The organism is Sorangium sp. So ce693, from assembly GCF_051521375.1.
Taxonomy (GTDB): Bacteria; Myxococcota_A; Polyangia; order Polyangiales; family Polyangiaceae; genus Sorangium; species Sorangium atrum.
This window is the reverse complement of the sequence record NZ_CP150347.1, coordinates 1729681-1784837: the sequence shown is the minus strand read 5'-3', so window position 1 is coordinate 1784837 and position 55157 is coordinate 1729681. Positions and strand designations below refer to the sequence as shown.

The 55157-nt window shown below is 71.7% G+C and carries 54 protein-coding genes (2 of these 54 only partly in view); 27 read left to right on the top strand and 27 right to left on the bottom strand.

What is annotated here, in order from left to right; all coding sequences use genetic code 11:
• Together WMF14_RS06730 and WMF14_RS06725 are read right to left on the bottom strand one after the other, a co-directional pair.
• Positions 1–578: the beginning of an alkaline phosphatase D family protein gene (locus WMF14_RS06730; protein WP_437799356.1), read on the bottom strand. The gene continues 1000 nt to the left of window position 1, outside the view; 578 of the gene's 1578 nt are visible here — the first part of the coding sequence; its start codon is at positions 576–578; its stop codon lies beyond the left edge, outside the window.
• A gap of 178 nt (positions 579–756) precedes the next feature.
• Complete coding sequence (locus WMF14_RS06725; protein WP_437799354.1) at positions 757–1143, bottom strand: response regulator; 387 nt, start codon at positions 1141–1143, stop codon at positions 757–759.
• Positions 1144–1453: 310 nt separating this feature from the next.
• Here WMF14_RS06725 and WMF14_RS06720 point away from each other — a divergent pair, with 310 nt between their 5' ends.
• From WMF14_RS06720 to WMF14_RS06710, 3 genes are all read left to right on the top strand, one after another.
• The gene (locus WMF14_RS06720) at positions 1454–2083 is read left to right on the top strand and encodes an NAD(P)H-dependent oxidoreductase (RefSeq protein ID WP_437799352.1); all 630 of its coding nucleotides are present in this window, start codon (positions 1454–1456) and stop codon (positions 2081–2083) included.
• Positions 2084–2302: 219 nt separating this feature from the next.
• A complete protein-coding gene (locus WMF14_RS06715) occupies positions 2303–4342 on the top strand; it encodes an ABC transporter ATP-binding protein (protein WP_437799350.1) in 2040 nt (679 codons plus the stop codon).
• 253 nt (positions 4343–4595) lie between these two features.
• Positions 4596–6248, top strand: a complete 1653-nt coding sequence (locus WMF14_RS06710; protein ID WP_437799348.1) for a glycerol-3-phosphate dehydrogenase/oxidase — start codon at positions 4596–4598, stop codon at positions 6246–6248.
• A gap of 74 nt (positions 6249–6322) precedes the next feature.
• Here the strand turns inward: WMF14_RS06710 and WMF14_RS06705 are convergent, their stop codons facing one another.
• The 4 genes from WMF14_RS06705 to WMF14_RS06690 form a co-directional block, all read right to left on the bottom strand.
• Positions 6323–6706, bottom strand: coding sequence for a response regulator (locus WMF14_RS06705; RefSeq protein ID WP_272100854.1), 384 nt, complete (start codon positions 6704–6706; stop codon positions 6323–6325).
• A gap of 249 nt (positions 6707–6955) precedes the next feature.
• Entirely contained in the window at positions 6956–8884 is a 1929-nt protein-coding gene (locus WMF14_RS06700) for an ATP-binding protein (protein WP_437799346.1), read from the bottom strand.
• Between the two features lie 124 nt (positions 8885–9008).
• On the bottom strand, positions 9009–9686 hold the full coding sequence (locus tag WMF14_RS06695) for a hypothetical protein (RefSeq protein WP_437799344.1): 678 nt from the start codon (positions 9684–9686) through the stop codon (positions 9009–9011).
• Complete coding sequence (locus WMF14_RS06690) at positions 9683–10867, bottom strand: hypothetical protein (RefSeq protein ID WP_437799342.1); 1185 nt, start codon at positions 10865–10867, stop codon at positions 9683–9685. Before WMF14_RS06690 ends, WMF14_RS06695 begins: the two co-directional genes overlap by 4 nt.
• Before the next feature lie 285 nt (positions 10868–11152).
• Between WMF14_RS06690 and WMF14_RS06685 the strand changes: the two genes are divergently transcribed.
• The 5 genes from WMF14_RS06685 to WMF14_RS06665 all read left to right on the top strand — a co-directional run bounded on the left by WMF14_RS06685 (position 11153) and on the right by WMF14_RS06665 (position 15471).
• Positions 11153–11470 (top strand): putative quinol monooxygenase, encoded by a 318-nt coding sequence (locus WMF14_RS06685; protein ID WP_437799340.1) that lies wholly within the window; start codon positions 11153–11155, stop codon positions 11468–11470.
• 1 nt (position 11471) lies between these two features.
• Positions 11472–12650, top strand: coding sequence for an iron-containing alcohol dehydrogenase (locus WMF14_RS06680; RefSeq protein ID WP_437799338.1), 1179 nt, complete (start codon positions 11472–11474; stop codon positions 12648–12650).
• Positions 12651–12677: 27 nt separating this feature from the next.
• On the top strand, positions 12678–12878 hold the full coding sequence (locus WMF14_RS06675) for a hypothetical protein (RefSeq protein WP_272100844.1): 201 nt from the start codon (positions 12678–12680) through the stop codon (positions 12876–12878).
• Positions 12879–12921: 43 nt separating this feature from the next.
• A complete protein-coding gene (locus WMF14_RS06670; protein ID WP_437799336.1) occupies positions 12922–14052 on the top strand; it encodes a class I SAM-dependent methyltransferase in 1131 nt (376 codons plus the stop codon).
• Positions 14053–14304: 252 nt separating this feature from the next.
• Positions 14305–15471, top strand: a complete 1167-nt coding sequence (locus WMF14_RS06665) for an acyl-CoA dehydrogenase (protein ID WP_437799334.1) — start codon at positions 14305–14307, stop codon at positions 15469–15471.
• A gap of 39 nt (positions 15472–15510) precedes the next feature.
• Here the strand turns inward: WMF14_RS06665 and WMF14_RS06660 are convergent, their stop codons facing one another.
• From WMF14_RS06660 to WMF14_RS06635, 6 genes are all read right to left on the bottom strand, one after another.
• On the bottom strand, positions 15511–15804 hold the full coding sequence (locus WMF14_RS06660; RefSeq protein WP_437799332.1) for a type II toxin-antitoxin system RelE/ParE family toxin: 294 nt from the start codon (positions 15802–15804) through the stop codon (positions 15511–15513).
• Positions 15801–16022, bottom strand: coding sequence for an addiction module protein (locus WMF14_RS06655; RefSeq protein ID WP_012233798.1), 222 nt, complete (start codon positions 16020–16022; stop codon positions 15801–15803). Before WMF14_RS06655 ends, WMF14_RS06660 begins: the two co-directional genes overlap by 4 nt.
• A gap of 58 nt (positions 16023–16080) precedes the next feature.
• Positions 16081–16560, bottom strand: coding sequence for a DUF2383 domain-containing protein (locus tag WMF14_RS06650; RefSeq protein ID WP_437327955.1), 480 nt, complete (start codon positions 16558–16560; stop codon positions 16081–16083).
• A gap of 315 nt (positions 16561–16875) precedes the next feature.
• Positions 16876–17382 (bottom strand): hypothetical protein, encoded by a 507-nt coding sequence (locus WMF14_RS06645; RefSeq protein WP_437799330.1) that lies wholly within the window; start codon positions 17380–17382, stop codon positions 16876–16878.
• A 255-nt stretch (positions 17383–17637) separates the two neighbouring features.
• Entirely contained in the window at positions 17638–18984 is a 1347-nt protein-coding gene (locus tag WMF14_RS06640) for a DNA topoisomerase IB (RefSeq protein ID WP_437799328.1), read from the bottom strand.
• Entirely contained in the window at positions 18953–19348 is a 396-nt protein-coding gene (locus WMF14_RS06635) for a polyhydroxyalkanoic acid system family protein (protein ID WP_437327952.1), read from the bottom strand. The genes WMF14_RS06640 and WMF14_RS06635 overlap by 32 nt, the downstream gene beginning before the upstream one ends.
• A 279-nt stretch (positions 19349–19627) precedes the next feature.
• Here WMF14_RS06635 and WMF14_RS06630 point away from each other — a divergent pair, with 279 nt between their 5' ends.
• Together WMF14_RS06630 and WMF14_RS06625 are read left to right on the top strand one after the other, a co-directional pair.
• Complete coding sequence (locus WMF14_RS06630) at positions 19628–21592, top strand: hypothetical protein (protein WP_437799326.1); 1965 nt, start codon at positions 19628–19630, stop codon at positions 21590–21592.
• Positions 21589–21828 carry a hypothetical protein gene (locus tag WMF14_RS06625; protein WP_437799324.1) on the top strand — a complete coding sequence of 80 codons (240 nt, stop codon included), beginning with the start codon at positions 21589–21591 and terminating at the stop codon, positions 21826–21828. Before WMF14_RS06630 ends, WMF14_RS06625 begins: the two co-directional genes overlap by 4 nt.
• A 30-nt stretch (positions 21829–21858) precedes the next feature.
• Here the strand turns inward: WMF14_RS06625 and WMF14_RS06620 are convergent, their stop codons facing one another.
• Positions 21859–22764, bottom strand: a complete 906-nt coding sequence (locus WMF14_RS06620; RefSeq protein ID WP_437799322.1) for a LysR family transcriptional regulator — start codon at positions 22762–22764, stop codon at positions 21859–21861.
• 66 nt (positions 22765–22830) lie between these two features.
• Here WMF14_RS06620 and WMF14_RS06615 point away from each other — a divergent pair, with 66 nt between their 5' ends.
• Positions 22831–23655 carry an SDR family NAD(P)-dependent oxidoreductase gene (locus tag WMF14_RS06615; RefSeq protein ID WP_437799321.1) on the top strand — a complete coding sequence of 275 codons (825 nt, stop codon included), beginning with the start codon at positions 22831–22833 and terminating at the stop codon, positions 23653–23655.
• 37 nt (positions 23656–23692) lie between these two features.
• Here the strand turns inward: WMF14_RS06615 and WMF14_RS06610 are convergent, their stop codons facing one another.
• A complete protein-coding gene (locus WMF14_RS06610) occupies positions 23693–25081 on the bottom strand; it encodes an MATE family efflux transporter (protein WP_437799320.1) in 1389 nt (462 codons plus the stop codon).
• A 132-nt stretch (positions 25082–25213) separates the two neighbouring features.
• Between WMF14_RS06610 and WMF14_RS06605 the strand changes: the two genes are divergently transcribed.
• The 4 genes from WMF14_RS06605 to WMF14_RS06590 all read left to right on the top strand — a co-directional run bounded on the left by WMF14_RS06605 (position 25214) and on the right by WMF14_RS06590 (position 28141).
• On the top strand, positions 25214–25690 hold the full coding sequence (locus WMF14_RS06605) for a hypothetical protein (RefSeq protein ID WP_437799319.1): 477 nt from the start codon (positions 25214–25216) through the stop codon (positions 25688–25690).
• Between the two features lie 14 nt (positions 25691–25704).
• Positions 25705–26880: a hypothetical protein gene (locus WMF14_RS06600; RefSeq protein ID WP_437799318.1), complete on the top strand. Its 1176-nt coding sequence runs from the start codon at positions 25705–25707 to the stop codon at positions 26878–26880.
• Positions 26877–27251, top strand: a complete 375-nt coding sequence (locus WMF14_RS06595; RefSeq protein ID WP_272100816.1) for a hypothetical protein — start codon at positions 26877–26879, stop codon at positions 27249–27251. Before WMF14_RS06600 ends, WMF14_RS06595 begins: the two co-directional genes overlap by 4 nt.
• Before the next feature lie 158 nt (positions 27252–27409).
• Positions 27410–28141 carry a hypothetical protein gene (locus WMF14_RS06590; RefSeq protein WP_437799317.1) on the top strand — a complete coding sequence of 244 codons (732 nt, stop codon included), beginning with the start codon at positions 27410–27412 and terminating at the stop codon, positions 28139–28141.
• A 79-nt stretch (positions 28142–28220) separates the two neighbouring features.
• Here the strand turns inward: WMF14_RS06590 and WMF14_RS06585 are convergent, their stop codons facing one another.
• The 5 genes from WMF14_RS06585 to WMF14_RS06565 form a co-directional block, all read right to left on the bottom strand.
• Positions 28221–28922, bottom strand: coding sequence for a hypothetical protein (locus WMF14_RS06585; protein ID WP_437799316.1), 702 nt, complete (start codon positions 28920–28922; stop codon positions 28221–28223).
• Positions 28923–29240: 318 nt separating this feature from the next.
• On the bottom strand, positions 29241–29783 hold the full coding sequence (locus tag WMF14_RS06580) for a YkgJ family cysteine cluster protein (protein WP_437799315.1): 543 nt from the start codon (positions 29781–29783) through the stop codon (positions 29241–29243).
• An 83-nt stretch (positions 29784–29866) separates the two neighbouring features.
• Complete coding sequence (locus tag WMF14_RS06575; protein ID WP_437799314.1) at positions 29867–31318, bottom strand: FAD-dependent oxidoreductase; 1452 nt, start codon at positions 31316–31318, stop codon at positions 29867–29869.
• On the bottom strand, positions 31318–33450 hold the full coding sequence (locus WMF14_RS06570; RefSeq protein ID WP_437799313.1) for a molybdopterin oxidoreductase family protein: 2133 nt from the start codon (positions 33448–33450) through the stop codon (positions 31318–31320). The genes WMF14_RS06575 and WMF14_RS06570 overlap by 1 nt, the downstream gene beginning before the upstream one ends.
• A 99-nt stretch (positions 33451–33549) precedes the next feature.
• The gene (locus WMF14_RS06565; RefSeq protein ID WP_437799312.1) at positions 33550–35259 is read right to left on the bottom strand and encodes a WD40/YVTN/BNR-like repeat-containing protein; all 1710 of its coding nucleotides are present in this window, start codon (positions 35257–35259) and stop codon (positions 33550–33552) included.
• A gap of 630 nt (positions 35260–35889) precedes the next feature.
• Here WMF14_RS06565 and WMF14_RS06560 point away from each other — a divergent pair.
• The gene (locus tag WMF14_RS06560) at positions 35890–37662 is read left to right on the top strand and encodes an RICIN domain-containing protein (RefSeq protein WP_437799311.1); all 1773 of its coding nucleotides are present in this window, start codon (positions 35890–35892) and stop codon (positions 37660–37662) included.
• Positions 37663–37676: 14 nt separating this feature from the next.
• A complete protein-coding gene (locus tag WMF14_RS06555) occupies positions 37677–39062 on the top strand; it encodes a WD40/YVTN/BNR-like repeat-containing protein (protein ID WP_437799310.1) in 1386 nt (461 codons plus the stop codon).
• 50 nt (positions 39063–39112) lie between these two features.
• Here WMF14_RS06555 and WMF14_RS06550 read toward each other — a convergent pair whose 3' ends face one another.
• Positions 39113–40549, bottom strand: coding sequence for an FAD-dependent monooxygenase (locus WMF14_RS06550; RefSeq protein WP_437799309.1), 1437 nt, complete (start codon positions 40547–40549; stop codon positions 39113–39115).
• 68 nt (positions 40550–40617) lie between these two features.
• On the opposite strand from WMF14_RS06550, the gene WMF14_RS06545 reads away from it, so the two are divergent.
• Positions 40618–41244 (top strand): TetR/AcrR family transcriptional regulator, encoded by a 627-nt coding sequence (locus tag WMF14_RS06545; RefSeq protein WP_437799308.1) that lies wholly within the window; start codon positions 40618–40620, stop codon positions 41242–41244.
• 95 nt (positions 41245–41339) lie between these two features.
• On the opposite strand, the gene WMF14_RS06540 is transcribed toward WMF14_RS06545, so the two are convergent.
• The 3 genes from WMF14_RS06540 to WMF14_RS06530 form a co-directional block, all read right to left on the bottom strand.
• Complete coding sequence (locus WMF14_RS06540) at positions 41340–42434, bottom strand: hypothetical protein (RefSeq protein WP_437799307.1); 1095 nt, start codon at positions 42432–42434, stop codon at positions 41340–41342.
• A gap of 294 nt (positions 42435–42728) precedes the next feature.
• A complete protein-coding gene (locus WMF14_RS06535) occupies positions 42729–43319 on the bottom strand; it encodes a DUF3943 domain-containing protein (RefSeq protein WP_437799306.1) in 591 nt (196 codons plus the stop codon).
• Positions 43320–43714: 395 nt separating this feature from the next.
• Complete coding sequence (locus WMF14_RS06530; protein ID WP_437799305.1) at positions 43715–45268, bottom strand: PLP-dependent aminotransferase family protein; 1554 nt, start codon at positions 45266–45268, stop codon at positions 43715–43717.
• A gap of 68 nt (positions 45269–45336) precedes the next feature.
• Here WMF14_RS06530 and WMF14_RS06525 point away from each other — a divergent pair, with 68 nt between their 5' ends.
• Both WMF14_RS06525 and WMF14_RS06520 read left to right on the top strand, forming a co-directional pair.
• Positions 45337–46587, top strand: coding sequence for a hypothetical protein (locus WMF14_RS06525; protein ID WP_437799304.1), 1251 nt, complete (start codon positions 45337–45339; stop codon positions 46585–46587).
• Entirely contained in the window at positions 46584–47126 is a 543-nt protein-coding gene (locus WMF14_RS06520; protein WP_437799303.1) for a GNAT family N-acetyltransferase, read from the top strand. Before WMF14_RS06525 ends, WMF14_RS06520 begins: the two co-directional genes overlap by 4 nt.
• Before the next feature lie 63 nt (positions 47127–47189).
• Here the strand turns inward: WMF14_RS06520 and WMF14_RS06515 are convergent, their stop codons facing one another.
• A complete protein-coding gene (locus WMF14_RS06515) occupies positions 47190–48617 on the bottom strand; it encodes a sensor histidine kinase (RefSeq protein WP_437799302.1) in 1428 nt (475 codons plus the stop codon).
• A 272-nt stretch (positions 48618–48889) separates the two neighbouring features.
• Between WMF14_RS06515 and WMF14_RS06510 the strand changes: the two genes are divergently transcribed.
• The 5 genes from WMF14_RS06510 to WMF14_RS06490 all read left to right on the top strand — a co-directional run bounded on the left by WMF14_RS06510 (position 48890) and on the right by WMF14_RS06490 (position 52820).
• Positions 48890–49996: a substrate-binding domain-containing protein gene (locus WMF14_RS06510; RefSeq protein WP_437799301.1), complete on the top strand. Its 1107-nt coding sequence runs from the start codon at positions 48890–48892 to the stop codon at positions 49994–49996.
• Between the two features lie 46 nt (positions 49997–50042).
• Positions 50043–50873, top strand: coding sequence for a molybdate ABC transporter substrate-binding protein (modA, locus tag WMF14_RS06505; RefSeq protein WP_437799300.1), 831 nt, complete (start codon positions 50043–50045; stop codon positions 50871–50873).
• Positions 50870–51679: an ABC transporter permease gene (locus WMF14_RS06500; RefSeq protein ID WP_437799299.1), complete on the top strand. Its 810-nt coding sequence runs from the start codon at positions 50870–50872 to the stop codon at positions 51677–51679. The genes modA and WMF14_RS06500 overlap by 4 nt, the downstream gene beginning before the upstream one ends.
• Positions 51679–52455, top strand: coding sequence for an ABC transporter ATP-binding protein (locus tag WMF14_RS06495; protein ID WP_437799298.1), 777 nt, complete (start codon positions 51679–51681; stop codon positions 52453–52455). The genes WMF14_RS06500 and WMF14_RS06495 overlap by 1 nt, the downstream gene beginning before the upstream one ends.
• A 134-nt stretch (positions 52456–52589) precedes the next feature.
• Positions 52590–52820 carry a hypothetical protein gene (locus WMF14_RS06490; protein ID WP_437799297.1) on the top strand — a complete coding sequence of 77 codons (231 nt, stop codon included), beginning with the start codon at positions 52590–52592 and terminating at the stop codon, positions 52818–52820.
• Between the two features lie 311 nt (positions 52821–53131).
• Here the strand turns inward: WMF14_RS06490 and WMF14_RS06485 are convergent, their stop codons facing one another.
• The 3 genes from WMF14_RS06485 to WMF14_RS06475 form a co-directional block, all read right to left on the bottom strand.
• The gene (locus tag WMF14_RS06485; protein ID WP_272100776.1) at positions 53132–53623 is read right to left on the bottom strand and encodes a Fur family transcriptional regulator; all 492 of its coding nucleotides are present in this window, start codon (positions 53621–53623) and stop codon (positions 53132–53134) included.
• A 92-nt stretch (positions 53624–53715) separates the two neighbouring features.
• Positions 53716–54075 carry an ArsR/SmtB family transcription factor gene (locus WMF14_RS06480; protein ID WP_437799296.1) on the bottom strand — a complete coding sequence of 120 codons (360 nt, stop codon included), beginning with the start codon at positions 54073–54075 and terminating at the stop codon, positions 53716–53718.
• The gene (locus WMF14_RS06475; RefSeq protein WP_272100772.1) at positions 54059–54577 is read right to left on the bottom strand and encodes an SRPBCC family protein; all 519 of its coding nucleotides are present in this window, start codon (positions 54575–54577) and stop codon (positions 54059–54061) included. Before WMF14_RS06475 ends, WMF14_RS06480 begins: the two co-directional genes overlap by 17 nt.
• A 108-nt stretch (positions 54578–54685) precedes the next feature.
• Here WMF14_RS06475 and WMF14_RS06470 point away from each other — a divergent pair, with 108 nt between their 5' ends.
• Together WMF14_RS06470 and WMF14_RS06465 are read left to right on the top strand one after the other, a co-directional pair.
• Entirely contained in the window at positions 54686–55015 is a 330-nt protein-coding gene (locus tag WMF14_RS06470) for an ArsR/SmtB family transcription factor (RefSeq protein WP_437804154.1), read from the top strand.
• Positions 55016–55025: 10 nt separating this feature from the next.
• Positions 55026–55157, top strand: partial view of an SRPBCC family protein gene (locus WMF14_RS06465; RefSeq protein WP_437799295.1) — the 5' end (the start) only. It continues 459 nt past the right edge of the window; only the first 132 of its 591 coding nucleotides appear in the window; it begins with the start codon at positions 55026–55028; its stop codon lies off the right edge, out of view.

The window sequence follows — 55157 nt, the reverse complement described above, 5'->3', positions numbered from 1 at the left end:
TCGCAATGCCGCGCGCCCCCGTACTCGCCGGTGCCGAATTCGTAGATGTAATCGCCGAGGTGGATCACCGCGTCGAGGTCGAGGCGCGCGGCGATGTGCCGGTAGCCGTGGAACAGCCCGTGCGCATAGCTCGAGCACGACGCGACGGCGAAGCGCAGCCGCTCAGCGAGGCCGCGCGGCGCCGTCCTCGTGCGCCCGACCGGGGACGATCCGCCGAGGGCGATGAACCGGTAATAATAGGTCTTCCCCGGGTCGAGCCCGCCGGCGTCGACCTTGACCGTGTGATCGCGCTCCTCGTCCGTCAGGAGCGCCCCCGCGCCCACGATCCGGCTGAAGCCGGCGTCGAGCGCGATCTGCCATGTCACCGCCACCGCGCCCGCCTTCACCGGCGTCACGCGCGTCCAGAGGATGACGGCATCCGGCAGCGGATCCCCGCTCGCCACGCCGTGCTGGAATACCGCCTTCGACAGCTCGCTGTCCGGCGGCGGGGCGTCCCCCGACGCCGGCAGAGGCTCACCGCCGTCCGGCGCGCCGCCCCCGCCGCCCGACACTCCGGGGAGCGTGGCGAGGCTGAACATGGATACGCTGCAAAGGATGCTTCGCCGGGCCATCGACATGATCTCGCCCCTCGTCGACCGCGTGCGGTGAGCTGCGTATGACGCGCGCACCGCCGCCCCGGCAAGCGGAAACGAGCGCTGTAACGCGTCCGTCGCGCCGCGCTCTCGGCGATGTTCGTTTCGGGCGCCCGGCGCCGACTCAGGTGTTGCGACCGACCACGTCGAGCAACGCGACGAGATCGACAGGCTTCTTCAGGATGTCGACCGATCCGAGCTCCGTGGCCCGCGGCGCCGCCCCCGCCGTCAGCACGACCACGGGGACGTCGGAGATCGCGGGCGTGCGCAGCTGCTCTGCGCGGAACGCGTATCCGTCCATCCCCGGCATCATCAGATCGAGCACGATGAGCGCCGGCGTCGGCGCCTCGCGGAGCCTGGCCAGCGCGTCCGCGCCGTCCCGGGCCGTCATCACCTCGTATCCCTCGTCGCACAGGACGGTCACGAGCGCATCGCAGACGCCTGGGTCGTCCTCGATGATGAAGATCGTCTTCCGTCGAGAGGGGCCCTGCTCCGCGAGCCTCCGCCCCATCGGGCCCAAAGGGCGCGTCGGATCGCCCCGCTCCGCGCCGCGCCCCCCTCCGGGAGCGCACGGGACATCGACGCCAGCGCCCCTGCGCGATCCGCTCCGGCCCATCGAGGGACCCATAAGGCGCGGAGCCGCGGCGCGCAATTTGAATCGCGCCGCATTCTATGCACCATGCGTCCTCCGCGGCTGCGGAGCCTGCCAGCGGGCCGTTCCTGACGACGCCATGACGGTGCGCGTGCCGAGCTCGTCCGGAGCGCCATGGAAGCGCCCCGGCAGCGGTCACGGCGGTATGAGGGCTGCATGCGCGCTCGGCATGAACGTGGCCGTGGTCTTCTATTCCCTCTATGGCGGCACGGCCGCGCTCGCGGCCGCCGTCGCGCAGGGCGCCGAGCAGGCCGGAGCGACCGTGCGGCTCCGGCGCGTCGCCGATCTGGCGGCGATCGAGGACCGGTGGAGCACGGCGAATGAGCGGATCCGTGCCGCGCGGGAACACCTCACCTCCGTCCCGCTGGCGCAGCGAGACGACCTCTTCTGGGCGGACGGCATCGCCATCGGCTCGCCCGCGCGTTATGGCGCGATGTGCGCGGAGATCCGGCGCTTCCTCGACGGATCGGGGCAGCCGTCGGGAGATCTCGCCGGCAAGGTAGCCTCGGTGTTCTGCTCGCCGTCCGCGGTCCAGGGAGCGCAGCGCGCGACGCTCCAGGCGACGCTCGCCTCCCTCGCCGGCCATGGACTCCTGCTCCAGGCCCCCGCCCGCGCGGAGCTGGATCCGACGAGCAGGGCCGCGCAGCGCGGCGGCCCGCCTCGGGCGAGCGCGGATCACGCGCCGGCGGAGCTCGACCTCGCGCCGGCGCGCGCCCTCGGCCGCAGGCTCGCGCTGTTCGAGGACCGGACTCGCGGGCAGGCGCGGAGAGCCGGCCGCGCCGTCGGCCTGTGCCGTTGACCGCGCTGGCGCCGCCGGCCCTGGAGTCCCGGACAACCGCGCAGCAAATCAGCAAGCGCCAGCCTCTTCTTCGGCACTCGCGTAGAGCGCCTCCGCGTTGGGCTGTTACACCAGCGGCGATACCTCGCTACCGGTCATAACCGATGGTTCGTCAGGCCGGGCCCGAGATGGGCCGCCGGCGACCACCTCAGCCGTAGACAGGAGAGAGCTCAGCGAACCATGAGCGCACACGCTCACCGCAAGAACTATCATCCTTCGCCTCGGCGCGAAGGCAGGCTCAGGAGCTCGAGGCATTCTCCGAGGACGACCGGGCAGCTGACCGCCGCGCGCGCCGCGCCCAGCCAGCCGGCCGGCGCGGAGCGGGTCCGCTTCTTCCTCCGGGTGGGCGCGTACTTCAAGGGCGAGTGGGCGCGCCTCGGCGCGCTCGCCGTGCTGGTCTGCGTCTCGATCGCGATCAGCCTGCTCCAGGTGTGGCCCGTCGCCGTGATCGTGGATCTCATCTCGACCGGCCCGCGCACGGGGGACTTCGTCCATCGCATCCTGCTCGCCCCGCTCCCGGACAGCCTGCTCGGCCGCGTCCTCGGGCTCGCGGCGATCACGCTCGTCCTCCGGGTGGCGCAGGAGTTCGTGGGCATGGGCCGCGCCTTGCTCACGTTCCGCATCGGCTATGGCGGGCTCACGCGCGTGCGGCGCGACGTGTACCGGAAGCTCCAGGCGCTCCACATGGGCTATCACCGGGCGCAGCCGCAGGGGGACGCCCTCTACCGGCTCAACCAGGACGCCTCCGGGTGCCACGGCATCCTCAACGTGGCGGTCGCCGTGATGGGGAGCGCGCTGACGCTCGCCGTGATGATCTGCATCATGGCCTCGCGCAGCCTGGAGCTCACGATCCTCGCGCTCGCGGTCGTGCCGCCGCTCCTCCTCACGAACGCCAAGTTCGGGCGCGTGCTGCACAAGAAGTGCACCGAGGCGAAGGAGGTCGAGAGCGAGTTCGCGACGTCCGTCCAGCGCTCGATGGCGTCGATCGGCCTCGTCCAGGCGTTCGGCCGCGAGGCGGACGAGGAGGCGCGCTTCCACACGACGCTGCGCAACAGCGTGAAGGCGTGGCTGAGGCTCCACCACGACGAGCTCCGCCACACGCTCGCCATGGGCTCGATCCTCGGGCTCGGCGGCGCGCTGGTGCTCGGCTACGGCGGCTACCTCATCGTCCAGGCCCGGGCGGGCGGGGGCGAGGCGGGCATGACGCTCGGCGCGCTGACGGCGTTCCTCGGTTACCTGGGCATGCTCTACGACCCGCTCTGCAAGCTGACCGGCGCCGGCGCCGCGGTGCAGGGCGGCGTCGCGGGCGCGCAGCGCGTCTTCGAGGTGCTGGACCGCGACCAGGCGGTCGTCGACAGGCACGACGCGGCCCACTTCCCGCCGCAGCCGCGCGCGCTCTCGCTCGATGGCGTCGGGTTCGAGTACCGCCCGGGCCACCCGGTGCTGCGCGGGGTCGACGCGACGATCCGGCCGGGCGAGATGGTCGCGTTCGTGGGCTCGGTCGGCGCCGGCAAGACGACGCTGCTCGGCCTGCTGCCGCGCTTCCACAACCCCACCTGCGGGGCGCTGCGGCTCGACGGCATCGACACGCGCGCGATCCGCGTGGCCGACCTGCGCCGGCACATCGCGCTCGTCCTCCAGGACAGCATCCTCCTGCCGGCCACGATCGCGGAGAACATCGCCTACGGCCGCCCGTCCGCGACCGACGCGGAGATCCGGATGGCGGCGGAGATGGCGGGGGCGGCCGGCTTCATCGAGGCGCTGCCGGACGGCTACCGGACGGCGATCGCCGACGGCGGGCTCAACCTGTCGACAGGCCAGCGGCAGCGCATCGCGATCGCGCGCGCGCTGCTGACGGACGCGCCCATCCTGGTGATCGACGAGCCGACCGACGGGCTCGACGCCGAGCACGAGCGGACCATCGGCGAGGCGCTGCGCGCGCTGAAGGGGAAGCGGACGATCGTCCTCATGAGCCACCGCCTGAGCACGGTCGTCGACTGCGACCAGATCTTCGTGATGGAGCGCGGCCGCATCGTCGAGCACGGCGGGCACGGAGAGCTCCTGCGGCGGGGCGGCGTCTACACCAAGATGGCGCGCTGGCAGCACCTCCACACAGGCCACGCCCCGACGAAGAGCAGCCCGCGCCGCGTCCAGCCGGCGCCGTCGCCCGACGCGTACCGCGGCGAGGACGGCAGCTGGGCCGATGGGCTGATGGGCTGAGCGAAACGTCGGCAGGACGTAACCGAAACTCCGTTGAACAGCGGCGACGGTGACGGAGCCGCCTGGATGCCAGCCCGCGCAGCGGACAGAAGCGCGCGCAGCGGACAGAAGCGCGCGCAGCGGACAGAAGCGCGCACAGCATCGCGCGCCGCCGCCGCCGCGCTTTTGGGCGCCGTCCGCCGCCACGAGGCCGCGGGGACGTGATAGAGCAGATGGGGCGCGCGCGGGCAGCGCCTTCGCCGGATCGCCATCGATGCTGCGGGCCACGAACATCGACAGCTTGAGCCGCGAAACGTTCGACGTCCTCGTCCTCGGCGCCGGGATCAACGGCGCCGTCGCGGCCGCGGCCCTCGCCGCGCGGGGGGCGAAGGTCGCGCTGATCGATCGGGGCGACTTCGCCGGATTCACCAGCCAGGAGTCGTCGAACCTCGCCTGGGGTGGCATCAAGTACATGGAGAGCTTCGAGTTTCCGCTCGTGCGGAAGCTCTGCACGTCGAGGAACCTCCTCCTCAGGAGCTACCCGTCGTCGGTGCAGGAGATCCGGTTCTACGCCGCGCACGAGCGGGGCTTCCGCCACGGGCTCTTCAAGCTCTTCCTCGGCACCTGGCTCTACTGGATCATCGGCAGCTTCTTCACGCGCATCCCTCGCCTGCTCTCCCGCCGGGCGATCGCGCGGGAGGAGCCGATCATCAACCTGGACGGCTGCGACGGAGGATTCGAGTACTCCGACGCGTACCTCGTCGACAACGACGCGCGGTTCGTCTGGGGCTTCGTGCGCGCGGCGCTCGATCACGGCGCGCGGGCGGCCAACTACGTCGAGTCGCTCGGCGCGCGGCGCGAGGGGGGCGAGTGGGTCACGCGCGCCCGCGACGTCCTGTCGGGCAGGGAGCTCGCCATCCGGTCGCGCGTGCTCGTGAACGCCTGCGGGCCGTTCGTGGACGCGCACAACGAGCTGACGGGCCAGCGGACCAGGCACCGCCACATCTTCTCGAAGGGCATCCACCTCATCGTGGATCGGCTCACCTCGAGCCGGCGGGTGCTCACGTTCTTCGCGGACGACGGCCGGCTGTTCTTCGTGATCCCGATGGGCTCGAGGACGTGCATCGGCACGACCGACACCCGCGTCGAGGGCCCGCGCGCGGCGGTGACGCCCGAGGACCGGCGCTTCGTTCTCTCCAACATCAACAAGCGCCTCGACCTGCCCCGCCCCCTGACCGAGGCCGACGTCATCGCGGAGCGCTGCGGGGTGCGCCCCCTGGCCGTCGAGGGCGGCGGAGACGGCGAGGACTGGCTTCAGCTCTCGCGCAAGCACGCCCTCGAGGTGGACCGGGCGCAGGCCCACGTGAGCATCTTCGGCGGCAAGCTCACCGATTGCATCAACGTGGGCGACGAGGTCTGCGCCGCCGTGCAGCGGCTCGGCGTCGCGCTGCCCCGCCCCGCGCAGCGCTGGTATGGCGAGCCGGCCGAGGCGCTTCGTAAAGAGTTCTTTCTCAAGGCGCGCGCCCTCGATCTCGACGCGCTGACGCCGCCGCGCGCCTCGGAGACGCTCAGCACGCGGCTATGGCGCCGCTATGGCGCGCAGGCGCTCGGGCTGCTCGAGGACATCCGGAGCGACCCGAGGATGGCCGACCCGCTGATCGAAGGGGCGGACGACCTGCGCTGCGAGGTCGCCCACGCCGCGAAGCACGAGATGATCGCGAAGCTCGACGATTTCCTGCGGCGGCGCACGAAGATCGCGCTGTTGCTCCGCCGCGACGCGCTCGCGAGGTCGCCCGGCCTCCGCGAGGCGTGCAGGCTCCTCTTCGGGGACGAGGCCGACAGGCGGCTGGAGGAGTACTTCCAGGAGCACGGCGCCGGCCGCCTCCCGGAGGGGAAGGCGCCCGCCGCGGCGCTGCCGGCCGGGTAGCGATTGCGCCCCGGGGCGTGATCAGGGGGCCCCCGGGCCGCTCCAGCGTCGCCCCGGCGCGCGCCTCGCCGGGCTCATCGCGCCGGCGCGCCGCAGATGCGGTGGACCAGCTCGAGCAACGGCTCGATCTGGAGCGGCTTCTTCAGCAGGCCGGCGACGCGCAGCCGCGACGCCTCCTGCTCGACCCGCACGTCGGCGGACACGATCACCACCGGGATCGACGCGAGCGCCGGGTCGCGCTGGAGCTCGGCGCGGAGCTGCCAGCCATCCATGATCGGCATCATCAGATCGAGCAGGATCAGCGCGGGCGGCCCGTTTCGCCGCAGCAGCTCGAGCGCCTCGGCGCCGTCCGCCGCCTCCTCGACGTCGTACCCCTCGAACACGAGGAGCTGCGTCAGAATGCTCCTGATATCCAGATCGTCCTCGACGACCAGGATGCGCCCCGTTTTCTCGATCATGACCGAACCTCACGACCGGACTGCGCCACGCAACGCGCTTTCTCAGCCGACCCGCCGAGCAGCCCAGCTGCGGCCCTGACCGATCGAGTGTTCATGGGCCCGGTGACGCAACTTGAGCGACCGCCGCGGCCGTGGCAAGCGGTCGGTCCCGCGGAGCGGCCCCGCAGCGCGCCGACGCACGGACGGCGCGCACCCTGTCGGAGCCCGTCCGCCGCGGACGGCGGCGCGTCGCGCTCGCCGCCGCCGCGCCTACTGAGCGGCCTCCTCGGGCGACTCATCGGAGGCCCCGCCCGAGGCGGCGCTGCGCTCCTCGCCTGCCCCCGCGCGATCGTCATGGACAGGCAAGAGCACGCGGAAACACGCGCCCTTGCCGACCTCGCTCTCCACGTCGATCTCGCCCTGGAAGCTCGTCACGATGCCGTGGCAGATCGCGAGCCCGAGCCCCGTCCCTTCCCCGATGGGCTTCGTCGTGAAGAACGGGTCGAAGATGCGGCTCCGCAGCTCCGGCGCGATCCCGGGCCCGGTGTCGCACACCTCGATGCACACGCGGCCGGGCGGCGCGGGGGCGGTGGAGATCCGGATCTCGTTCTCCGACACCTTCCCCTCCGGCAGCGCCTGGGCGGCGTTCACGATCAGGTTCAGGATCACCTGGCCGAGCTGCGCCTCGTTCGCGTGGACGGGCGGCACCGGGCTGAGCTCGAGGACGAGCCGCGCCTTGCTCTGTATCTGCTGCTGCGCCATCCGCAGGACCAGCTGGATCACGGGGTCGACGTCGACCGGGCCGAGCTCGCCGTCGTCGGCGCGCGAGAACGTCTTCAGGCCGCCCACGATGTGCCGTACCCGCGAGCCGCCCTCCGCGGCCTCGTCGAGCGCCGAGAGGAGCGCGTCGAGGCGCGCGCCGGCCCCCTTCGCGCGGAGCTCCTTGCGCGCGAAATCGACGTTCGCGACCATGTACGCGAGGGGGTTGTTGATCTCGTGCGCCACCCCGGCGGCGAGCGTGCCGAGCGAGGCCATGCGATCGGCGAGCTGGAGCCGCGTCTCCATCTGCCGGCGCTCCGTGACGTCGGACACGGCCCCGAGCATCCGGTAGGCCCTGCCGGTCGCGTCGCGCAGCACGATGCCCCGGTCGTGGACGTCGGCGTAGCTGCCGTCCGCGAGCAGGCACCGGTACCACAGCTCGAACGTGCTCTCGTCCCCCTCCATCGCGCGCCGCAGGCCGTTCATCACGCGATCGCGATCCTCGGGGTGGACCCGCTCGAACCACCACACAGCGTCCTCTTCGATGTCGGCGCCGCCGGTGCCATAGAAGCTCCGCATCCGCTCGCTCCCGGTGACGCGCCCCGACGAGAGATCCCAGTCCCAGAAGGCGTCGCTCGTGGCGCGCACGACGAGCCGCATGCGCTCCTCGCTCGTCCGGAGCGCGTCCTCTGCGGCCTTGCGCGCCTTCATGTCGAAGGCGAAGCAGACGCCGCGATCGCGCGCCCCCTCGACCAGGGCAGGCGCGATGAGGACGGGCACGCGCCGCCCGTCGCGGGCCAGGAACTCCTTCTCGAACGGCGGGCAGACGCCGTTCTTCAGGACCTCCGAGAGGGCGCGCTGGTCCGCGGCGCGGTGCTCGGGCGGCGTGATCGCCATCCAGTTGAGGCGCCCCGCCTCGACGTCCTCGCGCGTGTAGCCCACCATGCCGAGGAACGCGTCGTTCGCGTCGAGCACGCCCCCCGCCGCGTCCCACACGAAGAGGCCGATCACCTCGGCGGACGCGTCGCGAAAGGAGCGCGCGGCGCGCTCGAGCAGCGCGCGCTCCGCGGGCGCCCGGTCGGCCACGTGCGCCGACGGCCGCCGCACCCACCACACCGCCGCGTCGAGCTGGATGGCGATCGACGGCTCGAGCGCCGCCGCCACGACCGTCGCGCCCGCCTCGAGCAGCGCCGTGGTCGCGCCCGCGCTCCCGGTGACGGCGACCACGGCCACGCGATCGCCCCCGGGCGCCGCGCGCAGCCGCCGGCAGAGCGCGAGCGTGTCCTCGAGCGGCCCCTCGTCCGCCAGCACGGCCACGTCGAACGGCTGAGTCGCCAGGAGATCCAGCCCGGCCTCGACGTCCCGGGCCGGGACCGCGACATAGCCGCGCGCCGCGGCGAGCGCCTGCGCAGCGCCCGAGGGGCCGCCTGGGAAGATCAAGATCCTGGGTGCCTGTGCTCCCGCCACGCGCGCAACATCCCGCGCGCGGCGCGCAGACGCAATACCGGCGCGGAGATCATCTACGTTCCCGCACGTCCCCGCGCGCTCCCCGTCTACCCCCGCTTCACCCGACCCCGGCCCTCCGGTCGTCGAACCATTGCCATGCGTTCGCGAACCCAACGCGCTGGGATGATTTCTTGTAACAGAGGAAGTAGAGCCTTCCGCCCTGAACACCGCACTCCGTGCGGTCTTTCCAGCAGGTGAGGAGATCCGGGTCCACGGCCGGATTGCTCGAAACCACCGTCCCTTCCTCGAGCTCCTGTGTCCCGGCGAGGTCCGGGCAGGCCGCCGGGCCGGAGGTCACCGGCATGCCCACGGTACGCGATTCCACGCCCGTGTTGAAGAGCGCCTCGGCCACCCGGCGCACGGCGGCGGCGCGATCTGGACCGCAGAGAGAGAGGATATCGAGGCTCGCGCGATCGACCTGGACGAGAATGAAGTTGCGCCCCTCGGTGACGGTGAGCCCGAGCCCGCCCGCGGCGTACTCGTGGCGGAGCAGGTCGGGCGTATCGTCCGTGGCGGCATGGAACGCGTGGCGCGCCCTCACGCCCTCGCCGTGCGGGTTGAGCTCGTCCCTGAAGATGGAGTCGCACCAGTAGAACGACTCCGCGCGCGCCTGGGCCGGCACGTCTTCGAACCGCTCGACGGGCGTGAAGCCATCGGGGGCGACGCGCGCCACGGCCGCGAGCCACCCCGCGATCCTCGCGTCGATGTCTTCCTTGTGAAATGCGTGCGCGCTCATCCCCAGCCTCCGTTTCTGTAGGTCGCCACGATCTGCTCGACGCGGTACCCGTCGTCCGGCGCCGAGCTGAACCAGATGAGCCCCCAGAAGACGCCCAGGATGGGCTCCACGGAATCGAACACGCCGGCGCCCCCCGCGTAATACCTCGTCACGCCGCCGTGGGAGAACTCGAGGGCCGCCTCGTACCGGTTGAGCCCCGGGCTGAGCGACCCGTCGGGCAGGCGCGTATGGGACGCCGGGTAGGTCCTCCCCACCTCCACCGGCCCATCGACGAGCGCGGCGCGCCACACGCGGCCGCCCTCGACCTTCGTGGCGTCGAGCCCCGCCCACGGGTTCTGCTCGACGTCGGCCGACAGCGTCTTGCGCCCGCCGCCGACGTTGGGGTCGCCCCAGACGACGACCATGCGCGTCCGCCCCGGGATCCCGAGCTGGCGCAGCATGCCGCGGATGAGGCGGACGATCGCCTGGCACTCGCCGCTCTCCTCCACGTAATCCGTCATCGGCCAGGCGCCGCCCTCGTCGTTCATGTACGTCGGGTGATGGTACTCCCGGGGCACCTTGGGGCTCGGCAGGAGCGTGTACGTCGGGAACTTGGCCATGACCCCGTACACGATCTCGTGGGGATCGAGGGTATCGAGCGGCTCCACCCAGGAAACCGCCCTGTCCATCCGCTTCAAGGTCACCCCATCTTCCTGCCAGACCTCCTGCCTGTCGGTCTGGGGCCTGCCCATCGTGACATACACGACGTTCGAGGTCCGGGCGGGCGACACCATAGCTCCCGCCCCTGCCGACCAGCTCAGGGCGAGGTCGAACTTCTGGATCCTCCTCCCGAGCTGCCGCGAGGAGAAGAGATCGAGCGGCGCGGCGACGGCCCCGTGGCCGCGGCTCTCGAGGACGATGCCCCCGGGCCCCACGGCGCGGATCTCGACCGCCGCCGCGCTGTAGGCGTCGCGCGACGAGAGCCCGAGTCGGACGACGATGTGCCGGCCCATCGAGATCGAGAGGGGGACGGCGCCCCGCGGCGTCCACTCCGGCCGCTGGCACAGGGGTCCCTCGTTCCTCCAGCCGTGCTCCTGATTGCAGTCCTTCAGGAGACCGTGATCGGACCTGAACTCGATGGAATACAGCGCGATGGACTGCGCCGCATCGGGCTGCGGGCTCTCCGGGGTCGGATCCGCCATATCGACCTTCCTCGCTCACGGCGCTCATGCACTCGACGCTTGCCGAGCCACACGCCGTGTCACGACGATCGTAGTGCGCGAGGCGGCCGGGCCAAGTCGGGAGTCGACGCAGGGGACGACGGCGCTCTGCCGGCCGCGCCGCCACCCGCGCGCCCGCCCCGCCCCCCGCCCGCCGCGCCCCGCCTCTCGGCCGAGCCCGCGCGCGGCCTGCGCGCGCTCTCCAGGGAGGCCGGCCGCGGCGCGAGCCGGGTTCCTGCGGCCGCGCGTCCGAGCTAGATTGCGCGCATGTCCAACAGCCTGTTCATCGTGCATGTGCACGTACGTGTCAGACCCGAGCTCGTCGACGCGTTCCGGAGCGCGACGATCGAGAACGCACGCGAGAGCGTCAAGGAGCCGGGGATCGCCCGGTTCGACGTCGTCCAGGACACCGAGGATCCCGCGCGGTTCGTTCTCGTCGAGGTCTACAGGACCAAGGAAGCGCCGGCCGCACACAAGGAAACGGCGCATTACCAGCGGTGGCGGGACACCGTCGCGGAGATGATGGCCGAGCCGCGGACCAGCCGGAAATACGTCAATGTCTTCCCTGACGACGCGGGGGTTTGACATGGCGCCTCCCGGACATGAACCCGCCTTCGAGTTCGCCACCGCGACGCGCATCGCCTTCGGCGCGGGCAAGATCGCCGAGGTGCCCGCGGCCGTGCGGGGCCTCGGCGGGACGCGGGCGCTCGTCGTCACCGGGCAGGATCCCGGCCGCGCCGCGCCGCTCCTCGCCGCGCTCGCGGCGGCGGGCGTCGCCGCGGTGCGCTTCCCCGTCGCGGGCGAGCCGACGGTGGACATCGCCCGCGAGGGCACGTCGCGGGCCGCGGCCGAGCGGTGCGACGTCGTGGTGGCGCTCGGCGGCGGCAGCGCGATCGACGCCGGCAAGGCGATCGCCGCGCTCGTCGCGAACGGCGGCGACCCGCTCGATTACCTGGAGGTCATCGGCCAGGGGAGAGCGCTCTCGACGCCATCCGTGCCGTTCGTGGCGATCCCCACGACCGCGGGCACCGGCGCGGAGGTGACGCGCAACGCCGTGCTCGCCTCGCGGGAGGCCGGCGTGAAGGCGAGCCTCCGCAGCCCGCACATGCTGCCGCGCCTCGCGGTGGTCGACCCCGACCTGCTCGCGGGCGCCCCGCCTGGGGTGCTCGCCTCGAGCGGGCTCGACGCGCTGTCGCAGCTCATCGAGCCGTTCCTGTCGAGCCGCCGCAACCCGCTCACGGACGGCCTCGCGCGCGAGGGCATCCGCCGCTCGGCGCGCTCGCTGCGCCGCGCGGTCCTGGAGGGCACCGACGCGCCGACCCGGGACGACCTCGCGATCGCCAGCCTGCTCGGCGGCCTCTGCCTCGCGAACGCCGGCCTCGGGGCGGTCCACGGCTTCGCAGGGCCCGCGGGGGGGATGTACGACGCGCCGCACGGCGCGGTGTGCGCCGCGCTCTTACCTGCCGTCCTGGAGGTCAACCTGCGGGCGCTCCGGGCGCGCGACCCGGCTCACCTCGCGCTGCCGCGCTTCGACGAGCTGGCCGCGCTCGTCACGGGGCGCGCGAGCGCCGTCGCCGAGGAAGGGATCGCCTGGGTCCGCGAGCTCTGCCGTGACCTCGCGATCCCGGGGCTCCGGCGCTACGGCATGGGTGAGGCGGACCTCCCGGCGCTGGTCGCGAAGGCCAGGGCGGCGAGCAGCATGAAGGGGAACCCGCTGCCGCTCACCGACGAGGAGCTGTTCGACATCGCGGCGGCGTCCTTGTGATCGCGGCGCCGGTGGTATCATCGTGGGGTGGCAAGCCCCTACCGCACGAGGCCGTCTTTTCCGCCGCCTGTCCGGTCGATCGATCAACGGCGGCGGATCAGCGCGGCGAGCCTCGTGTTCGGCCTGCTCTGCGGCGTGACGGGGATCTCGCTCGCCGACGAGGGTCGGGCAGAGTGCACGCTGCTGTTCACGGGCGTCTGCGGCTTCGTCTTGCTCCTCCAGCGCTAGGGTGCACGCTAGCCTTGACCCCACCCCCGATAACCGGAGCTCGATGAAGAACGATCCCGCCCCGAATCCCACCCTCGACGCCATGCTCGCCGCCCAGCGCATCGCGTTTGCGCCCGTCATGTTCCAGGTGGCGCGGGTGATGCGAAACCGCGGCGTCCTCCGGGCGCTCCAGCGCGCCGGCAAGGGCGGCAGGACACCGGCCGAGGTCGCCCAGGACACCGGCCTCTCCGCCTATGCGGCCAAGACCTTGCTGGAGGCGAGCCTGAGCTTCGGCCTGGTGGAGCGCACGGGCGCAGGCGGCGCGAACGTCCAGGCAGAGCCGCGAGAGCGTGGCGAGCGCTACACGATCACGCGGGTCGGGCTCATCGTCGAGAATGACAGGATGACCCGTATCAACATGGATTTCATCCATGACGTCTGTTACGAGGGCATGCGCTTTCTCGACGAGGCCATCGAGGTTGGCAAGCCGGCTGGCCTGAAGGTCTTTGGCGAGTGGCCGACGGTCTATGAGGCGCTCCCGGCGCTCCCGCCGAAGGTGAGGGAGAGCTGGTTTGCGTTCGATCACCTCTACTCCGACTCCGCGTTCCCCGAGGCGCTGCCCATCGTGTTCGAGCGCAGGCCGAGGATGCTCCTCGACATCGGCGGCAACACCGGGCGGTGGGCGATCCAGTGCTGCACGCACGACCCCGACGTGCGCGTCACGCTGCTCGACCTGCCGGGCCAGCTGGAGGACGCGCGCGCCAACGTCGAGCAGCACGGCCTGCTCGGCCGGATCATGGGCACCCCCATCGACTTCCTGGATCACGGCCAGGCGTTCCCGACAGGCTTCGACGCCATCTGGATGAGCCAGTTCCTCGTGTGCTTCTCCGAGCCGGACATCGTCCAGATCCTCCGGCGGGCCGCGGCCGCCATGGGGGACGAGACGGTGCTCTGGATCCTCGACACGTTCTGGGATCGGCAGACGAACGATGTGGCGGTCCACTGTCTGCACGGCTCTTCCCTGTATTTCACGTGCCTCGCGAACGGGAACAGCCGCATGTACAGCGCCGCCGATATCCGGCGTTGCGTCGACGAGGCAGGCCTCGTCGTCGAGGCGGAGATCGATCACCTCGGCCTCGCCCACACGCTGCTCCGGTGCCGCCGGCGCGACGCGCCAGCGGGCAAGCGCGCGTGAGCGTGTCGGGGAAGCGACGCGCATAGCAGCCTGGACGATCCCGACCCCGGAGCGAGCGGCGACACCACGGATGAGGCGGCTCGGGGCGGCGTGCCCCGGTCCGTCGCCGGCGCGGCGTGGCCTGCGTTGCGCCGCGGCGATGACCGGGCGGGGCGCGCTCGAACGGCTTTCGCTGGCGGCCCTCGCGTAGCATAGTGGGGCGACGCCGCCACGGCGCCGCGCTGCGCCATGGGCCCACAAGGAGAAACCGTCGTGTCCCACCCCCCGCTCACCCAGCTGTCCGACGAGGAGCGCCTCTTCCGCGACTCGGTGCTTGATTTCGCCAGGAAGCGCGTCGCGCCGCGCGCGGCGGCGATGGACGAAGAGGGCGCGCTCGACCACGATCTGCTCCCTCCGCTGTTCGAGCTCGGCCTCATGGGCATCGAGATCCCGGAGGCGTACGGGGGCTCTGGAGCGGGCTTCTTCAGCGCGATCCTCGCGATCGAGGCGCTCGCCGTGGTCGACCCGAGCGTGAGCGTGCTCGTCGACGTGCAGAACACGCTGGTGGCCAATGCGTTCCTCCGCTGGGGCAGCGAGGCGCAGAAGGAGAGATACCTCCCGCGGCTGTCCCGGGACTGGGTCGGCTCGTATGCGCTGAGCGAGGCAGGCTCCGGCTCGGACGCGTTCGCCCTCGCGGCCCGCGCCGAGCGCCGAGGCGACCGCTGGATCCTGAACGGCCGCAAGCTCTGGATCACGAACGCGAACGAGAGCTCGGTCTTCCTTGTGTTCGCGAACGTCGATCCGACGAAGGGCTACAAGGGCATCACGGCCTTCGTCGTCGAGCGATCGTCCCCGGGCTTCTCGGTCGGCAAGAAGGAGAACAAGCTCGGGATCCGCGCCTCCAGCACGTGCGAGCTCGTCCTCGAGGACTGTGAGGTGCCGGAGGGCAACGTGATCGGCGAGGTCGGCAAGGGCTACAAGATCGCCATCGAGACGCTGAACGAGGGCCGGATCGGCATCGGCGCGCAGATGCTCGGCCTGGCCGCCGGGGCGTTCGACCACGCGATGCGCTACATGGGCGAGCGGAAGCAGTTCGGGCAGTCGATCGCGAGCTTCCAGGGCGTGCAGTTCCAGTATGCGCGCGTCGCCATGGAGATCGAGGCTGCGCGCCTCCTCGTCTACAACGCCGCGCGACTCAAGGACGCGGGCCAGCCGTTCGTGAAGGAGGCGGCGATGGCCAAGCTGTTCGCGTCCGAGGTGGCCGAGCGGACGGCGTCGCTCTGCATCGAGTTCATGGGCGGCGTCGGCTTCACCAAGGACTATCCTGTCGAGAAGCTCTACCGCGACGCGAAGATCGGGAAGATCTACGAGGGGACGTCGAACATGCAGCTCTCCACGATCGCGAAGCTGCTCCAGGCGGGATACGACACGAAGGGTTGAGCTGGGGAGTTCGCCCCCGTCCCAACACCGATGTTGCCCTCAGCGTCTCCGCTTCCATGACTCGGGTCTTCGGCGCGTGTGAAAGCACGCGACGAAGACGACGACGTCATCCATCAGACGAAAGAACAGCCCATAGGGGAAGCGCCGGACGAGCGCACGCCGTGTTTGGCGGTGCAGAACGGCGTAGGCCGTCGGCGCCTCGACGACCGCCTGCATCGCCACGCGGACCTCCACGAGGAACTCCTCTCCTAGCCCGTCGCGCTCTCGCTCGTACCAGGCATATGCCCGCGCGATGTCCGCCGCGGCAGCGGGCCGAACGAGGTACGGCCTCACCGTGACCGAGCGCGCGCCTGGGCGACGACCTCATCCCAGGTGAGCCCGACTGGCCCCTCGGCCTCGAGCTCATCGAGGCGCCGATCGAGCTCGACGCGTTGGGCGTCGCTGAGCGGCAGCGCGTCAGGGTCTCGCCCGAGGCTCGCCCATAACTCGTCGAGGAGGTCGAGTTGCTCGTCGCGGCTCAGTCGGGTGATGTCCAGCGCAGCCCTGCCCATACGCCCGAAAGTATCGCACGGAGCGCCCGCCGGAACAATCCGCCCACGGCTTCCCGCGTCACGGCAGCTGCCGCTTGAGATCGGCGAGCGAGCGGCGCGTCGACACCTGCTGCGGCAAGATCACGTCTCGCACCAGGGCGTGCGACTCGGTGTCGAGCTCCTCGATGTCGTTCCGGTAGTCCTTCAGGCCGTGCTCCTCCCCCTCGGCCAGCGCCGAGAGCGCCGTCTTGTGGCCGAGCGCCACGGCGGTCCCCTCGACAGCCTTGGCGAACGCGCCCCATGGCCCGGAGCTCGCCGGGGGGTCGCCTCCGAGCTCCTCGATCCGCCGGCGCAGCACCTTCACCCGCGCCTCGTGCGACGCAAGGTTGAGCCTGAGGTGGTGAGCCACCCAGCCCTGCCGCGCCGCGGCGATGGCCTGACGGTAGGTCTCGACCGCGGACATCTCGCCGCGGCAAAACGATTTGAGCTGCTCGATCGAGTCATCGTCGATGAGTCCGTCCAGGCCCACGCTCTCGTCTGCGAATGCGACCGGTTCCATGGGTACTCTCCTGCGATATCTGGTGAACCCCCGATTCCTCTCCTCCTTACCTCCCGAGCTGGGCCTCCACGCCGTACGTCCGCGCAGGAGCCGCGATCCCAGGGACCGTCGCCACTGCAGGAAGGCGCGCGCCCCCGTTGCCTCAGGGGTACATGTTCGCCTCGTACCGAATCAGTCTCGGCTGAACTCTTTCATTCCCTTCAAGTCCCGTTCCAATGTCCGGGACTTCGCGGTCATGAAGCGAGCTCATCGGTCCAGCGGCGGCTCCCCCTCCAGCGGCGACGCGGAGACGCGGAGCGCCGAGCGCCGGCTGGCTCACAGCGCGGCGAACACGCGGGCTCCCTTGCCCGTGCCGCAGAAATCGCCGTTGCCTGCGTCTCGCAGGATCGCGCGCAGCGCCGCGGCGTCCTTGTCGTCGCGCGCGAGGGCGCCGAGGAGCATCGCGCCTTCCTTGAGGCGCCTCTCGACCTCCGGCGCGCTGTGCTCGGGGATCCCGGCGTCGACGAGCACGCTGCTCAGGCTGGCCGTCTCGCTCGCCGAGCTCGCGTCCGCGAGCCTCACCGCGATGGGGCCGGCCACGGCGAGCCGCAGCCCCGGGACGACGAGCCCCGCGCTCGCCGAGGCGAGGATGGAGGTCAGCGCGCTCCCGTGCGACGCAGCGCCCTGCGTGCGCGGGCGCGCGAAGTGCTGGCGGCGAGCCGCCTCGCTCACGATGGCGCAGACGTCCCGTCGCGTGTGCCCGCTGTCCATGATCCGCCGGACAGCGTCCTCGGCCTCCTCACGTGCTCGCACCATCCCGGTGATCAACCTCTGGTTCGCCATGCAGACCTCCTTGGCTGAGGGCTCACGCCGCTCGCGCTGATTTCCTGGGAACATCCGCGCAACACGAACCGTACCGCGCGCGTATCCGGCGGGAGATCGCGGAGCCGCCCGCGACCCCAGCAACAGCCCCCGTCGCGTCCGCGGCACGATGCCACAGCGAGGCGATCACGCTGTGACGCAACGACACGGCAGACTCGTCGCGAGCGGCGCGGCGCATCCCCGCGCGGCCGCTGCAGCGCTCGCCGTCGGCGCGGCTCAGGCCGCTGCGCGCCGTTCCCTGGCCGGACGCTTCGCGCTCTTGCCGGCTCGCCGCGCGTTCACCGCGCGCACCGCGCGAACGCTCTCGCGGAGGCGGGTCACGAGCGGCGCGGCCTCTCGCTCGCCGAAGCCGCGGACGATCCGGAGCATCTTCGCCTCTTCGGGCCGGAGCGCCGCGAACTCCCCGTCCGCGACGGCCTCTTCCGCGTCGATCAGGGACTGCAGGGCGCCCTCCGTATAAGCGCGGATCACGGCCGGGTGGACATAACAACGCTGACAGACCGCGCGCGTGTTGCCCAGGCGGGCAGACACCCTGTCGATCACCTGCGCCACGCGCTTCTTCACCTGGCGGACCGAGGTCGCGACCTCCATCTCGCAGAAGAACGACGCGCACAGCACGGTGCCGGTCCAGGTGCGGAAGTCCTTCGCGGTGAAGTCCTGGCCCGCGACCGAGCGCAGGTACTCGTTCACGTCGTCCGAATGGATCCTTTGCCGCCGGCCCTCGCCGTCGATGTACTGGAACAGCTCGTGGCCGGGCACGTCCTGGCAGCGCTTCACGATGCGCGCGAGCCGGCGATCCCGCACCGTCAGCGTGTGCTCCTTGCCGCCCTTGCCCCTGAAGTGGAACCTGATGAGACTCCCCTCGATCTCGACGTGTTCGTCGTGGAGCGTGGTGAGACCATACGAGTCGTTGTCGCGCGCGTACTCGTCGTTCCCGACGCGGATCGATGTCTCGTCGAGCAGGCGCACCACGGCCGCCAGCACCTTCTCGCGCGTCAGGCCAGGCAGCGCGAGATCCCGCTCGGCCGCCGCGCGGATCGCCGGGAGCGCCGCGCCGAACGCGAGCATGCGATCGTACTTCGTCTCGTCGCGGACCTCGCGCCAGCGCGGGTGATACCGGTACTGCTTTCTGCCGCGCGCGTCCCGCCCTGTCGCCTGGATGTGCCCGCGCTCGCTCCGGCAGATCCACACATCGGTCCACGCAGGCGGGATCGCGAGGCGGCGGATCCGCGCGAGCGTCGCCTCGTCCTTGACGGGGCGCCCGTCGGCGTCGACGTAACGGAAGCCCTTGCCCGCCCCTCGCCTGGAGATCCCCGGCTCACCGTCGTTCACGTACCGGAGCCCGGCCGACTCGGCGGACTCGATCGGTGACGGGGTGAGCTGTCCTGTCCCCGCGAGCTCGCCGGTCGCGCGAGCGAGCTCGACCGTCTCGACCGATTCGATCGACACACTGACGCGGCGCCGGCGGAGGACGACGCCGCTCGCGGCTTCCCGCCTCTCGCGGCGCGGAGCGCTCCGCGGGCGACGCCTTTCACGGGTGGTCATGGCGCTGCCGCTCTGCATGGCGCGAACCGCTCAGAGGGCCCTCCTGCGCGACCAAGCCCGGAGCGCGCCGCCGCGCGCGCTCGCGGTGCGCCTCATCGATGCACCGCCTCACCTCGGCGTCGATCGCCGCGATCGCCATCCGGTTGAACATGCGCAGCGGCAGCGGCATGTCGATCGCGAAATCGACGGCCCTGGGCCGGAGCTCGAGCCGCCCGGAGAGCGTGAAGCCCTTGAACGAGAGGCCGAGATGCGCGTGCCGCTCGTCGCTCCAGAGAATGGAGGGAGCGTACTCTGCATATCGATCACAATACTTCGCCATCGCCCGCAGGACGGCGCTCTTCGCTTCTTCGTCGTTCAGGTCGTGATGGACAGTGTGGTTCATGATGACCTCGGGTGATGGCTGGAAAATCGGCTCCGCCGGGCGTTGACGAGACGCGCACGCGCGACAGGCTCGCCAGCGCCAGCGTTCGCGGGGTTAGCAAGCCGGGTGCCTGTCGGGTCCGACGGGGGCCGAGCGCTCGCGGCAGGGCCATTTCTGGGCGACTCCGCGCGGGGATCGGACCCGCCCGCGGTACGCGCATGTCGAGGTTCGCCACGAGCGGGGCAGATCGCCACGGTTGGCCTTGAGCCCGCCCCCTCGCGCCGCGGCTCAGCTCGCGGCATGGCGCGTGCGATCCATGCGATCATGCACGCGCTCCTGCACGAAGCCGCCGCGCTGAAGTCTCCACCTGCGCTCAGCGAGAGGCTCGGGCCACGGGCGAGGAGGGCGCTGAAGGCGCTGCTGATCCTGCCTATCGCGCTCTGGCTCGGCTACGTCGTCGTCGTGAACGTCATGCTGAGCACGGGGCTCATCGCGAGGCTCGTCAGCTACAACCCCGTCGACGCGTCGCTCTATTACGGGTCGGCGTGGAGCCTCTGGCCGGGCGTCGTTCACGTCGAGGAGCTCCGGCTCAGCGGCTCCGACAGCGTGCTTCAGTGGGCGGTGGAGCTCGACGAAGCGGACGTCGATATCCACCTGACCGATCTCCTCCGGAAGACGTTCTATGCGGAGGACATCCGCGCCAGGGGCTTCGTGTTCCGGATGCGGATGCTCGTGGATCCGACGAGCGAGCGCGATCTGGAGGCGCCGCCCATCCAGGCGCTGCCGCCCATCCCGGACTTCGCGAACCCTCCGCTCAAGCCGGAGCTGCCGCCGAAGCACGATCTCGAGAACTCCGACGAGGGTTACAACCTGTGGACGGTGCACCTGGAGGACATCGACACGACGCTCAAGGAGATCTGGATCCAGCAAGTCAGGTATGCCGGCGGCGGCCGCGTGCGGGGAGGGTTCTATTACAAGCCGCTCCGCGCCGTTCGCGTCGGGCCCGTCGCGCTGGAGCTCCGGTCGGGCGAGGTCCACGTCGCCGATCGCGTCGTCGCGCGGCTCGACGCCGACGCCGACGTGACGATGAGCACGTTCGATCCGCGGGACGTCGAAGGGCTCGACGTCCTCGATACCACCTGGGCGCGCGTCCGCCTCGACGCGCAGCTGCCGGGGCTCGATTTCATCCACCTTCCCGGGGGCGAGGGCGCCGGACCCAGGCTCGAGGACGGCAGCGGAGAGCTCAGGACGAACCTCGTCATGAACCGGGGGAGCGTCGAGCCGGGCAGCACTGTGTCCTACGAGACGAGCCGCCTCGTGGCTTCCACCGCGTCGCTCCGCGCGACCGCCGAGGCGCGCGCGGCGCTCCGCGTCGACGAGCGCGGAGCGCCGCGCCTCGCGGTGACGCTGCCCCGCGCGACGCTCGAGCGCCCGGGGAGCGGGCTGCCGCCCATCGTCGTGGAGAGGGCGAGCGCCACCTTCGACGCGCCGGAGCTCCACCTCCTGCGGCTCCCGCCGGGGTTCGCGTCGAAGGTGGATGTCGTCGCCGCGGCGATCCCGGACCTGCGCTGGCTGAACGCCGAAGACGCCGCGCCGGACGCGCCGCGGTTCACGGGCGGCGCAGCCTTCGCGCGGAGCAGCCTGGAGGTCGACCCCCTGGGCCGGGGGACGGGCTCGCTGAGCCTGCTGTTGAAGCACGGCGCCCTGCAGTGGAAACAGACGAGGGTGAAGGGCGACGTGGCGGCGCGCATGAAGCTCGACGCGGTGAACGTCTTGAATCCGACAGCCAAGCTGCGGGAGGGCCGCATCGACATCGAGGACCTCGCGATCGAGCACGAGGGCGAGGCGATCCCCGGCTGGTGGGCGCACATCGACATCGAGGACGCCGAGGTAAAACGGGGGCTCACGGAGGCGGCGATCCGGATGGAATGCAAGGACGCGCGGCCGGCCGTGATGCTGCTCGACGCCGAGGATGCCATTCCCGGCTGGGCCGCGGGGCTCCTTGCGATGGAGGGGCTCAAGGCGTCCGCGAAGGTGAAGCGCGCGGACGGCGGCGTCGATTTCAGGCTCCTGGAGGCGAAGGGGGGCGATCTCGCGATCCGCGGGCGGCTCACGAAGTCGGACGGGCAGACCGCCAGGGGAGCGTTCCTCGTGAAGAGTGGGCTGCTCTCGGTGGGGATCGCGCTCGATCGGGACGGGGCCGGCGTGCACCCCCTCGCCGGCGACGACTGGGTAAACGAGAAGATGATCGCGCTGGGCAGGTGACCCCGCCGGACGACGCCGGCGAGCCATGGGGCGACCGCGGCGCGGCCAGGCCCCGCGCATCGACCGTCTTCACGCTTCAGCGGGCGCTCATCAACGAACGGGCGCTGGCCGGAGAGACGGAGAGAGGAGGGGGAGAGTTCAATGCAAAGGCGCAAAGACGCAAGAGAGAGAGAGAGAGAGAGAGAGAGAGAGAGAAAAAACTCATGCATTTTTGCGTCTTTGCGCCTTTGCGTTGAACTCTCCCTCCGGACTCCTGGCGGGCGGAACTAGCCGCGAGCCTTCTCACGAACGGCGATCTGCCGGATCGCCTCCTCGATCGCCCCCGCGACGCCGCGGATCCGGGGAACGCGCCGCAGATCGCGGTGGACCACGAGGTACACGCTCACCGTCGGGAGCGGCGTCGGGCACACGAGCCGCCGCAGCCCGGGCACATCACGCGCGAGCGCGTCCGCAAAGATGCAGATGCCCTGTGACTCGCTCGCGGCCGTGAGGACCGCGTCGTCCGAGCTCGAACGAAACGGGAACCGACGTGCGCCGCGGGCGACGAGCCACCGCTCCTGCTCGGACTCCCGGCCCGGCCCGTCATAGCCGACGAAGTCGTGCCGCGGGAAGTCCGCGTCGCGGAGGTGGCCGTCGCGCAGGTGTCGCTCGACATACTCGTTCGAGGCCCAGAGGCCGTACGAGAACGTGCCGAGGCGCTTCTCGACGAGCGCCTTCGACGACGAGCGCACCGTCCGGACGCCGAGGTCGGCCTCACGCTTCGCGACGTCCGCGAGGCGCGCCTCCGAGGCGAGCTCGATCAGCGTCTCGGGGTGGATGCGCCGCCACTCGGAGAGGACCTTCGCCATCGGGCGCGCGAAGCTCTCCTTGACCGAGACGCGCACACCGCCCTCGAGCGACTCGGCGCCGCGCGCGTCCCTCCCCTCGACGCGGAGCTCCCTCTCCATGCCCTCGGCGAGCGCGACCAGCGCGCGCGCCGTCGGATCGATCGAGGTGCCGGCCGTCGTCCGGTGCACGAGCTTCCGGCCGAGCGCGAGCTCGAGCGCGTCGATGCGCCGCCCGACCGTCGAGGTGGAGAGCCCGAGCGCCTTGCCCGCGCCGAGGAAGCTGCGACGTCGGTCGACCTCGAGCAGCACGCGCAGGTCGTCCCAGGAGAAGGCGTCGTTTTTCATCCGTGGAACTCCGATGCCCGAAGATGTCCGTTCTCGCGAACCGACCCAGAGCTTACACATGGAGGCATGACGCGACACCCCTTCGAGAACCGGAACGCCCTCGTCACTGGCGCCTCCACCGGCATCGGCGCCGAATTCGCCCGCCAGCTCGCCGCGCAGCGATGCCACATGATCCTCGTCGCCCGCTCGCGCGACAAGCTGGAGGCGCTCGCCGCCGAGCTGCGCGCCGCGCACGGCGTCCGCGTCGAGGTGATCGCCGACGACCTCACGAGCGCGGGGGCGATCGGGCGCGTGCACGCGGAGGTCGCGCGGCGCGGCGTGACCGTCGACCTCCTCATCAACAACGCGGGATTCGCGACCCACGGCCGCTTCGAGGAGACGCCGATCGAAAGGCAGCTCGAGGAGATCGCGCTCAACGTGAGCGCCCTCGTCGCGATGACCCACGCGTTCCTGCCCGACCTCGTGAGGACGCGCGGCGCGGTCCTCAACGTCGCGTCCACGGCGGCGTTCTACCCGATCGCCTCGATGGCGGTGTACGGGGCGACCAAGGCCTTCGTGCTCTCGTTCAGCGAGGCGCTCTGGGCCGAGCTCGGCGAGCGGGGCGTGAAGGTGGTCGCGCTCTGCCCCGGCGCGACCGAGACGCCGTTCTTCGAGATCGCCGGGGAAGCCGCGGCCGTGGGCGCGAAGGCGAAGGCGAGCGACGTCGTGCGGCTCGGCCTGCGCTCCCTCTCGACGGGGCGAACCCACGCCATCCACGGCCTCGGCAACTACATCCTCTCGAACCTCGCGCGCTTCGTGCCGCGCGCCATGGCGGCGCGCCTGACGGCGGAGGTCATGCGGAAGAACCAGGTGCGCGCCCTGCCGGCCAGGGCGGCGAGCGCACGTCCCTGATCGGCGCTCGGGCGGGCGCTACGCCCCCCGCGGCGCGTCACTGCGATGCGGGAACCTTGAGGGCGAGCTCGCGCCGCAGCAGGATCTGCTGGAGCCCGAACTGGCCGAGCGTGGCGCCGACCGAGACGAGCCAGATGGTGTGCATGCGGAAGCCGGGCCGAGCGCTCAGGGCGAGGACGGGGAAGACGAACGCGACCGCGCGCGCCCCCGAGGCGGCGAGCGAGGGCCAGGTGTTGCCGAGGCCTTGAAAGACGCCGGCGGAGACGAACACGATGCCGCTCGCGAAGTATCCCCAGGAGGTCACCTGGAGGTAGTCGACGCCGGCCGCGACGACGTCCGGCGCGGGCGAGAAGAGCGCGACGAGCTGCGCGGGGAAGACCTGGCAGACCACGGTGAAGAGGACCATGAACCCGAGCACGAGCTTCACGCTCTCGAGCGCGGTCTCGCGGACGCGAGCGTAGGCGCGGGAGCCGTAGTTCTGGCCGATGACCGCCGCAGCAGAGAAGCTGATCGCCACGGCAGGCATGAAGCCGGCCTGCATCACCCGCAGCCCGATGCCGAACCCGGCCTGCGCCTCCGAGCCGAAGGGGCGCGTGACCACGTAGATCACGCCCATGGTGACGGCCAGCAGCAAGAACTCCGCGCCCGAGGGCAAGCCGATGGCCACCAGCTTTCGCCATGTGGGGAGATCCGGCTGCCAGTCGGCGAGGCGGAGGCGAAGGAAGGTCTTGCCGCGCAGGAGATAGACGGCGAGCCCGACGACGGCGGCCGCGGTCGCGATGAGCGTGGCGAGGGCCGCGCCGAGCACGCCGAGCGGGCGCCCCGATACCCAGCCGAAGACGAGGAAGGGCGCGAGGACCATGTTGAGCAGCACGCTCGCGGTCTGGGCCACGAGCCCCGGCTTCATGTCTCCGATGCCGCGCAGCGCCGAGCCGAGCCCCACCATCGTGAACTGCAGCGCGAGCGCCGGAATGAACGCGAGCAGGAAGCTGCTCGCGAGCTCAGCGGTCATGGCGTCTCCAGAGAGCCGCTCGGCGTACGTGCGGTGAAGCGCGAGGCCGAGCACGAGAAAGAGGGCGCCCGCCCACATGGCGAGGCTCTGCACCTGGTTGAACAGGCGCTGCACCTCGCCGTGCTCCTTTCTTCCGGCCGCTTGCGAGACGAGCGCCACGCAGCCGACCGAGAGCATCTGCGTCGCGGCCAGGGAGACGAACATCAGGTTGCTGGAGACCGCCACGGCAGCGACGGCCTCCTTTCCGAGGCGACCGACCCAGTAGATGTCGATCAGGCCGTAGAGGGTCTGGATCGCCATGCCGGCCAGGATGAACAGCATGACGCGCACGACGTGCGCGCGCGGCTTGCCCTGCGTCATGTCGTGCACGCCGCGCGGCGCGGACGGCGCCTCGACTTCGATGTTGGTGTCCATAAGTTTTTGCCGGGTAATATCTGACCGTCTCGGTATTACCCGGGTAATTTTTCCTCGCAAGGGCCAGGTGCACGAGCGTGGATCGACGGCACCGCTCTTGAAGTTTTCCGGAGAAAAGCACAGAGTGGCGGGATGATGAAGCCCTCGTGCCTTGTGGCGATCGCCGCCTTGCTCGCAGCGCCGCTCCTCACCTCCTCCGCGCGGGCGGACATCCCGCCGCCCACCGCGTGCGACACGCCGGGGTCGAGCTGTAACAACGCAGGGCCCGAGGCCAACGAGCCTGGCACGTGCACGCAGCAGAAGTGCCAGCGAACGCTGCCGGGCGAGGACGGCGGCTTCACCACGGTGGAATACGACTGCAATCTGTGCATTTCCTCGGGCGGGAGCGCGACGTCGACCTCGGGCGGGAGCGCGACATCGACCACGGGCGGGAGCGCAACCTCGACCTCGGGCGGGGACTCGACGTCGGCCGGCAGCGCGGGCTCGGACAAGGCATCATCGGACGACGGCGGCTGCGCCATGAGCGGCGCCGCCTCGGGCGGCGCGATGGCCGGGCTGATGCTGCTCTGCGGCGCCGCGGCGCTCGTGATCGCCCGCCGGCGCCGCTGAAGCGAGCCTCGGCCGTGGGTGCGCCCGGTCCTCCGCCCGCGAGCGTGGCCCGCCTGCTCGAGCGCGGCGTCGCGCCGCTCGACGGCGCGCGACGGCGCGTCTTCGGCCTGCTCCGCCGGAGCGAGCTCGCGATCGCGATCGTGGCGCGCCCCGATCGCAGGATAGCCACCCTCGCCGCGGCCAACGCGCTCGGCGCCTTCGCCATGGCGGTCTTTGCGCCGAGCGCGCTGCTCGTGCTCGGGCCCGTCCTGCTCGGGGTCCTGCACGTCGCGGCCGACGTGCGCTACCTCGTGCTGCGGCGCGGGCTGCCGTCGTGGTGGCGGGGCGTCGTCTGGACCGCCTGCGCCGCGCTGGTGGGGGTGCGGGGCGCCCAGGAGCACTTCGGCTCGGCCGCGGCGCTGCTCCGCGCCGAGCACGCCTTGCTCGCCGCCTGGCTCGGCGCCGCGATCGTCGCCGGCGCGCTCGCGTCGCGCGCGTGGCGGCGCGTCGCGCTGGCCGCCGCCGCGGCCGTGGCGCTGTCGGCGGCGGCGCTCGCCGCGCCGCGCGGCTTCCGGCTCGTCCTCGCGCACGCGCACAACCTGGTCGCGCTCGCGTTATGGCTCGCGCTCTTCCGCCGCCGGGTGCGCGCTGTCGCCTGGCCGCTCGGCCTCGTGCTGGCCGGGACCGCGCTCCTCGCGAGCGGGGCGATGACCTCCGTCACCCTCCGCGCCGGGTGGCTGGACGCCTTCGGGCTGCACCTCTTCCTTGCGAGCGACTGGCTCGCGCCCGGGCTGCCGACCCGCTCCGCGATGGCGCTCACCGCATGTTATGCGTTCCTGCAGTCCGTCCATTACGCGGTCTGGCTGCTGCTCATTCCGCAGGAAGATCACCCGGGCCGGCGGACAACCACCTTCCGCATGTCCGCGCGCTCGCTCCGGCGCGACTTCGGGGACGCAGGGCTCGCCGCCGTGGCGGTCCTCGCCGGCCTGGTGCTGCTCGGCGCCCTGCGCAGCGCGCTCGGCACGCGCAACCTGGTGCTCTCGCTCGCCTCCTTCCACGGGTACCTGGAGCTCGCGCTGCTCGCATACTTCTATGTCCGCGGCGACGTCGGCCGGCGCGCCGCGGAGGCGCGCCAGGAGCGGTCCGGGCACGCGCGCGGGGTGGTGGACCGCGGCGGGCCCGAGATCGCCGCGCAGCCGGCCGCGCCATGAGCCGCGTCTTCACCGATCCGCTGGTGGCCGCCTGGGCGCGCGCGTTCGCGTTCACGCTGCTCATCGAGCTCGCCGTCGCCTCACCGCTGCTCGGCGCGGCGGAGCCGTCACGAGGCCGCCGCGCCGCGCTCGTGGCCGTCGCCAACATCGCGAGTCACCCGGCGGTGTGGTTCATCTTCCCCGCGCTCGCGATCGGCGCCACGGCGCGACTGGCCCTCTCGGAGCTCTGGGCGGTGCTGCTCGAGCTCGGCGTCTACCGGCTCGCGCTGCGCGATCTACCTGCCACGCACGCCATCGCCGCCTCGGCGCTCGCGAACGGCGCGTCGCTCGGGCTCGGGCTGCTCCTGCGCGCCACGACCGGCTGGGTGTGAGCGGGCCGCGGAGCGCCGCTCCGCCGGCTCCGAAGCAACACCGCCGCGGACAGCACCCCTCGCGGGCGGGCTCGTCCGATGCGACATCGTTCGTTCGCCGACAGCGTGGGTGATCGTCTCACGCAGCGCGGACGGCTCCGCTGCGCTATGACTGCGAGATGTTCGGTCCAGGGCGCCCTCAGTACCCTCCGCAGCAGCCGCCTCAGTACCCTCCGCAACCGCCGCCTTACTACCCTCCGCAGCCGCCGCCTTACTACCCTCCACCGCCGCCGCAGCGTCCGAAGTCAGGCCTGTCGCCGCTCGTGATCGTGCTCATCGTCCTCGGCGGGTTGTTCGCGCTGGGCATGGGCGCCATCCTCGTGATCGGCGGCGCTGTGTACCTGGCGGCGAGCGCATCGCCGGAGCAAACCGTCGTCGAGACCACGCCTTCCGGCGTGTCGACCGCCGGCGGCGCCTCGCCGGTGGTGCCCAGGTCGACGAGCACCCCCCTTCGGCCCGACCAGGAGGCCGACGAGGCGGCGGGCGAAGACCCGTCCACCGGCGACCACGCCGCGGGTGATGCCCCGTCGCCTGCTGCCGACGACGAGACGGGCGAGGCGCCGGCGCCTCTGTCGACAGCGGCGCGGACGCCCACCTCCCCGAGCGAGGGCTCCTCGAAGGGAAGCCCCAGCAACGGGAGCGCGACGGGCGGGTCGTCCTGGTGGTGTACGGCGAGCGCGTCCGTGCGCGTCTGCGGCTTCGCGGGCGCGTGCAACTATCAGATGGTGTTCGGCAACGGCTCGGCGAAGGATCGCTTCCTGGCGTCGCAGCAAGCGAAGCATGCATGCGAGGCGAGCGCGCGCGCCAGGGGCGCCACCGCCATCTGCGTCGTGCAGTGCAGCCCTCGATGACAAGCGACGAGTCGCTCGTTCGGCTGAGCTCTCGTCAGCCGCGCCACGAACTGCCGCTACTGTCGTAGCAGCTCTTCTATCACGGCGAGCCGCCCCCGACCCCGTAGTAGCCACCCCCGGCCCCGGAGTAGCTGCCCCCGGTCCCGGGGTAGCCGCTGGTCACGCTCTCGACGGGGCCCGCGCCTCCGGTTCCGGGGTCCCCGCCTCCGGCTCCGCCCGAACCGTAGTAGTCGTCCGGATCTTCGTAGACGTTGATGTCGAGGTTCACCTTGCCGTTGAGCCACAGCTCGCTGCTCCCGATACCGAACGCATACTCGGCCCAGGTCGTCGAACGCGGCGAGACGTACACGTAGACCGTTTGCCGCGATAGCAGCGTGGCCTCCACGTTCGGATCCGTCACCGTGCCGTCCTCGACCTTCTCGAAGTGCCAGCCCGGAAGGAGCCTGACGCCGTACCCTCCCTGCTCCAGATCGACGACGAGGGAGCTCTCGTCCGGATCCTGATCCTCGCTGCTGACCGTCACCACGGTTCCGTAGCCACCACCGACAGCCATGGCTGAGGTATTCTCATCCTCGTAGTAGTAATAACCGTTCGAGATCTCGAACGTGGCGTCGCGGAGCCGATACCGCGCTCCAGACGGCGCGTTAGCCGCGAGCGGCAAGCTGATCGAGCCGACGTCCGGACCGCGATCGGCGGCCTGCGAGCCGCAACCGCTGAGCAAGGCCGCGAACACCACGCCAGCCGCCGCCACCGACCCAAACCCTCTGATCGTCTTGGTCATTCTATCCTCCAGGTAAGCTGCCCCTCCGGACCGACGGCGGCGTGTGCCGTGACCTGCCACCGGTCCAGAGTGGGCCACCACCGAAGAGCAACCCGCGGGCCAACCTGGATTTTCCGCAAATCAGCGCGTGCACATTGGCACCCGCTCAGTATTTGGCCCATATTGAGCCAATTATTTGAGCCATAGCTGGCCTGTGCCACTGCCTGATCTGTGCCACTGCGAGCGCGCGCAAGCCGAGGCCGAGAGCGCCATGGCGCCGACGACCGTCGGTCGGCTGAGCGGGACCGGCTCGTCATCGGGTCGACGGCCCGGTGGCAGCTACTCCTCGCCCGAGAGCACCGCTGCGATCGCGACGCGCTGCCCGCGCGGCTGCCCCGCGGCGTCGGCGTGGGCCATGTCGAGGGCGGCCAGCACCGTCGACAGCGTCGTCTGGTCGAGGACCGACGACGCCTCGACGGCGTGGAGGTCTTCTCCCACGAAGTTCTTCGGGCAGGCGTCGATGACCGGCAGCGCGCGCTCGCTGGCCGGCGCGAACCGGATGGGCAGGCCGTGCGTGCGGCAGATGAGCGGCCGCGCCGCGTAGATGGCGCACCTCCCCTCCCCGTCGAGCGCCGGGCACACGCCGGGATCGCCCGCTCGCGCGCGCTCGGCGAGCGCCGCGCGGTCGGTCACCGGGAGCGCCGCGAGCGCCTCGCGGATCGCGTCGGCCTCGATCGACGTCACCGAGAACCGCCGCCGGCAACAGTCGCTGCACCCCGTGCTGCAGGCCATCCGCCCGCCGTGGCGGGCGCTCGCGCTCGCGAAGAACGCGTCGACCTTGGTGAAGAGCTCGTGGAGGCGCTCGCGCGGCGTGCGGTGCATGCGTCGGCGTCTATAGCGGGGCGGATCCTCGTGCGCCACGGCCGCATCTGCGCCGCTCCGCTCGCCTCGGCGCGCTCTCCACGTTATCCGGCGGCCACGGCGCGGCCGCTGGCGACCTCCGCCGACGGCGCGTGCCGGGCCACGAGCTGGGCGACCTCGCCGCGGCAGGAGCCGCACCCCGTGCCGGCCTTGGTCGCGGCGCACGCCGCCTCCAGCGAGCAGGCGCCGCCCTCGATGGCCTCCCGGAGGGTCGCCTCGCTGACCTTGTGACAGTTGCAGACGATGCGCTCGGCCTGCGCCGCCGGCCCCGCGCCGCCGCCGGCGCAGAGCGCCTCCAGAGGATCGGCGGGCAGCGGATCGTTGCGATCGAAGAGCTGCACGAGCGTGGCGGCTGCCGCGGTGTTGCCGACGAACTGGGCGCCTAACAGTCGCCCGTCGCGGAGGATCAGCTTCCGGTACGTGCTCTTCCGCGTCTCCACGACCTGGAGCACGTCGTCGCTCTCGAGCTCCGGCTCGGTGCTGCCCATGGAGGTGACGTCGACGCCCGCCACCTTCAGCCGGGTATACAGCTTCGTGCCTCGGTAGCGCGCCTGCGGGTTCGCGCCCGTCAGGACGTCGGCGAGGACGGCGGCCTGCTCCCAGATGGGCGTCACGATGCCATAGAGCCTGCCCCGGTGCTCCGCGCACTCGCCGATGGCATAGATGCCGGGCACCTGGGTGGCCATCGTGTCGTTGACGACGATGCCCTTGTTGATGGGCAGGTTGGAGGCCCGCGCGACGTCGACGCGGGGCCGGACGCCGCACGCGAGGACCACCATGTCGGCCGGCAGGACGCTGCCGTCGTCGAGGCGACACCCCTCGACGGACTCCTCCCCGCAGATGGCCTCGACGGTGCGCCCGGTGCGGACGAAGATGCCGCAGCGCTCGATGTGCTGCTCGAGCATGTCGCCGCCCATCTGGTCGAGCTGCGCGTTCATGAGGCTCTTCGCGACGTGGATGACGGTCACGTGGAGGCCCATGTCGCTCAGCACCTTGGCCGCCTCCAGGCCGAGGAGCCCGCCGCCGACCACGATGGCGTTGTCTCCCGCCCGCGCGCAGCCGCGCATCCGGACGCAATCGTCCATCGTCCTGTACACGAAGACGCCCGGGCGCAGATCGCCCTCCGAGGTCGTCATGCCCTCGAGCGGCGGGACGAGCGGCTGGCTGCCGGTCGCGAGCACGGCGACGTCATAACGCTGGCGCGCGCCGTCGGCTGCCACGACCGCCCTCGACGCGGTGTCGATCCGCGCCACGGAGGTCCCGCCGACGAGCCGCACCCCGTTCCGCTCGTACCAGGCGGGGGGCTTCGTGACGATGGAGTCCGGCGCCTCCCCTGCGAGCACCTTGCTGAGCAGGACGCGGTTGTAGGCGCCGCCCCGCTCCTCGCCGAAGACGGTGATGTCGTAGCGGTCCCTCGCGCCGCGCGACATCAGCTCGTCCAGCAGGCGGCACGCCGCCATGCCGTTGCCAACGATGACAAGGTCCTTCCTTCGCATCAGTTCGACTCCGAGACCCGGCGCGCCCTGACGGCGCACACCTTGAACTCCGGCATCCGGCTGGTCGGGTCCAGCGCCGGCACGGTGAGGATGTTGGCGGCCTTCTTGCCGCCCCAGTGAAACGGAGCAAAGAGCGTGTCCGGCCGGATCGCGGGCGCGACCGCCACCCGGAAGGTGACCGCCCCTCGCCGGCTCTCGACGAGGAGCGAGTCGCCATCGACGACGCCGAGGCGCGCCGCCAGCCTGGGGTGGACCTCGACCTTCGGCTCGGGCTTGGCCTCTTCCAGCGTGGAGACCCGGCGCGTCTGGGCGCCGGAGTTGTAGTGTTCCTTGTAGCGGCCCGTCGTGAAGTAGAACGGATAAGCGTCGTCGGGGAGCTCGGCGGCGGGGCGGTGGTGGACCGCGTGGAACCGCGCCCGGCCGTTCGGGTGATGGAACCGCTCGGCGAAGAGGCGCGGAGTCCCCGGGTGCTCGACCGACGGGCACGGCCAGAAGACGCCTCGGTGCCGGCGTATCTTGTCGTAGGTGATGCCGCTGTAGTCCGCCTTGGCGCCCGCGGTCGCCCGGCGCAGCTCGTCGAACACCTGCTCCGCGGACGTGTACTGGAAGTGCCTGCCCGCGCCGAGGCGGCGCGCGAGCTCGCAGAAGATCTCGATATCGGTCTTCACCTCGGGGGGCGCCGGGCGGACCTTCTGCCGCAGGATCACCCGCCCTTCGAGGTTCGTCATCGTCCCCTCCTCCTCCGCGAACTGGGCGATCGGAAGGAGGACGTGGGCGTCCCGGGCCGTCTCGTTGGCGAAGGCGTCACAGACCACGAGCAGATCGAGCGACGCGAGCCGCCGCTCGACGTTGAGCGCGTTCGGCGACGCGACAGCCACGTTGGATCCGAACACGAGCAGCGCGCGGATGCCCCCCTCGGGGCCGAGCGCGTCGAGCAGCTCGTAGGCGCTCTTCCCCTTGCCTGGCAGCTCGGCAGGGTCGACGCCCCAGACGCGGGCGATGGCGGCCCGGTGCTCCGCGTCCTCGATATGCCGGTAGCCGGGGAGCTGATCCGCCTTCTGGCCGTGCTCGCGGCCCCCCTGGCCGTTGCCCTGTCCGGTGAGGCAGCCATAGCCGCTGTACGGCTTGCCGACCTTGCCGAGCGCGAGCATCAGGTTGATGAAGGAGAGCACGGTGTCCACCCCCTTCGACTGCTGCTCCGGCCCGCGGCCGGAGAGCAGCATGCTGCTCGGCGCCTCGGCGAGCAGCCGCACGGCCTTGAGCTGATCCTGCGTGGAGACCCCGGTCAGCCGCTCGACGTGCGCCGGGTGGTACGAGAGGACGGCGCGGCGGAGATCGTCGAACCCGTCCGTGCGCGCGGCGATATACGCCGTGTCGATGAGCTTCTCCTCGAGGGCGAGGTAGAGGAGGCCGTTGGCGAGCGCCAGGTCGGACCCGGGCGTGGGCTGGAGGTGGAGCGCCGCGGCGCGCGCCGTGTCGGTGCGCCGCGGGTCGACGACGATCAGCGCGCCGCCGTTGTCGCGCTGCGCGAAGATCCATTGCATGATCGGCGGCAGGGTCTCCGCGCAGTTCGCGCCCCAGAGGAGCAGCGCCTTGGTCTGGGCGATATCGGACACGGGGAACGGCAGGCCGCGGTCGACGCCAAACGCCTTGTTCTGCCCCGCGGCCGCCGAGGACATGCAATAGCGGCCGTTGTAATCGACGTTCGGCGACTGGAGGGCGAGGCGGACGAATTTGCCGAGGAGGTAAGTCTTCTCGTTCGTCAGGGCGCCGCTGCCGAACGCGGCCAGCGCCGCGGGGCCGTGGAGCTCTCGCAGCCGGAGGAGCCGCTCGGCGACGAAATCGAGCGCCGTGTCCCAGCGCGCCGGCAGGAGGCGGCCGGCGCGCCCGCGGATCTTCGGCACCGTCAGCCGCTCGGGGTGATCGAGCAGGGCCGCGGAGGTGAACCCCTTGATGCACATCTGCCCGCGGTTGACGGGGAAATCGTCGTCCGGTCGGACGTCGATCGCCCCTGCGTGGGCCGCGCGATCCGTCATGACCACGCCGCACTGGAAGGCGCAGTAAGGACAGTGGGTCTGCGTGGTCGTCTCGGAGGTGACGATCTTGAGCCGAAGGAAGGAGCGCGGTGCCATGGAGTCGTGTCAGCCACCCTCAGCGAGCGCGTCGAGGAGGCTCGCAGTGATGTAGCAGCCGCTCTGTTTCGGACGTATTTCTGAGGAATGTGCGGGCAGTTAACCTGTCGATGCCCCATGCCGCCGGCGCAGCAGGAGGCTCTCCCCCAGCGCCCACACCTCGGCCCCGTCCCCGCGCACCTCGAACAGCGTGCCCCAGGTGCCGGACGCCTCGCCTCGCCAGGTGTGCCCGCCATCGATGGATCGCAGGAGCACGCCGCCCGCGCCGCACGCCCACAGCGTGCCGGCGTCATCGCCCCAGAGGCTCCTGAGGCTGCCGGAGACCTGGACAGGCACCTCCCAGCTCGCGCCTCCGTCTAGAGAGCGCAGCACGTCGCTGACGCCCAGTCCACCCGCCACGAAGAGCTCATCGCCCCTGCCCCAGATGGCGGACAGATCGCGGGAGCTGCCGCTCTCCGCGGCTTCCCACGTGGCGCCGCCGTCGACCGTGCGGACGATGGCGCCGCCCGAGCCCACCGCCACGGCGCGCTGCTCCGGCCCTGCCCAGACGGCGCGGAGGCGCGGCGCGCGCGGGACCTCCAGCTCCACCCATCGTGAGCCGTCCGCGTCGAGGCGGCAGACCCGGCCATCGAGGACGGCGAACGCCCCTGTCCCGTCCTGCCCGTGGACCGAGGCCCCGCCGGGATTGCCTGTCACTGCCATCCAGCGGTGTCCGCCGTCCTCGGATCGGATCTGCGAGGACCCCTCGCCGACAGCCAGGATCGCCTCGCCGCTGCCCCACACGGCGATCAGCGCGCCGGCGTCCTCCACGGCGCTCCTCTCCCATGTCTGGCCGCCGTCGTGGGTTCGCGCGATGGCGCCGCCGTCGCCCACCAGAACGACCCTCCCCTGGCCTTGCACCCAGAGGCCCCGGAACTTCCCTCGAACAGGCACCTTTTCCCAGGGGCCGTCGAGCGGCGCGTCCCCTGCCTGGACTGGCACCTTGGTGAAGCTCTTCCCGCCATCGAGGGATCGGGCGGCGGGGCCGTCTCCCACGCACCAGATCGCGCCCTGGTCATCGCCCCACGCCGCGCAGCGGTGCTGATCGGACCGGAGCGCGGCGCGCCTCCAGGTGCGGCCCTCGTCCTCGCCGACCGCCAGGATGCCGCTCTCGCCGGACGCGATCACGAGGCCCGCGGCGCCGAGCCACAGCGCCTTGATCGAGCGCCCGGTCCCGGTGGAATGCGACTCCCAGGAGGCGCCCCCGTCCCGGCTCGCGTGGGCATGGCCATCGCCGTCGCCCACGATCACGAGCTCGCCTCGCGCGCAGAGCGCCCTCGGATTCCGGCCCGGGACTTTGTGGCACGTCCATGTCGCTCCTTGCAGGGTGGCGAGCTGTCCTTCGAGCGCGAGCGCGAGGAAGCGGCCCTCGGCGTCGAGCGCGGCGGCCTCCAGGCAGAGGTCTCCGGGGCTCGGCCCGGCTCCCCAGGTCTGGCCGTGATTGCCGGAGCGGAGCACCGTCCCGCCGAGCCCCACCGCGATGGCCTCGCCGTCGTCCCGCAGGGCGACGCCGCGCAGGTCCGCCGTCGCGCCGCAGCCCACGTCGGACCAGCGCCGCCCGTCATCGCGCGATGACAGCAGGGTCCCGCGGTGTCCGGCGGCGATCAGCGCCGCGCCGGCGCCTGCGAGCGCGCTCAGGTCCTGGCGGGTGGCCGTCTGCACCCTCTTCCAGCGCTGGCCGCCGTCCTCCGAGCGGAGCACGTGCCCCTGGGATCCCGCGATGACAATCAGGTGCCCTCGTCCCCAGACGGCGCTGTGCCGGATGCTCATCCCGGCCACGATACCAGGCCGGACGAAGCGACGGTCGCCGGGGACTGCTGCGAGCGCGCCAATCTACCCACATCGCCGCCCGCGTCCTCACCGGAGAACTCACGCGCTCACCCGCGACCACGGATTGCCACCCTGGCAGCAGATCGCGCAGAATGCCGGCCAAGCTCGCTCGATCGGCCGAGCTCAAGCGCTCATCCACCAACTCACGTGGTCTCACTGGGGTGGTGTTTTCATGTCCATTCGGGATCTCTCGCGATCCATGCCAATCGCGCAAACATCATATCGGATTGGATCACAGGCCGTCCTCACGTGATTGTTTCACCGAGAGAGGCACGCTGCCCGTGTCAAGGCGGTAGCACGTCCTTGGCCGCGGATTTGCTTTGAAGGCATAGGCACTCGCGAGGGTGCGGGGATGGCAGCACGGCGCGGCGATCGCGAGCGATGGTCGCGCGGATCCGCGAGCGGATCGGCCGTCAATCTACATCAGCAGCGGAGAGGCTGGCGGCGCTTGCGGCCTCTCCTTGGCAGCGCTCCGTCGCGTCGCGCCCGGGCTCCTGAGGGGGATGGTGCGGCGCTCTCCGACATCGGGGGAGATGGGCGCATCGGACCGAGCCAGGAAAGGAAGATCCAATGAAGCGCTTCAAGTCACACCTCACCGCGGCTGCCCTCACCGCAGCGTGCGCGTTCGCGCCCGGCTGCCTGAGCATCGACGCCGATGACGAGGGAGCGGGGCCGACCCCGACCGCCTCTGGGACGCTAACCGTCGCCGTCGCCAACGGCGAGGCGCGGTACATGCTGGAGCGGGAAGATGGGGTGTTCGTGCGCCTGAACCTGGACTCGATGACGGATACGGCGCCGGGCGCCGAGCCGTCGACCGACTGGCGCACGGCGAGCGGCTCCCCGGTGGACGTGTTCGGCACCGTGACCGACGACGGCATGATCGTGGTCGACACGATGCGGCCGGCGGAGGGCATCGGCGAGCTGACGAACGCGCTCGTGACGACCGGGACCAAGCGCGTCCTTGTGCTGCGCGTGCAGTTCGACGGCGGCCAGACGATGGGCACGGAGCAGGACGTGCGCAACATGATGGCCGGAGCGGCGACCCACCTGGCGGGCTCGTCGTTCGGCAAGATGCAGCTCGAGTACGACCTCGCCGGCCCGTTCAACATCACCTTCGGCAAGTGCGACGACTACGACCGATGGCAGAACGAGGCCAGGACCGCGGCGAAGAACGCCGGCTTCAATCTGAGCGCGTACCAGCACTACATGATCGTGGGGAAGATGGATTGCGGGTACGCCGGCATGGGCGCGCAGCCCGGCAACGCCACCTGGATGGCCGGCCTCTGGCCCGAGGTCGTCGTGCACGAGCTCGGCCACAACTTCGGCCTGTGGCACGCCTCCTCGCGGACGTGCCGCAGCAGCGGGGCGACGGTGACGATGAGCAACGACTGCACCTTCGACGAGTACGGCGATATTTTCGACCCGATGGGCGACGGCGGGAAGCAGCACTACAACGCCAACTACAAGGTGAACCTCGGGTGGATCCCGTCGTCGCAGGCCCAGACGGTCACCGCCGACGGGACGTATACGCTCGCCCCGATGACCGAGGCGAGCACCGGGATCCAGCTCCTCCGCGTCAAGGGCCCGAACGACATCATGTACCAGATCGAGTTCCGCCAGCCCGCGGCGACGAACGTCGTCGACTCGCGCAACCTCTCCACGAAGGGCCTGCTCATCCATGCGTTCTTCACGCAGTCGCGAGAGAGCGGCCGGGCGCACCTGCTCGACATGGTCCCTGGCGGGAACTTCAGGGACGCGCCGCTCGTCGTCGGCGCTTCTCATCAGCTCTTCGGGACGAACGCGACGCTGAAGCTCCTCGCGGTGTCGGCCACGGGCGCGCAGGTCCAGATCTCCGGCCTGGGCGGCGGCACGGGCGACCCCGGCGGCAATCCCGGCGGCGACCCCGGCGGCGGCACCGGCGGCGCTGTCGGCCAGAGCCTGGCGGCCCTCCATTCCGGCAAATGCATGAGCGTCAATGCGGCGAGCCTGGACAACGGCGCCACCGTCGTCCAGCGGCCGTGCACCGGGGCGAGCGATCAGCAGTGGCAGGTCGAGATCATCAGCGGCACCACGGCGACCGTGAAGAACGTGAACAGCGGAAAGTGCGCCGACGTGCAGGGGTCCAGCCGGAACAACGGGGCGAACATCACGCAGGCGGACTGCAACAGCGGCAAGAACAGCCAGAAGTGGGATCTCATCGATCGCGGCAACGGCGTCGTCTCGCTGCGCTCGGTCAACAGCGGGAAGTGCGTCGACGTCTACGGGGCCAGCACCGCCGACGGCGCCAGGCTCGCCCAGTACACCTGTAACAACGGGACGAACCAGCAGTTCCGGCGGCAGTAGCGAACCTCGCTTCGATGAACCGCATCGCCCTCGGGCTCGCCGCCGCCGCGGCGGGCCTCGCCCTCTCCGCCGCCCCGCCCGCGCGCGCCAACGGCCGATACCCCGCCGCCGGCCAGATCCTCGTCGATCCCGCCGATCCCGAGCACATCATCGTCCGCGCGACCTACGGCGTCCTCACCACGCACGACGGCGGCGAGCGCTGGTCGTGGATCTGTGAAGCGGCCATCGGCTACAGCGGCTTCGAGGACCCCATGCTCGTCGTCACCGCCGACGGCTCGATCCTCGCCGGGCTCTTCGACGGGCTCAGCGCGACGCACGACGGCGGCTGCGACTGGCACATCGCCGAGGGCGCGCTCCCCGAGGGCAACATCGTCGATCTGTCGATCGATCGCGCGGATCCCGCGAGCGTCCTCCTGCTCGGCTCCAGCGTCATGGCCGGCGACGCGATCTTGACGCAGGTCTGGGAATCGAAGGACGACGGGCGGACATGGACGCAGGCCGGGGTCGATTTCCCGAGCACGTTCCTCGGCGTGACCCTGGACAGCGCGCCCGGCGATCCGCGGCGCATCTACGTGAGCGGGCGCCGCAACGGCCCCACGTTCCCGGGGATCGTGCGGCGCTCGGACGATCGCGGCGCGACCTGGGAGGAGCTCGACGTCCCTGGCAGCGACGATCGCAACCTGCCGTACCTCGGCGCCGTGGACCCGAACGACCCTGACGTTGTGTACGTGCGCCGCGACGGCGACGGCGCGGACGCCCTGCTGGTCTCGCGGGATGGGGGCGCCACGTGGCGCGAGGTGTTCCAGGCCGCGAGCCTCCTCGGCCTCGCCCTCTCGCCCGACGGGACCGAGATCGCGGCCGGCAGCGATCTGGACGGCCTGTGGGTCGCGCCGACGGATACCCTCGAGTTCACCCAGGTTGGCCAGCTCGGCGTCCGCTGCCTGACGTGGACCGCGCGGGGCCTCTTCGCCTGCGCCGACGAGCCCGTGGACGGCTTCTCCGCCGGCGTTTCCACGGACGGGGGCAGGACGTTCTCGCCGCTCATGACGCTCGACCGGCTCTGCGGCGCGCCGGCGGCCTGCGGGGTCGACGGCTCGACAGGCCAGACCTGCCCCAAGCTCTGGCCGGCGACAGCGCGCTTCATCGGCGCCGCGGCGTCATGCGAGGCCGGCGCCGGCTCGGGCGACGCCGCGGGCGCGGGCGGGAGCGCGGCGAGCGCCGGCGGAGGCGAGGCCGGCGCGGGCGCTGCCGAGCCGAGCGCGGGCGGCGGCTGCTCCTGCGGGGCGTCGGGCGGGGGGCGCGCCGGGGCGCTCCTGAGCTGCCTCGCCGCGGCCGGCGGCGCGCTCCTGCGCGCGCGGCGGCACGGACGCCGCCGCGCGCAGGCGCCGGGAGCGCGGTGACGGCCCGGGCCGTTCCCGCATCGGGTGCTGGGCGGGCACGTCGCTCCGATTCAGAACCAGCGCGCGAGCGCGTCGTCGAGCGACGTCGACGACGCGTCGGTCCACACGATGCAGGCATCGGGACGGACCAGCATCGACGGGCCGTCCTTGGTGCGTGCGTGGTGCACGTCGTGCGGGAGTGACCGTTCCGAGGGCGAGATGAAGAGACCGCCGCCTCTCTCCATGAGCACGTAGAGCCGCTCTTCACCGCCGCCTTCGAGCGTGAGGAGCTGGTCCTTCGCGAGCGTGCCGACGAGCGGGTCGTCGTCGCCGAGGTCGTAACGAATGCCGACGCCCGTGAGCATCTCGCCGAAGTAGCGATTGCCTTCGGGCAGCTTCATCAGGTCGCTCACGATGGTGCGGAGCGCGCTCGTGAGCGGGTCAGGGCGCATGAGCGCGACTTGCGCGCGGGTATTTTCGAGGACGCGCGCAGCGACGGGGTGGCGCTCGGCGGTGTACGAGTCGAGCAGATGCTCGCGCCCCTTCACCGCCGCGGCGAGCTTCCAGCCAAGGTTCGCGGCGTCGACGAGGCCGAGGTTCAAGCCTTGGCCGCCGAAGGGCGAGTGGACGTGCGCGGCGTCACCGGCGAGAAAGACGCGGCCCATCCGGTAGGTCGTTGCCTGCCGCGCGTTGTCGGTCCAGCGCGTCGCCATCGTCATCGCCAGGATCTTGACGTCGGTGCCGCTCACGCGCTGGATCGCCGCCTCGAACTCGGCTCGCGTGATCGGCGCATCCCGAGGGGGCGGCGGCCCGTTGAACTCCGCCGTGAAGACGCGCCCCGGCATCGGTCCGGACGCGACGAGGCCGCGCGGCGTTCGGTGCCAACCCGTCCCGAGCTTCTCGGGCGTATCGAGCTCGACGACAGCCTGATAGCCGGTGATGGTCGGATCCGTGCCGGGGAACTCGAAGCCGGCGAGCTTGCGGACGCGGCTCCGGCCGCCGTCGCAGCCGACAAGGTATTTCGCGCTCAGCGGGCCCGCGCTCGTCTGCACGGTCACGCCGTCGTCGTCCCGCTCGAAGCCTTCCACCGTGATGCCGCGACGGAGCTCGATCCCGAGCTCCGCCGCGCGCGCGCTCAGGATCTTCTCGAGCGCCTCCTGCGGCACGAGGCGCATGTGGCGCTCCGGGTCGCGCTGGAGGCTCCCATCGATCAAGAACAGGCCAGAGAAATGGCCTCCCGGCCTCTTCACCGGTCCAGGCCCGAAGCGCGCCTTCAGCGCCGGCATCATCAGCGCCATGGCGGCGCGGCGCTCGTCCTCGAGCGCGCTCGCGAGCCCGCGTCGCTCCAGCGCCTCGGCTGCCACCGCGCCGACCCCGGCGGCCTTGATCGTGCGGTCGGGCTCCACGAGCCGCTCCAGCACGAGCGGCTTCACCCCCGCGGTCGCGAGCTCGATCGAGAGGAAGAGCCCTACCGGGCCAGCGCCTACGATGACCACGTCGTGAATCATGACGTGAATATTGGACTCGGTAAAACTTTGTGCAAGCAGAAATTTTGTCTTAGTCTAAGATTTCATCCATGGGCGAGCTCCGCGAAAGCAAGAAGCGCGAGACCAGGCAGCGGATCTCCGACGTCGCGACGGCGATGTTCTTCGCGCGCGGCTTCGACGCGGTGACGGTCGAGGAGATCGCCGCCGCCGCGAACGTCTCCAAGATGACGGTGTTCAACTACTTCGCGCGCAAGGAGGACCTCTTCCTGGATCGCGAGGACGAGGTGAAGCTGCTCTTGCGCGAGGCAATCGGCGAGAGGCCGCAAGGGGAGTCGCCGATCGACGCGCTCCGCCGCCTCGTCGACAGGCTGTGCGAGCGGAGGCATCCGTTCGCTCGCGTCGACAGCCAGACGGTGGGCTGGTGGCGCGTCGTTGCGGCGAGCCCGTCGCTCAAGGCGCGCCTCCGCGAGATGGGGGACGAGGTGGTCGAGGGGCTCGCGGTCGATCTCGCTGGTCCGAAGCCCGATGGCCTCGCGCGGCTCGTCGCCGGCATGGTCGTGCTGACGTGGCGCACGGCTTACGCCGAAGCGATCCGCGTGTTCGAGCGCGGAGGCTCGGCGAAGAAGGCGAACGCTGCGTTCATCGCGTTGATCGATCACGGCTTCGCGGCCATTCACGGGATGGCAGCGAGCTCGAGCTGGCAGACGACCGGATGACCCATCCCCACCCAGGTGTCGAACAGACAGCCGGAATCCGCCGCCAGCTCGTTCTGTCGCGCCGAGCGGGGCGCTCTTGCCAAGCATCCGCCGACTCAGCGCGCGGCGGTCAGCGGCTTTGCAGGCGGGGTTGTCGCCCTCGCATAGAGGCTATCGAGGAACAGGGTCATCGCGAGGTACAACTGCGCGCCAGGGCTGTAGAAAACGGAACGGCGCCGTCCGTCCGGCCCCAGGCCGGGCGCGGTGTTGTCGTAGCCGAGCTCGAACCATGCGATGTCCTCGGCCGGGTAGCTCAGCGACACCCCGAACGTGGTGCTGTCCATCTGGGCCGTTGCCGACGAGCCGCGCGACTCCACGGGCGCGCACGTCAGCACGGTCGGCACACAGCCTCCATCGCTCGGCACATCACGGAATCGGGCCACGAGCCCCCACGTGTTGCCGAGCGATAGATCGCCCCAGAGGTTGACCCAGAAGCTCATCTGCACGGACAGCTGATCGCGCGTCAGGAATTGCCCCGAGGCCTCGAGCTGCGCCTCGCCCGACGGGGACGACCTGGGTATGACGGGGTCGCCGTTCACGGGCGTGGAGGCCTGCGAGAACAGGTGCTCCCATCCGCCTCCGGCCGAGAAGAAGGCGCCGTTCAACCACTCTCCATCGAGCAGGGGGAGGTTCGCGAGCATACCGAGCCCGAGCCGCGTGCGCACGTAGACTCCGGCGCCCCGGCTCGCCGGCGACGTCGGGAACGCGACGCCGAGACGGGGCCCGGCGAGCAGGGCGAGGCCCTCGTCGTTCTGGAAGATCGTGTAGCTGTACGCGGCCTGGAGGGGCAGGTCCGCCAGGGTGACGGAGTCCTCTCCGGGGACATCACCGTCTGTCAGGGGCAGCTCCAGGGCGATGTCGGTACCCACCCAGGCCCAGTGTTCCTTCGTGCTCACGAACGAGTATCGGGGAACGAGCGAGAAGATCATGCCGGCGTGCTCGCCGTCCTCGCTGTAAGGCCCGCCGTCGACGCCGAAGATGTTGGTGGTGGCGCTGGTGGTCCAGCCGAATCGGCTCGTGCGAAGCGCGTTGTCACGCGCGCCGAGGTGGAACAGCGGCGCCCCGCCCCGGAGCCCCGGCGCTCGGCCTGGCCCCTGCTCCACAGGCGCCGGCTCTGCCGGGACCGGCTCTACCGGGAGGGGAGCGGCCACCGGTTGCGCGAGCGCCTCGCCGCGGCAACAGAGGAGCGCAGCGGCGAGCGAGCTCGCGCTGAGCGCTGCACTTGCAGCACGACTGGACGAATCCCCCAACATCCCGGCAGAAGCATACCCCGGCGTCCGCGAGATTTGAACAGCTCGCTCGGCCGCTCGCTGGTCGTCCGCCACCGTGGGCCACACCGGAGCCGCCCTCGGCGGCGAAACAGGCGGAAACGATGAGATCTCTCCTGTTCACGGCAGCCGCTCTTTATCGATCGGTCTTTCCGGCGTGATTTCTGACAAGCGGAATCAGCAGCCGAAGACCCCGGCGCCCCGCTCGATCTCGCCGAACGGATCCATGAGGGCGCGCACGATCAGGCGCGCGGGCGCGCTCTCGATGGTCCCCGCCGCGCGCCAGGTCGCGTACCGGAGCTCGCCCAGGAGGATGCCGGCGAGCGGCGTATAGACGAGATCGAGCGCCGAGGGCCGGACGCCGTTGGCCTCGTAGCCGTACTCCCAGAGGTGGGTGCCGGCGACGGCGAACGCGACCGCGGCCGGGGCGCCGAAGCGGCATATCCGCGCCCTGAGGTACATCTCGCTCCCGAGCAGGCCGTGGCCGACCACGTTGATAGGCCACGGGTCGTGATCCCACCGGAAGGCGGGCTGATCGACGTCGAAGAGCGGCGGCTTCGTGAGCGCCTCGCCGTAGTGGTATCCCCATCGCTCCACGCGGAAGTCGGCGAAGGGGTCGGGCCACAGCGCCGCCTCCACGCTGCGGGTCACCGTGAGCACGGCCAGGGTGTGCACGATCGGCGGCGCCCAGAGGGGCTCCACGGCCTCGGCCGCGGCGGCGCGCGGCCACGCCTGGGGCTCCCCCGCGGCAGGCGCGCGCTCCTGCAACGGGGCCGGGCGGCTCGGCGGTAAGGCCGACTCAGCCGGAGGAACCGCCGTGGTCCGGCCAGCGCACGCGGAGACCAGGACGGCGAGGGAAGCGGCGGCGCACAGGCGGATCGGGGCCATTGGGGAGCGGCCGCGGCGCGCGGTGGGTGCGGCGACCAGACCCAAGTCTAGAGCGACAGACGGGTTGAAGCCGCATGCAACAGCAAGAAGTTGAACCGCCAAGTCGCCAAGGACGCCAAGAAGGCATGAAAATGAACCGCCAAGTCGCCACGAAGGCATGAAAATGAACCGCCAAGTCGCCAAGGACGCCAAGATTTTAATCTCTTCTTGGCGTCCTTGGCGACTTGGCGGTTTATTTCTCCGATTTCCAAGCTGGGCGCCGCGCCGCCGGCGCTTCATCTCGGCTCGCCCGCCCCGATCGCCCCCACCACGACGGCCGCCAGCGTCCGCGCCGCGTCCCGGAGCGCGCTCTCCGAGTGCGCGCCGAACCCCAGGATGAGCCCGGGCGCGCGCGGCGCGCGGGCCGAAGCGCGCGCCGCCGTGCTGCGCGAGAGCGGCTGCGCGTCCACGCCCCGCGCCGCGAGCGCCTGGACGATGGCGACGTCGTCCGCGCCCGCGGGCAGGTCGAGCGTCAGCACCGAGCCCCCCGCGGGCGCCCGCGCCCGGACGGCGCTCGGCAAGAGCAGCCCGAGCTCCGCGAGCAGGAGGTCGCGCCGGCGCCGCGTCGCCTGCTTCAGCTTCCGGAGGTGGCGCGCGAAGTGGCCCTCGTCGATGAAGTCGGCGAGCGCGGCCTGCAGCAGGTAGGGCGGCGAGCGCGTCGACGCCGCGCGCACCGCGGCCACGGCGCGCACCAGCGCGGGCGGCACGATCATGAAGCCGAGCCGCAGGCCCGGGAACAGCGAGCGGCTGAAGGTCCCCACATGGATCACGCGATCCTTCACGCCCTCGAGCTCGAGGCTGAGGAGCGAGGGCAGCGGGGTGCCGTCGAACCGCAGCTCGCCCTCGTAGTCGATCTCGACGACGACGGCGCCCGCCCTGGCGGCCCAGGACAGGAGCTCGATGCGCCGCGGCAGCGTGAGCCGCGCGCCGGAGGGGAACGCGTAGGCCGGCGACACGAAGGCGGCCCGCGCCCGCGGCGCGCCCTGACGTCGATGCGCGCCGACGTGCACCCGGAGCCCGTCCTCGTCGACAGGGATCGGGATCGGCCGCGCGCCCGCCATGCGCACCGCCGCGCGGAGGGCGAGCGGACCCGGGTCCTCGACCCAGGCGGCGTCGCCCGGGTCGAGCAGCGCGCGGCAGCACAGGTCCACCGCGGCCTGGGATCCCTCCGTGATGAACACCTGCTCGACCGTCGCGCGCACGCCGCGGGCCACCGCGATGTGGTGGAGCACGGCGCGCCGGAGCAGCGGCGCGCCCCGCGGATCGTGGTCGAGCGCGTCGGCCGCCGACATCGAGCGGACGCGGCGCGCGAGGCACCGCTCGAAGATGCGCCACGGGAGCAGATCGAGGTCCGGCAGGCCAACCCCGAACGGGCGCGAACGGGCGCGGCTCTCGAGGAGCGCGTCGAGCTTGTCGGGGGGCACCACCGCCACGAGGCGCCGCGCGCTCTTCGACAGGCGCGGCGCGGAGGCCGCGGGCTGGGCGCGGGCGGCGCCCTGCCACCCCGCGCGCGCCGGCACGTGGGCGACGACAGGCGCCCGCCGGGGGCGGACCACGATGGTGCCGTCCGCGGCCAGCGCCTCGTACGCCGCCGCCGCCGTGTTGCGCGACACGCCGAGCTCCCGCGCGAGCTCGCGGGACGACGGGAGCAGGTGCTCTGGCTGGAGGACGCCCTCCAGCACGGCGCGGCGCAGCTGCTCGACCAGCTGGGCGGCCAGGGTCGCGGGCGCGCCGCGCTGGAGGCGGAGGAAGGCGTGGGCGGCGTGAGAGACGGAGCGCGCTGGCACCATCGAGACCGGCTGATCTGGACCTTTCCAGGGTGCCAGATCCGGGGCACGCTGTCGACGAGGAGCCAGCCATGCCCACCGCCGATGACGACCCCACGACGCCGTCAACCGCTCCCTCGCGGCGACCGCTCGAAGGCGACAAGACCGGCGAGCTCTCGTCGCGCATCGCCCGCCGCGCGGCCGAGGAGCACCCCGGCCAGCCGCTCGATCGGCTCCTCGCCGAGGAGCTCCCGGGCAACGAGCTGACCACGCTCCTGCTCCATTGCCTGCGCCGGCGCGCGCTGCGGCGGAGCTTCGCCGACGTCCTCGACCACGCGGAGCGCGCGCCCATGACGCACGCCTCGACGGCGGACGCCCGGCGGCTGCACGCCCTCGACGCGGCGGCGTACGCGGCGGCGGTGGGCTTCGAGGCGGTGGATCTCGCCCCGATCGGGCCCCTTGGCGCCACCGCGTGCGCGGGCGTCGAGCCGAACAACGTGCTCGCGACGGTCCGCTTCGCCGAGGTCGCCGCGGATCCCACGACGGGCCTCGCGCTGCACGCCGCGCGGCGCCGGCGCGGGACGCGGGGCGGCGAGCCGCTGCGGTTCTGCGCGAGCCAGCGCGTCCTGCGCATGCAGCCCACGACCCAGCCGGGCTTCACGCCGCACTTCCGCCTGTTCGCCCTCGCGACGGCGGCCCGCTCGCCGGCGCGGGGCGAGGACGACGCGTGCGAGCGGCGCGCCCTGCTGGAGCACCTCCTCGTCTGGGCCGACCTGGTCCGCGCGCTGCCGCACGCGGGCTTTCGCGCCGCGGGGCTGCGCGTCGTGCTCTCCGACACGTCGCTGGTCCGCGCGAGCCTCGGCGCGCGCGGCGTCGACGCGGACGCGATGACGCGGCGGGCGAAGGCGCACGAGCCCGGGTCGTCCGAGGCGGCCCTGCGCGAGGCCGCCGTCGATCTGCCGCGGCGCGCGGCGGATGTCGTGGGGGCCGCGCGGTCCCTCGGCCTCGGCCCCGAGCTCATCGCGCGCGCCGAGCGCTGGGTCGCCGAGGTGAGCGAGCCGCTCACCCGCGCGCGGCCGGAGGTCGAGGTCGCCTACGATCTCGCGCGGCTGCAGGGGCTCGGCTACTACGCCGGGCCGTTCATCCAGCTCATCATCCGGCGGGACGACGGCCTCGAGCTCCCGATCGGGGACGGCGGCGCATTGTCGTGGCTCGGCGCGCTGCTCTCGAACCGGCGCGAGCGGATGGTCGCGACCGGCATCGGGAGCGAGATCCTCGTGAAGCTCTTCGATCGATCGGAGGCTCGGGCCGGCGAGGCTCGACCGGAGGGAGCGACCCCATGATCCTCGAGATGCCCGCGTTCACCCTGCGTCCCTGGGCTGCGGTCGACGTCGACGCGCTCGTGAAGAACGCGAACGACCGCCGCGTCTGGGCGAACCTCCGCGATCGCTTCCCGCACCCGTACACGCGCGAGGACGCCGAGGGCTGGATCGCGCACTGCGCGGCGAACGCGCGGCCCGGCGAGGGCCTGGCGATCGTGGTCGCCGGCGAGGCGGCCGGCGGCATCGGCCTCGAGCGCCTCGACGACGTGCACCGGCACACCGCGGAGCTCGGCTACTGGCTCGGCGCGTCCTACTGGGGCCGCGGGCTGGCGACCGAGGCGGTGATCGCGCTGACGCGGTACGGCTTCGAGCAGCTGGGCCTCGAGCGCATCCAGGCGGGGGTCTTCGACTGGAACGGGGCGTCCGCCCGCGTGCTCGAGAAGGCGGGCTACGCGTTCGAGGCGCGGATGCGCCGGCACGTCGTGAAGGACGGGCGGGTGGGTGACGTGCTGCTCTACGCGCGCGTCCGGGAGGGCGGGCCGGCCGGCGGGCAGCCGTGAAGCGGGGCGTCCCGGGAGGGCGCCGCCGCGCGCCGCGTGCCGCGTGCCGCGTCGATCGACGCCTCACCCGCGCGGGCGGTCGTCGCCTCCCGCCGACGGCGCCGGCGCCTCTGCCGCCGCGGGCGCCTCGTGTCCCGCCGCCTCGGCGATCGGGAGCGTGAAGTAGAACCGGGCGCCCTGCCCGACCTCGCTCTCCACCCAGATGCGGCCGCCGTGCGCGTCGACGATCCCCTTGGCGATGTAGAGCCCGAGGCCGGTGCCCTTCTTCCCGGGCGTCTCGTCCTTCCAGAACCGCTCGAAGATGCTCGTGAGGTTCTGGGAGGGGATCCCTGGCCCCGAGTCGAGGACCGCGAAGCGGGCCATCGCCCCGTCCCGGTCCACCGAGAGGGTCACCTGGCCGCTCTGGGGCGTGAATTTCAGCGCGTTCCCGACGAGGTTCGACAGCACCTGGAGCACGCGCTCCCACTCCGCGCGGATCACGAGCCCGGGCTCCTTCAGGGACTGCTCGAACCGGACCTGCTTCGACTCGGAGAGCGGCCCGAACATCTCCATGGTCTCGTGCAGGAGGTCCTCCACCGCGCACGGCTTCGGCGTCACCGAGAACGTGGAGGCTTGCATCGTCGTCACGTCGAGCATGGTCCTGATGAGGCGCTCCATCCGCAGGGAGACGTGCTCGATCGACTCCGCTTGCTGCCGTGTCCGCTCGGAGTCGGCTCCCCTCCGCAGCAGCGCGGCCTTCAGCGCGATGGCGCCGAGCGGGTTGCGAAGATCGTGGGCCACGATGCCCATGAGCTCGTCGCGGGCCGCCAGCGCCAGGCGCGCGGCGTCGCGCGCCTCCCGCGCCTTGTGGTACGGGCCGCCGAGGAGCTTCGTGAAGTACCAGGCGATCCCCAGGCCGGCCACGACCAGCAAGCCCAGCAGACCATCGAGCCACACCTCCAGCCGGGCTCGCTCCGCCTTCGCGTCATCGTAAAGCTGCCTGAGGATGGCTTGCTTGTGGTCGACGAGGCGTGCGAGGGAGCCCTCGAGATCGCGGTGAAGCGGCCTCAGCTCCTCATCGAACCGACGCACGAGCTCGCCCGCGTCCTCGGTCCGCTGCCGGGCGGCGAGCAGCTCTTCCTGCGTCCGGACGAGGCGCCTGGCCGCCTGCTCGACCTCGGCCACCCGCTGGAGACCGGTCGGGCTGAGCGCATGGTCGCGGAGCGCTCTGACGTGCTCGCCGAAGCGCGCCCTGGCGATCTTCGCCTGCTCGAGGAGCTCGGGATCGCCGGAGATGAGGTAGCCCCTGCCCTCGGACACGATGAGCTCGCTGCTCCACCCGAGCCGCTCCACGAGCGTGATCTCGTGCTCTTTGGCGCGTAGCCGATCGATCTGAGCCTCGGCCACGGACGAGAAGCGCCGCACCGAGAACGCCATGCCGAGCGCCAGGAGCAGGGTGAGGATGGCGTAGCCCATCCTCGCCGTGGCCTCGAAGCTCGTCCGCGTCGGCATGACCGAAGTTCCGTCCTCTCGACGGGCGTCGGCGGATCCGTGGGGCTGAGCCACTCCGCGAAGGCTAGGCCGCGTTGCACGAAGAGCAAGGCGCCCCGGCGCCACACAGCACGGCAGGACGCGCTCCGGCGGCGAGCGGGAGCGTGGCAGGACAACGCGCGACGAGCAGGGCGGCTCGTCCTGTCAAGGCTCGACCTGTCGGGGGACGAGGAGCGCCTGGAGGCCGCCAGCGGATGACAAGCAAGCGTTCCTCGGTGTAAAGAGTGTGCGTCATGACGGACCGAGCGGCGAACCGGCTTCGCGAGCGGCGCGAGGCGCGCGGGCTGTCCCAGGTGGCGCTCGCCGAGCGCGCCCGCCTCACGAGGCAGAGCGTGGGCGCCATCGAGGCGGGCCGCGCGACCCCGGCGGTCGACGTCGCGCTGCGCCTCGCGAGCGCCCTCGACTGCTCGGTCGAGGACCTCTTCGGGGAGCCGAGCGCGGCGGCGGATCTCGCGACCGAGACCGACGCTCCGGCGGCGCTGGGCCGCGCTGCGGTCGCGCGCATCGCGGACCGCTGGGTCTCCTACCCGCTCGAGCGGGACGCGGTGCGGATGGCGGCGGACGGCATCGTGACCGGCGAGCGGCGCGGGAGGGCCGTCGTCGAGCCCCTCCGGGCGCTCGCCGAGGTCGAGGAGAACGTCGTCATGATGGGCTGCGCGGCCGGCCTCGGGCTGCTCGCCGACCGCCTCAACACGAGGCCCGGGCCGGGGCGGTTCCTCTGGTTCCCCCGCTCGAGCACCGCGGCCCTCCAGGCGCTGGCCCGGCAGCGGACCCACGTCGCGGGCGTGCACCTCGTCGACGCGCGCACCGGCGAGGCGAACGTCGCCGACGTCCGCCGGCTCGGGCACGCCGAGCCGATCGTCCTCATCACGCTGGCGCGCTGGGAGGCGGGCCTCATCGTTCGCCGCGAGGACGCGGACCGCATCCGCGGCGCGGCCGACCTCGGCCTCCCCGGCCTGCGCCTCGCCGGCCGCGAGGCGGGCGCCGGCGCCCAGCGGCTCCTCGAGCGCGAGGTGCGCGGCCACGGGCTGCCGCTCGAGCTCGCCCGCAAGCCGCACCTGCGGGTCGCCGGCCACCTCGACGTCGCGCGCGCCGTGGCGATGGGCGCGGCGGACACCGGCGTCGCGACGCGCGACGCGGCGATGGCGTTCGGGCTCGGCTTCGTGCCCCTGGCCGAGGAGCGTTACGATCTCGCGGTCCCGCGCGAGGGGCTCGACGACGGCAGGGTGCAGCGCCTGCTCGACGTCCTCGTCTCAGGGGAGTTCCGCCGCGAGCTCTCGGCGCTCGCCTACGACGCTCGCCGGGCGGGCGAGCGGGTCGCCGAGGTGCGAGCGGCATGACCGCGCGACCCGAGCCATGGAACGACGGACCCCAGGAGTCTCCCGGATGAAGTACCCCCGACGACAGCTGTTGCGAGCCCTCCCCCTGCTGATCCTCGCGGCGTGCCTCGCCGTCCTCGGCGGCTGCGAGCGCTCGGAGCCGGCGTCCGCCCAGCGAGAGGACAAGCTCGTCGTCTTCGCCGCCGCCTCCCTCCGGGACGTGTTCACCGCGCTGGGAGAGGACTTCAAGCGCTCCTATCCGGGCGTCGAGGTCACGTTCAACTTCGCCGGCACGCAGGAGCTCCGCACGCAGCTCGAGCACGGCGCCGCGGCCGACGTGTTCGCCTCGGCGGATCAGCGCCACATGGACGAGCTCGTGAAATCCCAGCGTGCCGCGGGCCCCGTCGTCTTCGCGCGCAACGAGCCCGTCCTCGTCGTCGCGAGCGAGAGCGCCGCGACCGTCCGGGGGCTCGCCGACCTCCCCGCCGCGGCGCGCATCGTCATCGGCACGCCCGAGGTCCCGATCGGCCGTTATACGCAGCAGATCCTCGATCGCGCGTCGGCCTCCCTTGGCGCGGATTTCCGCGCGCGCGTGGAGTCCAAGGTCGCCTCGCGCGAGCCCAACGTGCGGCAGGTGCTCGCCAAGGTGCGCCTCGGGGAAGCGCAGGCGGGCGTCGTCTACCGGACGGACGCGCAGGCGGCGCAGGACGGCGTGGTCGTCGTGGCGATCCCGCCCGAGGTCAACGTCATCGCCGAGTACCCGATCGCCGTCGTGTCCGGCGCCGCGCACCCCGGGCTCGCGCGCGCGTGGGTCGACCTCGTGACGTCGGAGGCCGGCCGGACGGCGCTGTGGCGCGCCGGGTTCCTCGTGCCTTCCGGGAGCGGCGCGCTTCGGTGAGCGGGCGCCTCCGCGCGGAGCGGGTCGCCCTGGCCACGGTCGGCGCGGTCCTCGTGGCCTTCCTGGCCGTCCCGATCCTGGCCTTGTTCGCGATGGCCACGGCGGGGGACGTCGAGCAGGGGCTCCGCCACCCCCTCGTGTGGCCCGCGCTGCGCCTGAGCCTCCTGACGACCACCGCGAGCCTCGCCGTCGTGGTCGTCCTGGGGACGCCGCTCGCCTGGACGCTCGCGCGCTCGCGCGGGCGGCTCTCGCGCGCGGTCGAGGCGGTGGTGCAGCTGCCCATCGTCATCCCGCCCGCTGTCGCGGGCGTCGCGCTGCTGCTCGCGTTCGGCCGCCGCGGGCTCCTCGCCGGATGGCTCTACCCCGCGGGGTGGTCCGTTTCGTTCACGACGACGGCGGTCGTCGTCGCCGAGGTGTTCGTCTCGGCGCCGTTCTTCGTGCAGGCGGCGACCAGCGCGTTTCGAAGGGTCGACCCGAGGCTCCTCGTGGTCGCGCGGACCTTCGGCGCGTCGCCGCTCCGGGTGTTCTTCCGCGTGGCGCTGCCGCTCTCGGCCCCTGGGCTCGCCGCGGGGGCCGCGATGAGCTGGGCCCGCTCCCTCGGCGAGTTCGGCGCGACGCTCATGTTCGCCGGCAACCTGGAGGGGCGGACGCAGACGCTGCCGCTCGCCATCTACACGGCGCTCGAGTCCGAGCTGCGCGCCGCGCAGGCGCTGTCGATGGTCCTCGTCGTCGTGGCGTTCACGCTGCTCCTGTTCGTGCGGGCCGTGCTGCGGCGCTCCACCGAGCGCCCCGAGGCGGCGCCGTGATGGCCGCGGAGCGCCTCCGCGCCCGCGTGACCGCGCGCGTCGGGCGCCTGCGCATCGACGCCGAGCTCGACACCGGCGACGGCTCGCTCGTCCTGGTGGGGCCGAACGGCGCCGGGAAGACGACCTTGCTCTCGCTCCTCCTCGGCGTCTTGCCCGTGGAGCGAGGGCGCGTGGAGGTCGGCGATGCCGTGCTCCTCGACACGGCGGCCGGGATCGACGTGCCCGTCGAGCAGCGCGGGATCGGCTATGTGCCCCAGGACTACGCGCTGTTCCCGCACCTCAGCGTCCGCGAGAACGTCGAGTTCGCGGTGAGGAGCGCTCCCTCACGGCGGCGGCGCGCGGCCGACGCCGAGGTCGTCGACGCCATGCTCGACGAGCTCGGCATCGCCGCGCACGCCCGCCGGCAGACGCAGGCGCTCTCCGGAGGCGAGAAGCAGCGCGTGGCGCTCGCGCGCGCGCTCTCCGTGGGCCCGCGGGCGCTGCTCCTCGACGAGCCGCTCGCCGCGCTCGACGTCCACTCGCGCCGCGAGGTCCGGGCGTTCCTCTCGGACTACCTGCGAACGCTCGCCCTGCCCACCGTCGTCGTCACGCACGACGCGACGGACGCGCGGCTCCTGGGAGATCGCATCGCCGTCCTCGAGGCAGGGCGCGTGACGCAGGCCGGCACCTGGGAGGAGCTCTCCGCCCGACCGGCGTCGCCCTTCGTGGAGGAGTTCGTCGCCGCGGCGCGCAGCAGCGGCGATTCGCCGCGCTCCAGGAGCGCGGATTCAGCCTGAAAATTCAGCGAGGAGCAGCGAAGACCCTCTTTCACGGCCGGATCCCCGTCACGAGGCCATCCGCCAGTCGACCCCTGCGCGATTCTATTGAAAATGATAATCATTCGCGTTACCGTCTCGCTCGGGAGGTCGACTTGTCAAACCCGAAGGACTGTCATCACGAAACCCTCGCATACAACGGTGTCGCGCACGTCCAGCGGTGCCTGGACTGCGGGGGTATCTCGATTCACCTCGGCCCCGTCTCCGTGCGGCTCGACGATTTCAGCCTGGAGGCGCTGTGGGTCGTGCTCGGAGAGGCCGCCGCGGAGCTCCACGCGCGGAGGACGACCGAGGTGATGAACGTCGTGAGGCGAGGTGTCGCGTGAGGGCCCGGGCGCTCGCGCGCGCGTCCTCGACGGCTCGTCCGCTGGGCGGGCCCTGGGGGACGTTCAGCGCGCGGGTCCGGGCGCTCGCGTGCGCGGCCATGGGGCGTTTTGGCCGGTGGGTCGCCGTGGCCGGATGCGCGGCGATGTTCGGCTTCGTCGGCGCGTTCGTCGCCCTGAGCGCCGGCTGGATCGAGTGGCCTGGCTACCTGGTGGTGGTGTGCGGGTCGCTGCTCACGTACGCCGCCTGCCTCGCGGTCGGGCACGCCGCTGATCCGGTCGCGCTGCAGCGCCGGCACGGCGCCTCGCGCGCGTCAGCGCTCGACGCCGGCAGCGCTGCAGTCCTTGCAGATCCCGAGCAGCTCGTGGACGTGGCCCGTCAAGCGGAAGCCGAATCTCTCCGCGACATCGCGCTGAAGAACCTCGATCGCCTCGAACTCGAACTCCACGACCTTGCCGCAGCGTGTGCAGATCAGATGGTCGTGATGTTCACGCTCGAACGCTCGCTCGTACCGCGCGCCGTCGCCCTTCGACACGAGCGTCATCTGGAGGAGCCCCGCTTCGACCAGGAGCGGTAGGACCCGGTAGACCGTGGCGGGGTGGGCATCGACGACGCCGCTCTCGCGGAGCTCCTTCAGCAGGTCGTCGACCGAGAAGTGGCCTCGCCGCAGGAGCGCCGCGCGCGCGATGGCGTCGCGGACCGACGACCCCTTCAGGCCGCGCTGCCGCACCGTGCGCCGCAGCCGCTCCAGCGCCCTTTCGAGGCCGGCCTCGTCGAGCGCGGGCGGCTGGGTCACATGACGCACGCGGGGAACTATACGAACCGTTCGCAAGATGGTCAACGCTGGCCCGGCACCTCGCGGAGCTTCAGTCAGGACTTCGCCAATAAGCCGCTTCCTTATGGCATTTCCCGTTTCCGCGGAGGCGACGGAGGCTCCTCGACCATCCGACGCAGGCGCTCGAGCGCGCGATCCCAGCCTGCGGAGATCCCGTCGAGGAACACGCGGGCATCCTCGATCCGCCGCGGCTCGAGGGCGTAGAGGACCTCGCGCCCGCGCCGCTCGTGCGTCACGAGGCCCGCGCCCTCGAGCACCCGAAGGTGCTTCACGATCGCCTGTCGCGTCACCTTCGCTCCGTCGGAGAGCGCGGTCGCCGACAGCGCCCCTCCGGCCCCGAGCCTGGTCACCACCGATAGCCGCGTCCCGTCGCCGAGGGCGAAGAAGACATCAGCGACCGCCGGTTCACACGCCTTCGACATACTTCGCGATGTTCTCGGCCTGAGCGGCCCATCCCCCCTCGTTCATGCGGAACGCGCGCTCGCGTCGATGCGCTGGCACACGGTCGAAGCCGGACTCCACGATGGTGAGCAGCGTGCCTTCAGCGACCCCCTCGAGGCGGAACTCGACGAGCGTCGTCGGCTCGTTGTCCAGGTCGGCCTCGGCGTCGATGCCATACGGGATCCAGCGAAAGCTGAAGTACCGCTCCGGTTCGATGCGCTCCACCGTGCAGAACACAGCGCCCTTCTCGGGGAGCTTCACCTTCGAAGGCCGGAGACCGCGGCTCTTCTGGTAGTCGATGATGGCGGCTTCATTGAGCTCCTCATCGAAGATGCCGGTGAGCGTCTTGCCGGCGGCGAACTCCCCCACCAGCTCGACGCCGAACCAGCGCCCGAACTCCCGGGCGTCGGCGATCGCTCGCCACACGCGTGACACGGGCGCGCGCAGCGTGACCCGCTTCTCGATCCTGTCCGTCGATGCCATGTGCAACCTCCTGGATGCACAATAAAGGGCCGCGCCACGAAGTGCAACCAATTGATTGCACTTCGACCTTCGCTTGACTTCCGGGCATCGATCCACAACCATATGGTTGTGGATTCGCTGAGCACGACGCTGGCCGCCCTGAGCGACGCCACCCGGCGCGCGATCCTCGTGCGGCTCAAGACGGGGCCTGCGTCGGTGCACGAGCTGGCGCAGCCGTTTCAGATCTCGCAACAGGCCATCTCCAAGCACCTGGCAACCCTGGAACGAGCGGGCCTGATCGAGAAGCGGCGCGACGGGCGGCAGCACGTTTGCCAGCTCAACCCCGCGCCGATGCGCGAGGTGGCGACCTGGGTCGAGCAGTACCGGCAACACTGGGAGGACGCGTTCGACCGACTGGACGACCTCCTGCACGAGCTGCATCCGCCGAAGAAAGGGTGATCACGTCATCATGCAATCTGCTCGAGTCCCTCATGAGCCCACGGTCCTCATCGAGCGCACGTTCGATTTTCCGCGGGACGTGGTGTTCGATGCGTGGACGAACCCCGACCTGCTCGCGCGCTGGTTCGCGCCGCGGGGGTGC

What these genes read in the sequence shown, in the direction of transcription:
- WMF14_RS06680 (WP_437799338.1), top strand. Translation starts at nt 11,472, where the DNA reads ATGGCGCCTCCCGGACATGAACCCGCCTTCGAGTTCGCCACCGCGACG.
- WMF14_RS06580 (WP_437799315.1), bottom strand. Translation starts at nt 29,783, where the DNA reads ATGCACCGCACGCCGCGCGAGCGCCTCCACGAGCTCTTCACCAAGGTC.
- WMF14_RS06715 (WP_437799350.1), top strand. Translation starts at nt 2,303, where the DNA reads ATGAGCGCACACGCTCACCGCAAGAACTATCATCCTTCGCCTCGGCGC.
- WMF14_RS06720 (WP_437799352.1), top strand. Translation starts at nt 1,454, where the DNA reads ATGAACGTGGCCGTGGTCTTCTATTCCCTCTATGGCGGCACGGCCGCG.
- WMF14_RS06550 (WP_437799309.1), bottom strand. Translation starts at nt 40,549, where the DNA reads ATGATTCACGACGTGGTCATCGTAGGCGCTGGCCCGGTAGGGCTCTTC.
- WMF14_RS06655 (WP_012233798.1), bottom strand. Translation starts at nt 16,022, where the DNA reads ATGGGCAGGGCTGCGCTGGACATCACCCGACTGAGCCGCGACGAGCAA.
- WMF14_RS06495 (WP_437799298.1), top strand. Translation starts at nt 51,679, where the DNA reads ATGGCCGCGGAGCGCCTCCGCGCCCGCGTGACCGCGCGCGTCGGGCGC.
- WMF14_RS06545 (WP_437799308.1), top strand. Translation starts at nt 40,618, where the DNA reads ATGGGCGAGCTCCGCGAAAGCAAGAAGCGCGAGACCAGGCAGCGGATC.
- WMF14_RS06605 (WP_437799319.1), top strand. Translation starts at nt 25,214, where the DNA reads ATGATGAAGCCCTCGTGCCTTGTGGCGATCGCCGCCTTGCTCGCAGCG.
- WMF14_RS06510 (WP_437799301.1), top strand. Translation starts at nt 48,890, where the DNA reads ATGACGGACCGAGCGGCGAACCGGCTTCGCGAGCGGCGCGAGGCGCGC.
- WMF14_RS06560 (WP_437799311.1), top strand. Translation starts at nt 35,890, where the DNA reads ATGAAGCGCTTCAAGTCACACCTCACCGCGGCTGCCCTCACCGCAGCG.
- WMF14_RS06590 (WP_437799317.1), top strand. Translation starts at nt 27,410, where the DNA reads ATGTTCGGTCCAGGGCGCCCTCAGTACCCTCCGCAGCAGCCGCCTCAG.
- WMF14_RS06725 (WP_437799354.1), bottom strand. Translation starts at nt 1,143, where the DNA reads ATGGGGCGGAGGCTCGCGGAGCAGGGCCCCTCTCGACGGAAGACGATC.
- WMF14_RS06635 (WP_437327952.1), bottom strand. Translation starts at nt 19,348, where the DNA reads ATGAACCACACTGTCCATCACGACCTGAACGACGAAGAAGCGAAGAGC.
- WMF14_RS06690 (WP_437799342.1), bottom strand. Translation starts at nt 10,867, where the DNA reads ATGGCGGATCCGACCCCGGAGAGCCCGCAGCCCGATGCGGCGCAGTCC.
- modA (WP_437799300.1), top strand. Translation starts at nt 50,043, where the DNA reads ATGAAGTACCCCCGACGACAGCTGTTGCGAGCCCTCCCCCTGCTGATC.
- WMF14_RS06645 (WP_437799330.1), bottom strand. Translation starts at nt 17,382, where the DNA reads ATGGCGAACCAGAGGTTGATCACCGGGATGGTGCGAGCACGTGAGGAG.
- WMF14_RS06685 (WP_437799340.1), top strand. Translation starts at nt 11,153, where the DNA reads ATGTCCAACAGCCTGTTCATCGTGCATGTGCACGTACGTGTCAGACCC.
- WMF14_RS06555 (WP_437799310.1), top strand. Translation starts at nt 37,677, where the DNA reads ATGAACCGCATCGCCCTCGGGCTCGCCGCCGCCGCGGCGGGCCTCGCC.
- WMF14_RS06670 (WP_437799336.1), top strand. Translation starts at nt 12,922, where the DNA reads ATGAAGAACGATCCCGCCCCGAATCCCACCCTCGACGCCATGCTCGCC.
- WMF14_RS06615 (WP_437799321.1), top strand. Translation starts at nt 22,831, where the DNA reads ATGACGCGACACCCCTTCGAGAACCGGAACGCCCTCGTCACTGGCGCC.
- WMF14_RS06480 (WP_437799296.1), bottom strand. Translation starts at nt 54,075, where the DNA reads ATGTCGAAGGCGTGTGAACCGGCGGTCGCTGATGTCTTCTTCGCCCTC.
- WMF14_RS06570 (WP_437799313.1), bottom strand. Translation starts at nt 33,450, where the DNA reads ATGGCACCGCGCTCCTTCCTTCGGCTCAAGATCGTCACCTCCGAGACG.
- WMF14_RS06620 (WP_437799322.1), bottom strand. Translation starts at nt 22,764, where the DNA reads ATGAAAAACGACGCCTTCTCCTGGGACGACCTGCGCGTGCTGCTCGAG.
- WMF14_RS06475 (WP_272100772.1), bottom strand. Translation starts at nt 54,577, where the DNA reads ATGGCATCGACGGACAGGATCGAGAAGCGGGTCACGCTGCGCGCGCCC.
- WMF14_RS06565 (WP_437799312.1), bottom strand. Translation starts at nt 35,259, where the DNA reads ATGAGCATCCGGCACAGCGCCGTCTGGGGACGAGGGCACCTGATTGTC.
- WMF14_RS06515 (WP_437799302.1), bottom strand. Translation starts at nt 48,617, where the DNA reads ATGCCGACGCGGACGAGCTTCGAGGCCACGGCGAGGATGGGCTACGCC.
- WMF14_RS06610 (WP_437799320.1), bottom strand. Translation starts at nt 25,081, where the DNA reads ATGGACACCAACATCGAAGTCGAGGCGCCGTCCGCGCCGCGCGGCGTG.
- WMF14_RS06595 (WP_272100816.1), top strand. Translation starts at nt 26,877, where the DNA reads ATGAGCCGCGTCTTCACCGATCCGCTGGTGGCCGCCTGGGCGCGCGCG.
- WMF14_RS06585 (WP_437799316.1), bottom strand. Translation starts at nt 28,922, where the DNA reads ATGACCAAGACGATCAGAGGGTTTGGGTCGGTGGCGGCGGCTGGCGTG.
- WMF14_RS06640 (WP_437799328.1), bottom strand. Translation starts at nt 18,984, where the DNA reads ATGCAGAGCGGCAGCGCCATGACCACCCGTGAAAGGCGTCGCCCGCGG.
- WMF14_RS06575 (WP_437799314.1), bottom strand. Translation starts at nt 31,318, where the DNA reads ATGCGAAGGAAGGACCTTGTCATCGTTGGCAACGGCATGGCGGCGTGC.
- WMF14_RS06525 (WP_437799304.1), top strand. Translation starts at nt 45,337, where the DNA reads ATGCCCACCGCCGATGACGACCCCACGACGCCGTCAACCGCTCCCTCG.
- WMF14_RS06710 (WP_437799348.1), top strand. Translation starts at nt 4,596, where the DNA reads ATGCTGCGGGCCACGAACATCGACAGCTTGAGCCGCGAAACGTTCGAC.
- WMF14_RS06630 (WP_437799326.1), top strand. Translation starts at nt 19,628, where the DNA reads ATGGCGCGTGCGATCCATGCGATCATGCACGCGCTCCTGCACGAAGCC.
- WMF14_RS06530 (WP_437799305.1), bottom strand. Translation starts at nt 45,268, where the DNA reads ATGGTGCCAGCGCGCTCCGTCTCTCACGCCGCCCACGCCTTCCTCCGC.
- WMF14_RS06650 (WP_437327955.1), bottom strand. Translation starts at nt 16,560, where the DNA reads ATGGAACCGGTCGCATTCGCAGACGAGAGCGTGGGCCTGGACGGACTC.
- WMF14_RS06695 (WP_437799344.1), bottom strand. Translation starts at nt 9,686, where the DNA reads ATGAGCGCGCACGCATTTCACAAGGAAGACATCGACGCGAGGATCGCG.
- WMF14_RS06520 (WP_437799303.1), top strand. Translation starts at nt 46,584, where the DNA reads ATGATCCTCGAGATGCCCGCGTTCACCCTGCGTCCCTGGGCTGCGGTC.
- WMF14_RS06705 (WP_272100854.1), bottom strand. Translation starts at nt 6,706, where the DNA reads ATGATCGAGAAAACGGGGCGCATCCTGGTCGTCGAGGACGATCTGGAT.